The sequence below is a fragment of the Micromonospora echinofusca genome (assembly GCF_017614955.1).
Taxonomy (GTDB): Bacteria; Actinomycetota; Actinomycetes; order Mycobacteriales; family Micromonosporaceae; genus Micromonospora; species Micromonospora echinofusca_A.
In genome coordinates this window covers 1-49,087 of the sequence record NZ_WVUH01000007.1, presented here as the reverse complement: position 1 = coordinate 49,087, position 49,087 = coordinate 1, and the positions used below count along the sequence as shown (strand labels likewise).

The 49,087-nt window shown below is 73.6% G+C and carries 40 protein-coding genes; 17 read left to right on the top strand and 23 right to left on the bottom strand.

Annotation, left to right across the window (positions count from 1 at the left end; translation table 11 throughout):
- The 6 genes from GSF22_RS02360 to GSF22_RS02335 form a co-directional block, all read left to right on the top strand.
- On the top strand, window positions 1-1,404 hold a 1,404-nt coding region (locus tag GSF22_RS02360; protein WP_244365829.1), incomplete at its 5' end, for a condensation domain-containing protein.
- Complete coding sequence (locus tag GSF22_RS02355; protein WP_208811034.1) at window positions 1,401-4,583, top strand: non-ribosomal peptide synthetase; 3,183 nt, start codon at window positions 1,401-1,403, stop codon at window positions 4,581-4,583. The genes GSF22_RS02360 and GSF22_RS02355, both read left to right, overlap by 4 nt.
- A 31-nt stretch (window positions 4,584-4,614) precedes the next feature.
- Window positions 4,615-8,082, top strand: coding sequence for a non-ribosomal peptide synthetase (locus tag GSF22_RS02350; RefSeq protein ID WP_208811033.1), 3,468 nt, complete (start codon window positions 4,615-4,617; stop codon window positions 8,080-8,082).
- Window positions 8,079-12,638, top strand: coding sequence for a non-ribosomal peptide synthetase (locus GSF22_RS02345; RefSeq protein WP_208811032.1), 4,560 nt, complete (start codon window positions 8,079-8,081; stop codon window positions 12,636-12,638). Before GSF22_RS02350 ends, GSF22_RS02345 begins: the two co-directional genes overlap by 4 nt.
- A 29-nt stretch (window positions 12,639-12,667) precedes the next feature.
- Window positions 12,668-13,705, top strand: coding sequence for a zinc-dependent alcohol dehydrogenase family protein (locus tag GSF22_RS02340; protein WP_208811031.1), 1,038 nt, complete (start codon window positions 12,668-12,670; stop codon window positions 13,703-13,705).
- A gap of 127 nt (window positions 13,706-13,832) precedes the next feature.
- Window positions 13,833-14,450, top strand: a complete 618-nt coding sequence (locus tag GSF22_RS02335) for a hypothetical protein (protein WP_208811030.1) — start codon at window positions 13,833-13,835, stop codon at window positions 14,448-14,450.
- Between the two features lie 72 nt (window positions 14,451-14,522).
- On the opposite strand, the gene GSF22_RS02330 is transcribed toward GSF22_RS02335, so the two are convergent.
- Window positions 14,523-15,425, bottom strand: a complete 903-nt coding sequence (locus GSF22_RS02330; protein WP_208811029.1) for an NlpC/P60 family protein — start codon at window positions 15,423-15,425, stop codon at window positions 14,523-14,525.
- Window positions 15,426-15,762: 337 nt separating this feature from the next.
- Between GSF22_RS02330 and GSF22_RS35585 the strand changes: the two genes are divergently transcribed.
- On the top strand, window positions 15,763-17,526 hold the full coding sequence (locus GSF22_RS35585) for a tetratricopeptide repeat protein (protein ID WP_208811028.1): 1,764 nt from the start codon (window positions 15,763-15,765) through the stop codon (window positions 17,524-17,526).
- Here GSF22_RS35585 and GSF22_RS02320 read toward each other — a convergent pair.
- The 3 genes from GSF22_RS02320 to GSF22_RS02310 all read right to left on the bottom strand — a co-directional run bounded on the left by GSF22_RS02320 (window position 17,461) and on the right by GSF22_RS02310 (window position 20,275).
- Window positions 17,461-18,450, bottom strand: a complete 990-nt coding sequence (locus GSF22_RS02320) for a LacI family DNA-binding transcriptional regulator (RefSeq protein WP_208811038.1) — start codon at window positions 18,448-18,450, stop codon at window positions 17,461-17,463. The two genes, GSF22_RS35585 and GSF22_RS02320, sit on opposite strands and share 66 nt — an antisense overlap.
- 250 nt (window positions 18,451-18,700) lie before the next feature.
- A complete protein-coding gene (locus GSF22_RS02315) occupies window positions 18,701-19,417 on the bottom strand; it encodes a glycosyltransferase family 2 protein (protein WP_208811027.1) in 717 nt (238 codons plus the stop codon).
- Window positions 19,418-19,534: 117 nt separating this feature from the next.
- Complete coding sequence (locus GSF22_RS02310) at window positions 19,535-20,275, bottom strand: YdcF family protein (protein ID WP_208811026.1); 741 nt, start codon at window positions 20,273-20,275, stop codon at window positions 19,535-19,537.
- Between the two features lie 50 nt (window positions 20,276-20,325).
- Here GSF22_RS02310 and GSF22_RS02305 point away from each other — a divergent pair, with 50 nt between their 5' ends.
- Window positions 20,326-21,639, top strand: a complete 1,314-nt coding sequence (locus GSF22_RS02305; protein WP_208811025.1) for a TIGR04013 family B12-binding domain/radical SAM domain-containing protein — start codon at window positions 20,326-20,328, stop codon at window positions 21,637-21,639.
- 44 nt (window positions 21,640-21,683) lie between these two features.
- Window positions 21,684-22,157, top strand: a complete 474-nt coding sequence (locus GSF22_RS02300) for an HD domain-containing protein (protein ID WP_208811024.1) — start codon at window positions 21,684-21,686, stop codon at window positions 22,155-22,157.
- Between the two features lie 15 nt (window positions 22,158-22,172).
- Here GSF22_RS02300 and GSF22_RS02295 read toward each other — a convergent pair whose 3' ends face one another.
- From GSF22_RS02295 to GSF22_RS02280, 4 genes are read right to left on the bottom strand one after another with little or no spacing between them, the layout of a single operon-like run.
- Window positions 22,173-22,394 (bottom strand): hypothetical protein, encoded by a 222-nt coding sequence (locus GSF22_RS02295; protein WP_244365828.1) that lies wholly within the window; start codon window positions 22,392-22,394, stop codon window positions 22,173-22,175.
- Between the two features lie 30 nt (window positions 22,395-22,424).
- Entirely contained in the window at window positions 22,425-23,081 is a 657-nt protein-coding gene (locus GSF22_RS02290; protein ID WP_208811023.1) for a hypothetical protein, read from the bottom strand.
- Complete coding sequence (locus tag GSF22_RS02285) at window positions 23,068-23,559, bottom strand: hypothetical protein (RefSeq protein ID WP_208811022.1); 492 nt, start codon at window positions 23,557-23,559, stop codon at window positions 23,068-23,070. Before GSF22_RS02285 ends, GSF22_RS02290 begins: the two co-directional genes overlap by 14 nt.
- 33 nt (window positions 23,560-23,592) lie before the next feature.
- Complete coding sequence (locus GSF22_RS02280) at window positions 23,593-28,356, bottom strand: tetratricopeptide repeat protein (RefSeq protein WP_208811021.1); 4,764 nt, start codon at window positions 28,354-28,356, stop codon at window positions 23,593-23,595.
- A 113-nt stretch (window positions 28,357-28,469) separates the two neighbouring features.
- Here GSF22_RS02280 and GSF22_RS02275 point away from each other — a divergent pair, with 113 nt between their 5' ends.
- Window positions 28,470-29,090, top strand: coding sequence for an L-threonylcarbamoyladenylate synthase (locus GSF22_RS02275; RefSeq protein WP_208811020.1), 621 nt, complete (start codon window positions 28,470-28,472; stop codon window positions 29,088-29,090).
- 144 nt (window positions 29,091-29,234) lie between these two features.
- Window positions 29,235-30,134 carry a hypothetical protein gene (locus tag GSF22_RS02270; protein WP_208811019.1) on the top strand — a complete coding sequence of 300 codons (900 nt, stop codon included), beginning with the start codon at window positions 29,235-29,237 and terminating at the stop codon, window positions 30,132-30,134.
- 48 nt (window positions 30,135-30,182) lie between these two features.
- Here GSF22_RS02270 and GSF22_RS02265 read toward each other — a convergent pair whose 3' ends face one another.
- Window positions 30,183-30,566, bottom strand: coding sequence for a VOC family protein (locus tag GSF22_RS02265; protein ID WP_208811018.1), 384 nt, complete (start codon window positions 30,564-30,566; stop codon window positions 30,183-30,185).
- Window positions 30,567-30,824: 258 nt separating this feature from the next.
- On the opposite strand from GSF22_RS02265, the gene GSF22_RS02260 reads away from it, so the two are divergent.
- Entirely contained in the window at window positions 30,825-31,709 is an 885-nt protein-coding gene (locus GSF22_RS02260) for a helix-turn-helix domain-containing protein (RefSeq protein ID WP_208811017.1), read from the top strand.
- Window positions 31,702-31,893, top strand: a complete 192-nt coding sequence (locus tag GSF22_RS02255) for a DUF397 domain-containing protein (RefSeq protein WP_208811016.1) — start codon at window positions 31,702-31,704, stop codon at window positions 31,891-31,893. The genes GSF22_RS02260 and GSF22_RS02255 overlap by 8 nt, the downstream gene beginning before the upstream one ends.
- A 93-nt stretch (window positions 31,894-31,986) precedes the next feature.
- Here GSF22_RS02255 and GSF22_RS02250 read toward each other — a convergent pair whose 3' ends face one another.
- Window positions 31,987-32,568 carry a helix-turn-helix domain-containing protein gene (locus tag GSF22_RS02250; RefSeq protein ID WP_208811015.1) on the bottom strand — a complete coding sequence of 194 codons (582 nt, stop codon included), beginning with the start codon at window positions 32,566-32,568 and terminating at the stop codon, window positions 31,987-31,989.
- A 60-nt stretch (window positions 32,569-32,628) separates the two neighbouring features.
- On the opposite strand from GSF22_RS02250, the gene GSF22_RS02245 reads away from it, so the two are divergent.
- Complete coding sequence (locus GSF22_RS02245) at window positions 32,629-34,215, top strand: bifunctional NAD(P)/FAD-dependent oxidoreductase/class I SAM-dependent methyltransferase (RefSeq protein WP_208811014.1); 1,587 nt, start codon at window positions 32,629-32,631, stop codon at window positions 34,213-34,215.
- 8 nt (window positions 34,216-34,223) lie between these two features.
- On the opposite strand, the gene GSF22_RS02240 is transcribed toward GSF22_RS02245, so the two are convergent.
- The 4 genes from GSF22_RS02240 to GSF22_RS02225 all read right to left on the bottom strand — a co-directional run bounded on the left by GSF22_RS02240 (window position 34,224) and on the right by GSF22_RS02225 (window position 37,770).
- The gene (locus GSF22_RS02240) at window positions 34,224-35,456 is read right to left on the bottom strand and encodes an MFS transporter (protein ID WP_208811013.1); all 1,233 of its coding nucleotides are present in this window, start codon (window positions 35,454-35,456) and stop codon (window positions 34,224-34,226) included.
- Window positions 35,456-36,871, bottom strand: a complete 1,416-nt coding sequence (locus GSF22_RS02235; RefSeq protein WP_208811012.1) for an FAD-dependent oxidoreductase — start codon at window positions 36,869-36,871, stop codon at window positions 35,456-35,458. The genes GSF22_RS02240 and GSF22_RS02235 overlap by 1 nt, the downstream gene beginning before the upstream one ends.
- Window positions 36,872-36,946: 75 nt before the next feature.
- A complete protein-coding gene (locus GSF22_RS02230; RefSeq protein ID WP_208811011.1) occupies window positions 36,947-37,444 on the bottom strand; it encodes a GNAT family N-acetyltransferase in 498 nt (165 codons plus the stop codon).
- Window positions 37,444-37,770, bottom strand: coding sequence for an ArsR/SmtB family transcription factor (locus GSF22_RS02225; RefSeq protein WP_208811010.1), 327 nt, complete (start codon window positions 37,768-37,770; stop codon window positions 37,444-37,446). The genes GSF22_RS02230 and GSF22_RS02225 overlap by 1 nt, the downstream gene beginning before the upstream one ends.
- A gap of 153 nt (window positions 37,771-37,923) precedes the next feature.
- On the opposite strand from GSF22_RS02225, the gene GSF22_RS02220 reads away from it, so the two are divergent.
- Window positions 37,924-38,307, top strand: a complete 384-nt coding sequence (locus GSF22_RS02220; protein WP_208811009.1) for an ArsR/SmtB family transcription factor — start codon at window positions 37,924-37,926, stop codon at window positions 38,305-38,307.
- A gap of 53 nt (window positions 38,308-38,360) precedes the next feature.
- On the opposite strand, the gene GSF22_RS02215 is transcribed toward GSF22_RS02220, so the two are convergent.
- The 6 genes from GSF22_RS02215 to GSF22_RS02190 all read right to left on the bottom strand — a co-directional run bounded on the left by GSF22_RS02215 (window position 38,361) and on the right by GSF22_RS02190 (window position 42,009).
- Window positions 38,361-39,080, bottom strand: coding sequence for a cation transporter (locus GSF22_RS02215; protein ID WP_208811008.1), 720 nt, complete (start codon window positions 39,078-39,080; stop codon window positions 38,361-38,363).
- A complete protein-coding gene (locus GSF22_RS02210) occupies window positions 39,077-39,439 on the bottom strand; it encodes an ArsR/SmtB family transcription factor (protein WP_439957725.1) in 363 nt (120 codons plus the stop codon). Before GSF22_RS02210 ends, GSF22_RS02215 begins: the two co-directional genes overlap by 4 nt.
- Window positions 39,440-39,482: 43 nt before the next feature.
- A complete protein-coding gene (locus tag GSF22_RS02205; RefSeq protein ID WP_208811007.1) occupies window positions 39,483-40,454 on the bottom strand; it encodes an NAD(P)-dependent alcohol dehydrogenase in 972 nt (323 codons plus the stop codon).
- Window positions 40,451-40,687, bottom strand: coding sequence for a helix-turn-helix transcriptional regulator (locus tag GSF22_RS35935; protein WP_208811006.1), 237 nt, complete (start codon window positions 40,685-40,687; stop codon window positions 40,451-40,453). The genes GSF22_RS02205 and GSF22_RS35935 overlap by 4 nt, the downstream gene beginning before the upstream one ends.
- Window positions 40,681-41,124, bottom strand: a complete 444-nt coding sequence (locus GSF22_RS02195; protein ID WP_244365826.1) for a hypothetical protein — start codon at window positions 41,122-41,124, stop codon at window positions 40,681-40,683. The genes GSF22_RS35935 and GSF22_RS02195 overlap by 7 nt, the downstream gene beginning before the upstream one ends.
- Window positions 41,125-41,220: 96 nt before the next feature.
- Entirely contained in the window at window positions 41,221-42,009 is a 789-nt protein-coding gene (locus tag GSF22_RS02190; RefSeq protein ID WP_208811005.1) for an alpha/beta fold hydrolase, read from the bottom strand.
- Between the two features lie 321 nt (window positions 42,010-42,330).
- Here GSF22_RS02190 and GSF22_RS02185 point away from each other — a divergent pair, with 321 nt between their 5' ends.
- Both GSF22_RS02185 and GSF22_RS02180 read left to right on the top strand, forming a co-directional pair.
- Window positions 42,331-43,740, top strand: a complete 1,410-nt coding sequence (locus GSF22_RS02185; RefSeq protein WP_208811004.1) for a selenium-binding family protein — start codon at window positions 42,331-42,333, stop codon at window positions 43,738-43,740.
- Window positions 43,737-44,375: a hypothetical protein gene (locus GSF22_RS02180; RefSeq protein ID WP_208811003.1), complete on the top strand. Its 639-nt coding sequence runs from the start codon at window positions 43,737-43,739 to the stop codon at window positions 44,373-44,375. The genes GSF22_RS02185 and GSF22_RS02180 overlap by 4 nt, the downstream gene beginning before the upstream one ends.
- A gap of 47 nt (window positions 44,376-44,422) precedes the next feature.
- Here GSF22_RS02180 and GSF22_RS02175 read toward each other — a convergent pair whose 3' ends face one another.
- From GSF22_RS02175 to GSF22_RS02165, 3 genes are all read right to left on the bottom strand, one after another.
- Window positions 44,423-45,295, bottom strand: a complete 873-nt coding sequence (locus GSF22_RS02175) for a macro domain-containing protein (protein ID WP_208811002.1) — start codon at window positions 45,293-45,295, stop codon at window positions 44,423-44,425.
- A 171-nt stretch (window positions 45,296-45,466) separates the two neighbouring features.
- Window positions 45,467-48,343, bottom strand: a complete 2,877-nt coding sequence (locus GSF22_RS02170) for a peptidoglycan-binding domain-containing protein (protein ID WP_208811001.1) — start codon at window positions 48,341-48,343, stop codon at window positions 45,467-45,469.
- A gap of 75 nt (window positions 48,344-48,418) precedes the next feature.
- A partial coding sequence (locus tag GSF22_RS02165) for a hypothetical protein (RefSeq protein ID WP_208811000.1) occupies window positions 48,419-49,087 on the bottom strand: 669 nt, incomplete at its 5' end.

Here is a 49,087-nt window from a genome sequence, read left to right as displayed (position 1 = left end):
GGGGTGGACCTGCCCGCCCCGGAGAGCGGTACGCCGGTCCCGCTCACCGCCCAGCAGGAGAACTTCTTCGGCTGGATGTACGCCACCGAGGAACTCCGCGACGTCGGGCCGATCAGCGTCGCCATCCGCATCACCGACCAGTTCGACGTCGACCGGCTGGCCCGCAGCCTGCGCGTGCTGGTACGACGACACGAGTCGCTGCGGACAGTGTTCACGCACCGGCCCGGCGAGCACCACGCGTACGTGCTGCCCGACTGCCCGCCCCGGGTCACGGTGGTCCGGGCCGCCGGAGCGGACCTGGCCGCCCGGCTCGCCGAGGCGGCCGTGCGCGTCCGCGCCGACCGGGAACACGGTTTCGACCTGAACACCGGGCCCCTGGTCCGGGCCATCGTGGTCCGGGTCGACGAGGACGACCACGTGCTCGGTCTCGCCGTGCACCATCTCGTGTTCGACGGCTGGTCGATGGGGGTGCTGCTCCGCGAACTCGGCCTGGTCTACTCCGCGTCGCGGACCGGCCTGCCCGCCGGGCTGCCGCCGCTGCCGATCGCCTATCCGGACGCGGTGGCGTGGACCCGCGCCCAGTGGCCGCGCACCCGGGAGTTCTGGCGCCGGCACCTCGACGGGGCGCCGAACGGGATCGACCCGTTCCCCGGCCGGTTGCCCGCGCTTCGGCTGCGCAGCGCCTCGCTGGAGTTCCGGCTCGGGCCGGCGGACGCGGACCGGCTGCGCGGGTACGCCCGGGACCGGGGCGCCAGCATGTTCATGCTGGCGGCAGCGGCCTGGGTGGCGGTGTTGTCCCGGTGGAGCGGTGCGTCCGAGCTGGTGCTGATGTCCCCGGTGCCGGGCCGGACCCGGCCGGAGTTCGCGCCGCTGCTCGGCTGCCTGGTGCAGTCGCTGCTGCTGCGGCTGGACACGTACGCCGACCCGTCGTTCGACGAGCTGCTGGCCCGGGTACGGGACACCGCGCTGGCCGCGATCGACCAGCAGTACTACCCGTACGCCGAGTTCTATCCCCGGTTCCCGCACGCGGCCTGGTTGCGGTTCGAAAGCTGGGGCGGGAGCACGCACTTCCCCGGTCTGGTGTCCGAGCCGTTCGAGCTGCCGCGAGCACTGGACGCCGAGTGGGCCACCCCGGACGGCGAACCCGACCTGGGTCTACCGGAGCTGGCCATGCAGGAACAGCCGGACGGCTCGATCAGCGGCTGGCTGCTGTGGAACGCGTACGCGTTCGAGCGGTCCACGATGGACGAGATCACGGCGGTGCTGGTCCGGCTCCTGCGGGACCTGCCCGAGCGGGCCGGTCACCGGTTGGCGTACCTGACCGACCCGGACCGGCCCGGACCGACGGCGGTCACCGCTCCGGCCACCCCGGTCCCCCAGGTGAACGCGACGGAGGCGACGTGACGACAGTACACAGTCCGGAACTGACCCGGTTCCCGGCCAGCGCGGCCCAGCACGGCATGTGGTTCACCGAACAGCTCGGCACCGCCGGCACCGCGTACCACATGCCGCTACCGGTCCGGTTGACCGGTGACCTCGACGTGCCCGCCCTGGCCGACGCGGTCGCCGCCACGGTGGCCCGGCATCCGGTCCTCGGGAGCGCGTTCGTCGAGCAGGACGGCGAGCTGTGGTCGGTACCGGCCGAGGTCGAACCCCGACTCACGGTGTGCGACAACCCGGCCGGCCCGGTCGCCGACCTGGTCCGGTCGGAGACCCTACGCCCGTTCGACCTGCGACGCGGGCCGCTGGTCCGGTTCACCCTGATCCGCGAGGCGACCCGGTCGCGGCACCTGCTGCTGATCGTCGCCCACCACCTGGTCTTCGACGGCAGCTCCAAGGACATCCTGGTCCGCGACCTGGGTGAGCTGTACCGCGAGCGGGTCGGGGGGCGGCCGGCGGACCTGCCGCCGTTGGCGACGTCGTACGCCCGACACGCCACCACCGAGCCGGCCCGCCTCGCCGGGGAGCACGACCCGGCCGCCGCGTTCTGGGCCGGGCACTGGCGGGAACCGGCCGCGCCGGTCCTGCCCGGCCTGCGCCGGCAGCAACGCGACGCCCGACCGGGCGCCACCCTCGACCGGACCGTCGACGGCCGGCGGCACGCCGCCCTGACGGCGCTGGCCGACAGCCTCGGCGCCACCCGGTTCGAGGTACTGCTCGCCGGGGTGCACGCACTGCTGTACCGGTACGGCGCCGCCGAGCCGACGGTCGCGGTCGACCTCGGTACCCGGACCGCAGCCACCCACGACTGCGTCGGACTCTTCGTCAACGAGGTGCCGGTCGGCGTCCGACCGGCGGCCGACCAGTCGTTCCGGGAGCTGGTCGCCACCGTCCGGGCCGGCCTGCGCGAACGGTACCGGTTCCGGGCCACCCCGCTGGCCCGGGTCACCGCCGGCTTCCGGCCACGGGTCGCGCTCGGCCCGGTGTCGATCAGCTACCGTCGGCAGGACAGCCCACCCGGGTTCGCCGGACTCGACGCCGACATCGAGTGGACGGCCTTCAACCACACCGCGCGCAACGCCCTGCACCTCCAGATGCTGGACCGGCCGGACCGGCTCACGACGAGGTTCCAGTACAGCCCGGACACCCTGGACGAGGCGTCCGTCCGCCGGATCGCCGGGCACCTGGACACCCTGCTGGCCGCCGCCACCGCCGCACCGGACACCCCGCTCGCCGCGCTGGACATGCTGGACACGTCGGAACGTGCGCTCCTGACCGGCGGGTGGGGACCGGTCGACACCGGCCCGGCGCCGTCGAGCACGGGCGTCCGGCCGCCGGCCCTCCGGGCCGCGCGGACCCTGCCGGAGTTCTTCGTCGCCTGGGCGGCGGCCACCCCGGACGCCCCCGCCATCGGCTTCGGCGACGACCTGTGGACGTACCGTCGGCTGGACGAGGCGTCGGCCCGGCTCGCCCGGCGGCTGGGCCGGGCCGGCGTACGACCGGGCGACCGGGTCGCGGTGCGGGCCGGTCGGACCCCGGCACTGCTGGTCGGGCTGCTCGGCGTGCTCCGCGCCGGGGCGGCGTACCTGCCGCTCGACCCGGACCACCCGGTGGCCCGGACCGGGGCGATCCTGGCCGACGCCGGGCCGGTGCTCCTGCTCACCGACCGCACCGACCTGACCCCGGCCTGCCCCGTCCTGCCGCTGCCCGCCCCGGGCCACGGCACGCACAGCGGCGACGCCGGGGACGACCCGGACGACCGTCCGCTGCCGACGGTCGACCCGGACCTGCCGGCGTACCTGATCTACACCTCCGGCTCCACGGGGCGGCCCAAGGGGGTGCAGATCAGGCACCGGGCCCTGACCGGTCTGCTCACCGTGATGCGCGACCTGACCGGCACCGGACCGGGCGACGCCTGGCTCGCGCTCGCCTCGGCCGCGTTCGACATGTCCGTCCCGGAACTCTTCCTGCCACTGGTCACCGGCGGCCGGACGGAACTGGCCGGCGAGTCCGGGACCCGTGACGGCGCGGCGCTGTGCCGCCTGATCCGCCAGCACCGGGTCACCCACGTGCACGCGACCCCCTCGACCTGGCGGCTGCTGGTCGACGCCGGCTTCGCCGACCCGACCGTGGTCGGGTTCAGTGGGGCCGAGCCGCTGCCGCCGGCACTCGCCCGAGAGGTACGCGCCCGGGTGGGCCGGCTGTGGAACCTGTACGGGCCGACCGAGGCGACGGTCTGGGCCACCGCCGTGGAACTGCCCGACCCGGTGGAGGCGATCACCATCGGTCGGCCCCTGCCCGGCACCGGGCTGTACCTGCTCGACGACCGGCTCGCCCTGGTACCGATCGGCGTGCCCGGCGAGGTGTACCTGGGCGGAACCGGCCTCGCCGACGGATACCCGGGCCGGCCCGGCCTGACCGCCGCCCACTTCCTGCCCGATCCGTACGGGCCGCCGGGTTCCCGGCTCTACCGCACCGGCGACCTGGGCCGGTACCGGCCGGACGGGCAGGTGGAGTTCCTCGGCCGGGCCGACCACCAGGTCAAGATCCGTGGCTACCGGGTGGAACCCGGGGAGATCGAGGCCCGGCTGGCGGAGCACCCGGCGGTGGCCGCCTGCGCGGTGGTGCTGCGCGACGACGTCGTACCCGGACCGGACGGCACCGACGGCGGCGACCCGCGTCTGGTCGGGTACCTGGTCCGCCGGCCGGGCGCGGTGGTACCCGAGGCGGCGGCGCTGCGGCAGCACCTGGCCCGGAACCTGCCGTCGTACATGCTGCCGAACGTGTTCGTGGAGCTGTCCGAGCTGCCGCGTACGCCGAACGGCAAGCTGGACCGCGCCGCACTGCCCGAGCCGGCACCGCCCGAGCCGGTCGACGACCCGGTCGACCCGCCCGGGTACACCGGCCTCGCCGCGCAGATCCTCGGCATCTGGCGGCAGGTGCTGCGGGTGGACGACATCGGCCCGGAGGACGACCTGTTCGACCTCGGGGGGCACTCGTTGACGGTCACCCAGATCGCCGCCCGGATGCGTCGGGACCTGGGCGTCGACCTGCCACTGCACGTCTTCTTCGACAGCCCGACCGTCGCCGGGTTGGTCGCCGCCGCGCAGTCGGACGTGACCGTGGCGCGGCGGAATGGCTGAAGCCGTGACCGGACGAGGAGGAGGCGAACCGGTGTCACCCACCACCGACCGCGACGGGGGACGACCCCGGGCGACGTCGTCCGGCAGCGTCGGGGACGCCGTCGCCGACCTGTCCCCGCAGCGGCAGGCGCTGCTGCTGCGCAAACTCGCCGAACGTGGGCTGGCCGGGACGGCCGGTACCACCGCACCGGCCATCGCGCGGCAGCCCCGGACCGGGCCGGACCAGCGGTTCGTCTGCTCGTCCGGGCAGCGTCGGATGTGGCTGTCCAGCCAGTACGATCCCACCGACCCGTCGTTCCACGTGGCGGTGTCCCTGCGGTTCACCGGCCGGTTGCGGGTCGACGCCCTCCGGCACGCCCTGTCCGACCTGGTCCAGCGGCACGAGGTGCTGCGCACGGTGTACGTCGGCGAGGACGGCGAACCACGGCAGGTGGTCCGGGCCACGATGGTCGTACCGATGACCGAGGTCGACCTGCGTGACCTGCCGGCGGCGGACCGGGAGACCCGGGCCCGGGAGCTGGGCCGCGCCGCCTTCGCAACCCCGTTCGACCTGGCCACCGGCCCGGTCCTGCGGGCCGCGCTGTACCGGCTGGCCGACGACGGGCACGTACTGATGGTGACCGTGCACCACATCGCCATCGACGGCTGGTCGATCGGCAACGCGCTACGCGAACTGGCGGTGTGCTACTCCCGCCGACTCGACGGCACCGACCCGCCACCGCCGTTGCCCGAGCTGGCCGTGCAGTACGCCGACTACGCGCACTGGCAGCAGCAGGCCCTGGCCGGCGACGGCGAACTGGCGTCCGGGCTCGACTTCTGGCGCCGGCAGTTGGCCGCACCCCGTACGGACACCGAACTGCCGACGACCCGACGCCGGGCCGGCACGGTCGACGGCGGCGGGAACGGCGGCAAGGTGATCGTGATGCTCCCCCCGGACCTGCTCGACGGGCTGCGCCGGGCCGCCGGGACGACCCGGGGCACCACACCGTTCGTCCTGCTGCTCACCGCGTTCAAGGCCCTGCTGATGCGGTACACCGCGACGCCCGACGTGACCGTCGGCACGCTGGTCGCCGCCCGTACCCAGGTGGAGTTGGAGCCGCTGGTCGGCTACTTCGCCAACCCGCTCGCGCTGCGTACCCGGCTCGACCCGGGCTGGACCTTCACCGAGGCGGTGGCCCGGGTCCGCAGCACGGTGATCGACGGCTTCGCCCACCAGGGCGTGCCCTTCGACCTGGTGGTGCAGGAGCTGGCGCCCCGCCGGGACGCCGACCGGCACCCGTTCTTCCAGTCCGCGATGATCATGCACAACTTCGACAACGGCGGCGGCGGTTCGGGCTGGCCCGGACTGGACGTGCGGTGGTGGGACGGCGCGCTCGACGACATGCTGTTCGACCTGACCCTGGTCGGGGTACCGCAGCCCGACGGTGCGGTGGAGGTGACCTTCTCCTACCGGACCGAGGTGTTCGACCACGCCGACGTCGAACGGCTGGCCGGACACTTCCTCCAGTTGCTCACCGCGCTCCGCACCGACCCCGGGCGGTGCCTGGGTGACCTGCCGCTGCTGACCCCGGCGGAACGGCAGCGGATGCTGACCGACTGGCAGGGCCCGGTACGGGCCGGGACGACGACCTTTCCCGCCCTGTGGCGGCAGTCGGTACGGCGGCACCCGGACGCGGTCGCGGTGTCGGCCGCCGACGGGGACCTGTCGTACCGGGAACTGGACCTGCGGGCCGACCGGCTCGCGCAACGGCTACGCGCCACCGGTGTGCGACCGGAGGACCCGGTCGGCATCTGCCTGGACCGAAGCTCCGCGCTGCTGGTGGCGGTGCTCGGGGTGTGGCGGGCCGGGGCGGCGTACGTCCCGCTGGACCCGAGCTTCCCGGTCGAACGACTCCGGATGATGGTGGCGGACGCGGGGGTGGCCGTCCTGGTCACCGAGACGCCGGTGCACGACCGGCTGGCCGGGCTCTGCGCGGCGGTTCCCGAGGTGATCTACCTGGACCGGGAGCGGACGGACCCGACCACGCCGACGGTCCCGCCGACGGTCACCGGGCCGCACGCCGACCAGCTCGCCTACGTGATCTACACGTCCGGGTCGACCGGGCGACCGAAGGGCGTCGAGGTCAGTCACGGCGCGGTGGGCAACCTGCTCTGCTCCTTCGCCGGGTCACTCGGCCTGACCCCGGCCGACCGGCTGCTCGCGGTCACCACGCTGTCGTTCGACATCTCCGTGCTGGAGCTGCTGCTGCCACTGGTCACCGGGGCCCGGACGGTGATCGCCGACAACGTCGAGGTGACCGACGGGGTCGCGCTCCGTACCCGGGCCAGGGCGAGCGGGGCCACCGTCATGCAGGCCACCCCGGCGACCTGGCGGATGCTGCTGTCCGCCGGCGGGGTGCCGGACCCGGTCCGGCACCGGCTGTGCGGCGGCGAGGCGTTCTCGCGGGACCTGACCGCCGCGCTGGCCGGCGGGACACTGTGGAACGTCTACGGGCCGACCGAGACCACGGTCTGGTCCGCCGCCGGGGTGGTCGAACCGTCGGACGGACCGGTGAGCATCGGCCCCCCGATCGGGAACACCCACATCCACCTGCTCGACGACCGGGGTCAGCCGGTGCCGGTCGGGGTTACCGGCGAGGTGTTCATCGGTGGCGCCGGGGTGGCCCGGGGCTACCGGGGCCGGGCAGCGCTGACCGCCGACCGGTTCGTACCCGACCCGTTCACCGACACTCCGGGCGCCCGGATGTACGCCACCGGTGACCTGGCCCGCCGGCTGCCCGACGGACGGCTGGAGTTCCTCGGCCGGGGTGACCAGCAGGTGAAGGTGCGCGGCTTCCGGGTGGAGCTGGGCGAGATCGAGGCGGTGCTGCGTACCCACGACGACCTGGTTTGGGACGCCGCCGTGGCCGCCTGGACCGGCGGTGCCGCCGACTCCGACGGCGACACCCGGCTGGTGGCGTACCTGGTCGCCGGCCTGCCGGACACCGGCCCGGCCGAACTGTGGGCGCTGCTCGCCCCGCGTCTGGCACAGCGGCTGCCCGGCTACCTGATGCCCGCCACCGTGGTCCTGCTCGACGCGCTGCCGCTGACCCCGAACGGCAAGCTGGACCGGGCGGCGCTGCCCGCACCGGACTGGGGCGCCACCAGTTCGACCCCGTACGTCGCGCCCCGCAACCCGGTGGAGACAGCCGTGGCGCGGATCTGGGAGGAGGTGCTCGACGTCCGGCCGATCGGGGTGGACAGCGACTTCTTCGCCCTCGGCGGGCACTCGCTGCTGGCCGAGCGGGTGTTGGCGCGGTTGCGCGCCTACTTCCAGCTCGCCGCCCCGACCCGGGTGCTGTTCGAGGCGCCGACCGTCGCCGGGCTGTCCGCCGCGTTGGCGGAGCGGGAACCGGTACCCGGACAACTCGTCGCGATCGCCGAACTACGGGCGCAGATCGAGGCAATGTCCCCGGAGGCGGTGGCCCGGATGCTGGACGAGGAGGAGGCTGTCGGATGACCGACCAGGCCGACCAGTTGCTGGCCGTACTGCTGGCCCGGCGGGGCATCGGGCTGGCCGTGAGCCAGACGATCCGCCCCGGCGGGCGGGACGGCGACCTGCCGCTCTCTCCGGCCCAGCAGCGGATCTGGTTCCTCGACCGGCTCGGCGTGGGCGACTCGTCGTACCTGCTGTCCGGCGCGCACCGGTTGCGGGGCGAACTGCGGGTGGACGCGTTGGCCGGTGCCGTGCGTCGGCTGGTGCACCGGCACGAGCCGCTGCGTACCGCGTTCGTGGAGGCCGACGGCGTCCCGGCGCAACGGGTGCTGGGGGTCGACGATCCGCGCCTGGAGCTGCCGCTGCCGGTCGTGGACCTGAGCGGGACGCCCGCCGCCGACCAGGAACGCCGGCTGGCCCGACTGGTCCGCCACGAGGCGAGCCGGCCGTTCGACCTCGGCGTACCGCCGCTGGTCCGGGCCACCCTGGTCCGGCTGGCCACGGACGACCATGTGCTGCTGCTGTCGTACCACCACATCGTCTGCGACGACATCTCCACCGGCCTGCTCTTCGCCGAACTGACCGCCGGGTACGACGCGCTGCTGGCCGGCCCGGCGCCGCTACCGGCACCACCACCCGTCCAGTTCGCCGACTACGTACGCTGGCTCGGCGAGCGGGACCGAGGGCTGCTGGGCGAGCAGGAGGAGTACTGGCAGGCCCACCTGGCCGGCGCACCGGCGCTGCTCGACCTGCCGACCGACCGGCCGCGCCCCGGCACGCCGGGTGCCCCCGGGGACACCTGCGCGTTCACCCTCTCAGCCGAGCTGACCGCAGCGGTCGCGCGGCTGCGCGCCGAGACCGACTGCACGCTGTTCACGGTGCTGCTGGCCGCGTTCACGATCGTGCTGGCCGAGCAGAGCGGGCAGGACGACGTGGTGGTGGGCGTACCGGTGACCAACCGTTCGCTGCCGGAGTTGGAGGACATGGTCGGCATGTTCGTCAACACGCTGGCGCTCCGGACCGACCTGGGTGGCGACCCGACGCTGCGCGAGGCACTCGGCCGGGTGCGGCGTACCTGCCTCGGCGGGCTCGGGCATCGGGACGTGCCGCTGGAACGGGTCACCGAACTGGTCGCCCCGGAGCGGGACCCGGGCCACCATCCGCTGTTCCAGGTCATGTTCGTGCTCAACCCGGCCGGTGACGGTCAGCCGTCGATGTCCGGCCTCACCGTGCAGGCGGAGGGCGCTCCCACCGGCACCGCCCGGTTCGACCTGACCCTCGTGATGGTCGACGGCGGGGACCGGCTGACCGGGCGGCTCGACCACCACGCCGGGCTCTTCGACCCCTCGACCGTGCGACGCCTGGTGGACCGGCTGGTCCGCGCGTTGACGGCGCTGACCACGACCCCGTACCGGCGACTGTCGGAGCTCGAACTCGGCGACCCGGACGAACGGCGGCTGCTGGCCGCCGGCCTGCGTCCGGCCCCGCTGCCCGGCTCCGGCATGCCGTCGCCGTCGGACTCGTCCGGGTTTCCCGGGTACGCGCACGACCTGGTCGCGGCGCAGACGGCGCGGACCCCGGACGCGCCGGCGGTGACCGACGCGGACGGCACGGTCAGCTACCGGGAGCTGGGCCGCCGCGCGGACCGGCTGGCCTGGCGGTTGTACGCGCTCGGGGTACGGCCGGAGACCCCCGTCGCGCTGGCCCTGCCGGCCGGTCCGGACGGGATCGCCGGGATCCTCGGCATCCTGCGGGCGGGTGGGGCGTACCTGCCCCTCGACCCGGGCCACCCGCCGCAGCGGCTGGCCGCCCTGCTCGCCGACTCCGGCACTCGGGTGCTGGTGACCGCCGTCGCGCACCGGGACTTGTTCGCCGGCCTCGGCTTGTCCGTGGTGTGCGTCGACGAGCTGACCGGACCGCCCGCTCCGGACCGCCCGCCACCGGCGGTGGCCCGTCGACCGGACCAGCTCGCCTACGTCGTCTACACCTCCGGGTCGACCGGTCGGCCGAAGGGGGTGATGGTCTCGCACGCCACCCTGTCCCGGCTGACCGTGGCGTTCCGGGACGCGCACGGTTTCGGCCCCGGCCAGCGGATCCTGATGATCCCGCCGCTGACCTTCGACGCCTCCGTCGGTGACGTGTTCCCCGCGCTGGCCAGCGGTGCTGCGCTGACCGTCCACCCGGAACCGGCCGCGCTGACCGGGCCCGCGCTGGTGGAACTCTGCGGCGAGCAGCGGATCACCGCCGTGGACGCGCCGTCCGCGCTGTGGCAGCGTTGGGTGGACGACCTTGACGGACACCGGCTGCCGGACGACCTGCCGCTGTCGGTGATGATGGTCGGCGGGGAGCGGGTACCGGCGGACAAGCTCGCCGCCTGGCAGCGGCTCACCGGTGGACGCGTCGCCTTCTACAACCACTACGGTCCGACCGAGGCGACCGTGTGCGCCACCGTGCACCGGGTGGATCCGGTGGACCGGACACCGGGTGCCGGGCGGGTGCCGCCGGACGTGGCCGACGGTCCCGGGGACCTGCCGATCGGTCGACCGCTGCCGCACGTGCGGGCGTACGTGCTGGGCACGCGGCAGCGGCCACGTCCGCTCGGTACCGTCGGCGAGTTGTACCTGGGCGGCGACTGCCTGGCCCGGGGCTACCTCGGGCGGCCGGACCTGACCGCCCGGATGTTCGTACCCGACCCGTTCTCGGACGTCCCGGGTGCCCGGATGTACCGCACCGGGGACCTGGCCCGGGTACGGCTGGACGGCACACTGGAGTTCCTCGGCCGGGTGGACCGCCAGGTGAAGATCCGGGGTCACCGGATCGAGCCGGCCGAGATCGAAACCGTCTTGGGTCAGCACCCGCAACTGGCCGGGACCGTGGTGGTCGCGCGGGGGCAACGGCTGGTCGCGTTCGTGGTGCCCCGGTCGGCGACCGCCGTACCCGACCGCGACGAGTTGCACGCGTTCCTCCGCGACCGGCTGCCGGAGTACCTGGTGCCGGCGGTGTTCGTGACCCTGGACCGGCTGCCGCTGACCGCGCACGGCAAGGTCGACCAACGCCGGCTGCCGGCGGACGACGGCGGCGCGGACCAGCCGTTCCAGGCTCCCGGTACACCGACCGAGGCCCGGTTGGCGCAGGTCTGGGCCGAGGTGCTGGGCCGGGACCGGGTCGGCGCCCGGGACGGCTTCTTCGACCTCGGCGGACACTCGCTGCTCGCCGCGCCGCTGCTGGCCCGGGTGAACCGGGAGTTCGGGGTGCGGCTGCCGTTGCGGGCCCTGTTCGAGTCGCCCCGGCTGGACGCGTTCGCCACGCTGGTGGACCGGCACCGCGACGGGGGCGCCGGGCGGGGCGGACACACCGGCACCGGCGGACCCGGCGGGTCGCGCGGGGTACGCCGGGCCGACCTGCGGGCGGAGGCGACGCTGCCGGACGACGTCTGCGCCGACCTGACCGGACGTCCCGCCCCGGTGGCCGCCGACCGGGCGAGCGACGTACTGCTCACCGGCGCCACCGGATTCCTCGGTGCGTTCCTGCTGGACGAACTGCTCCGGCGGACCGGGGCGGACGTGCACTGCCTGGTCCGGGCCAGTTCGGTGGGCGCGGCCATGAACCGGATCGAACAGAACCTGCGGTGGTACGGGCGGTGGCGACCGGAGTACGCCGCCCGGATCGCACCGGTTCCCGGCGAACTCGCCGCGCCCCGGCTCGGCCTGCCCGCCCGCGACTTCGACGCGCTCGCCGAACAGGTGGACGTGATCTACCACAACGGCGGCGCGGTCCACTTCGCGCAGCCGTACGAGCAGCTCAGGCCGGCCAACGTGAACGGCACGGTCGAGGTGCTCCGCCTGGCCGGGCGGGCCCGTCCCAGCGCCCTGCACCACGTTTCCACCCTCGGGGTCTACCTGGGCGCGTACCGGTCGGGCACGATCCGCGAGTCCGACCCACCGGAGTGGCCGGACGGTCTGTGGGGTGGCTACAACGAGAGCAAGTGGGTGGCCGACACGCTGGTCCGGGCGGCGCGGGGCCGGGGACTGCCGGTGTCGGTGCACCGTCCGGCCCGGGTGACCGGGGACAGCCGCACCGGAGCGGGCAGTCCCGACGACTACTTCAGCCGGCTGCTCACGACGTTCGTCCAGGTGAACGCGGTGCCGATGCTCGATCACCCGGAGGACGCGGCACCGGTGGACTACGTCGCCGCCGCGATCGTCGCCCTGTCCCGGCGGGCGGAGCACCTGGGTCGTGACCACCACTACCACAATCCCCGGACCATCGGGTACGACGGGATCGCCGCCGTCCTGCGCGGGCACGGGTACCCGGTGCGGTCTATGCCGTACGAGCACTGGCACGCCGAGGTGACCCGGGTCGCGGCGGAGGATCCGGGCCGGCTCGCCCTCGGACCGTTCACGTCGACACTGCCCCCGACGGCCGGTCCACGCGAGCACCCGGTCTTCGACTGCGCCCGTACCGAGGCGGCGGTGGCGCCCGACGGCATCACCTGTCCGGCCGCCGACGCCGGACTACTCGGCCGCTACGTCGGCTTCCTCACCCGGTCCGGTGCCCTGCCGGCGCCGGGGATCCGCTGACCTGCGGGGCGTCGGGCATCATGGTGGCCATGCGTGCGGTGGTCTATGACACCTTCGGTGTGCTGCCCGAGGTGCGGGAGGTCCCGGATCCGGTGGCCCCGGCCGGTGGGGTGGTGGTCGCGGTGCGGGCGACCGGGCTGTGCCGCAGCGACTGGCACGGCTGGCGCGGGCACGACGCGGACATCCGGTTGCCCCACGTGCCCGGTCACGAGTTCGCCGGGGAGATCGCCGCCGTCGGCGCGGGGGTCACCGGCTGGCAGGTGGGCGACCGGGTGACGGCGCCGTTCGTCTGTGCCTGCGGTACCTGCCCCGCCTGTCTCGCCGGTGACCATCAGGTGTGTCACCGGCAGCAGCAGCCCGGCTTCACCCACTGGGGCTCCTTCGCCGATCTGGTGGTGGTGCACCACGCGGGGGTCAACCTGGTCCGGCTGCCCGACGAGGTGGACTTCGGCACCGCTGCGGCTCTCGGCTGCCGGTTCGCCACCGCGTTCCGGGCGGTGGTGGCCCAGGGCCGGGTACGCGCCGGGGAGTGGGTGGCGGTGTACGGATGCGGGGGCGTCGGGCTCTCCGCGGTCATGATCGCCGCAGCCGTCGGCGCCCGGGTCGTGGCGGTGGACGTACGACCACAGGCGCTGGCCATGGCCGCCCGGTGCGGTGCCGCCGTCACCCTCGACGCCTCGACCGGTACGCCGGACGTGGCCGCCGTGACCGGCGACGGCGCGCACCTGTCGATCGACGCGCTGGGCAGCCAGGCCACCCTCACCGCGTCGGTGCGGGGGCTACGCCGACGGGGTCGGCACGTCCAGGTCGGCCTGCTGCCGGCGACGGTGACCGTACCGATGGACCGGGTCGTGGCGCACGAGTTGGAGGTGATCGGCAGTCACGGCATGGCGGCCCACGCCTATCCCGAGATGCTGGCCCTGGTGCAGGCGGGTCGACTGCGCCCCGGTGACCTGGTCACCGAGGAACTGTCCCTGAGCGACGCTCCGGCGGCACTGGCCACGATGGACGGACCTGCCCCGGCGGGTATCAGAATCGTCGTCCCGGGAACGCCGCCGAACCGTTGAGCGGCAACGTGACCGGGGCGGTCCGGGCCTTCCCGACTGCCACTGGTCCACGGTATTGACTTCGTAATTCCCAGGACACATCGTGTGGGGACCATCCACGTGTTCGGCACCCACTCTGGGAGTCCAGATGCCCCCACTCCGTGCCCGTTCGCTGCGCGCCACCACCCGCCGGTGGACTACCCTCACCCTCAGCACCGCGCTCGCCGCCACCACCATGCTCACCGTGCAACCCGCCCCGGCGTCCGCCGACTCCTGTCCGTCCGGTATGGACTGGGACCTGCTCCACTGGAGTTCCTCCGGCAGCCGGACCTACCGGGCCTACATCTTCGAGGACATCTCGTCGGTCCCGACGTTCAACGTCAGCGACTCGCGTGTCGCGGTCAACAACCTCGACAGCCCGATCAGCGTCACGTTCACGTCGTCGAAGTCGCAGACCTTCACCCTGACGGCCAGCACGAGCATGAAGGGCACGCTGTTCGAGGTGCTGGAGGCCAGCGTCGACACCTCGATCACCATGTCACGGACGACCCAGATCGGCGTCTCGGTGACGGCGACGGTGCCCGCGCACTCGACGGTCCAGGGTGACTACGGCGTCCGGGCGTACGACGTGACGTTCCGGGCCATCACCGTCATCAAGTACGACTCGCCCTTCCTCTCCCGTCCGGCCTGCGACTACTCCGGCCCGGAAACGCACACCGTCAACGCTCCGACCACTGTCGAGGGATGGCGGGTCCGGCAGCTCTAGACAGCACGGCACGGTCACCTGTCCCGGCTGGCATCCGGATCGTCGTCCGGTGCCGGCGCCAGCCGGGACAGGTCAGATCCCGGGGACGCGGTGGGCGGTGTAGTCCGAGCTGTTCAGGTAGGTCGTGGCGCTGCTGATCACCACTCCCGTCCAGGTGCCGTCGGCGTTCTGCCACCTGGGGGTCGCCTCCAGCACCGAGGCGACGCCGTCACCGTCTCCGTCACCGAGGTAGACCGCGACGTGACCGTTCTTGGCGAGCAGGTCGCCGACCTGGATCTGCGACTTGGCCACCTGCGGGATGCCGGATTTCATCGCGCTGGAACTGGTCCACGGGAAGTACACCCCGGCGTACTGGAACATCGTGTAGATCAGGCCCGAGCAGTCGTAGCCCTTGACCCCGGCGGGTTGCTTGTAGACCCGGGACTGCCCGCACGTGGTGCCGTCGTGGTAGAGCGTCGTGGTGGGTACGGTGCCGAACCGGTACGTGCCCGCCGCGCAGCCCACGTAGATCGCGTCGAGTTGGGCGAGGCCGTGGCTGAGCGCCTGCCGGACCTTGACCGACGGCGACTCCCGCACCTTGCAGTGGTTCATGTAGTACGGGATGCCGTGGGCCGGGATGCCCACCACCTGGGCGCCGTCGAGGTACACCCGGTAGTCGTCGTTGGGGACGATGGCGACGTGGGCGGTGGCACCGACCTTCCACTCCCCGGGCGCGGCGGTGTAGCTCTGGTCGGACTGGACGCCGACTCCGGGCCGGTAGACCTGCACCCGGGCGGTGTGCCAGCCGGAGGTGCCGTTGAGCAGGTTGTTGGTCACCTGGTAGACCCCGCCGTAGGCGGTGACCTTGTCCCAGCAGGCCCCGACGTGTGGGCCGGTCCGGTAGAAGGTGTAGTCGGCGTGGGCAGCCGAGACCGCGACCGTGCCGCTCAGGAGCACCGTCGCCACGACCGCAGCGGCGCGACGCAGTATCGACATGGGGCCTGCCTTCCGTCGTCGGTTCCGTCGCCGCCGGCGGCACGACCGATTTTCGATCGAACACCGTCGATTACCGAGATCGTACCCGGGCGACGGGACCCGTCAACCGACCATCATTGATCACGAAGAGCCTTCATCTTTTCATCGATCGAGATTACGCTCTGGGCAGTCGGAAGTGGATCACGATGGAGGTGTCCCATGAGGAAGATGACCGTCCGCCGCACGAGCACGCTGCGCCTGCTGTCCGGTGCCCGTCGGCTCTGGATCGAGTGGTGCTGGTAACTGCCGGCCCGGCGGGCGCCTCCGGGCGCCCGCCCCTGCGGCAGCCCGGTCGGCCGTGACCACCGCAGGCGGCAGCTACGACTGCCACCGCGACCACGGGCCGTACGCCGGGATCGCGGACCTCCTCAGCACCATCGCCGTCGACCGGCCCCGCCTGGCGGCCCGGCACCGGGTGGAGCTGCACGCCATCGCCCCCCGACTCGACCGTACGGCCCGGCCGGCTGCCGAGGAGGAGCCGATCCGGTTCCACCCCGCCCGCCGTACCGCCTGGCTGGCCTACGGCGCGACGGAGTTCGTCCTGGCCTGGGCGGGCCGGCTCCGGCAGCCGGTCACGGTCCGCTTCGACCACGTCGGCAACGCCGACGAGACCACCCGGGAACTCCTGGACGCCCTGGCCCGCCGGACCGCGTCGACCCCGTTACGCCTCGACCTGCGCGACGACGGTCCACACCCGACGGCCACCGTCACCCCCACACCCGAGGCGGTCCGCCGGATGCTGGGCGACAGCCTGGCCCGTGGCTTCTACCACCACGCCGCCCGGACCGGCCGACGTGGACGCGCCCTGGTGACCCCGGACGACGACCTACGGCACTGGTGGGCGTTCACCACCGGCCTGGCCACCGCCCTGGCGGCACTGGACCGCGCCACCGAGGCCCTCGACCTCTACCACGAGGCACGGACCATCACCGACGACCCGAAGATCACCATGTCGGCCGCGTACGCCACCGCCATGCTCCACGCCCGGCACCTGCCGGCCGCCGAGCAGGACCCGGCGCAGGCCCGACACTGGCTGGAAGAGGCGATCCGCCTCGCCGCCGGACTGCCCGACCAGCGTCAGCGGACGCTGTCCACGGTCTTCTACGAGCAGGGTCTGGCCCTGCTGGACAGCCGGGCGGGTCAGCCCGACCGGGCGCTGCGCCTGATCGACGCCGGGCTGGCCCGGCTCGGCGCCGTACTCGCCCCCGGCGAACGCCGGCAGGACCTGGCCCGGCTGCGCCACAACCGGGCGCAGGTGCACCTGGCCCTGGGTGACCCGGCACGGGCCCTCGCCGACCTGGACACCGTGATCGCCGACGACCCCGACAACTGCGAGTACTACGTGGACCGCGCGGCGCTGTACCGGGCGGCGGGCCGGTCCCGGGCCGCGATCAGGGACTACGGCACGGCGATCCGCCTCGGGCCGCACCTGCCGGAGGCGTACTACAACCGGGCCGTCCTCGAACAGGACCGGGGCCGCCCGGCGCGGGCGAGGGACGACCTGGGCCGGGTACTCGTCATCGACCCCGGGCACCTGGACGCCCGGATCGCCCTGGTCAACCTGGAGGTGGAGCGCGGCGCACTCGACGCCGCCGAGGCGGGCGCACAGGCCGGCCTGGCACTGGCCCCGCAGGAGCCCGCGCTGCTGTGCACCCTCGGCCTGATCCGCTCCGAACGCGGGGACCTCGCCGCTGCCGACGACCTGCTCAGCCGGGCCCTCGCCGGGGACCCGGACCTGGTCGAGGCGTGGACGAACCGGGCCGCCGTCCGGTTCGAACGCGGCGACGTGGCGGCCGCCGTGGCCGACCTGGACCGGGCGGTCGCCCGGTCGGCAGCGCCGGTCCCCCGCTACAACCGGGGTACCGCGCTGATGCGGCTGGGCCGGTGGGCGGAGGCCGCCCGCGACTTCACCGACGCCCTCGCCCAACCCGACCTCGACCGGGCACTCCGCCGTGACCTGCGCCGGGAACTGGCCCGCTGCCGCCGCGCCTCGGCGTCAGCGGTCGGCCGGGCCGGCGACGCTGCTGCGGCAGATGAGCGTCGGAGCGATCGTCCGGCGTAGCGCGCCACCGCTGTCCGACTCGATCTGGCTCAACAGCATCTCCAGGCTCGCCCGGGCCACCGCGTCGAAGTCCGGCCGCACGGTGGTCAACGGCGGGATGAAGTACGCCGCCTCCGGCACGTCGTCGAAACCGACCACGCTGATGTCGTCCGGTACCCGACGGCCGTGCTCGTGCAGCGCACGCAGCACCCCCAGCGCGAGATGGTCGTTGGCGGTGAAGACCGCGGTGACCTCGGGCATCCGGGCCAGCATCTGCCCGCACCGGTACCCCGCCGCCGCCGACCAGTCCGCCGGCACCAGGGGCGGCACCTCGGCACCCGCCGCCTGCAACGCCTCCCGCCAGCCCTCGATCCGGCCGGCGCTGTCGAACCAGTCGGGCGGCCCGGAGACGTGCCAGACCGTGCGGTGACCGGCGTCGAGCAGGTGCCGGGTGGCCGCCCGGGCCCCGGCGACCTGGTCGACCGTCACCAGCGGCATCGGCCGGTGCGGGTCGCCGTCGACGGTGACCAGGGGAACGTCCTTCGGGAGGCGTTCCAACGCCTCCCCCGCCGACTCCACCGGGGCGATCACCACGACCCCGGCGACCCGGTGCGCCAGGTGCCGTTCCACGGCCGCCGAGATGGACCGGTGGTCCAGGTCACGGACACTGCCGACACTCACCGCGAAGCCGGCCACCGCGGCAGCCTGCTCCAGCGCGGCGAGCAACGACGCGGGGCCGTAGAGGGTGGTGTTCTGCGCGACCACGCCGATCACCTGGGACCGGCCGGTGACCAGGGCGCGGGCCGTACGGTTGGGGCGGTAGCCCAGCTCCGCGATGGCCGCCTGCACCCGCAGCCGGGTCTGCTCCCGTACGTTCGGATGGCCGTTGAGCACCCGCGACACCGTCTGGTGGGAGACCCCCGCGAGACGGGCCACGTCCGTCATCGCCGGATCGCGTACGGCCATCTCATTCTCCCCCGCCTGCCCATCGGTCGCCCCGGCCCGTCGACGCCGACCGGGGCGTTCCGGGGCGATGCCCCTCTCGCCGGAGCCGCCCGGCACCTGCTCGACCGGCGGCCAGCGCGAGATCACGCACAGTCTAGCCCGCGATCAACTAGCCGCGAAGCGGCCAGGCGGTCGCCGTGGCGGGCACACCGCCGTGGTCCGGACGGAGCAGCGCAGGTAGGGCCCGGCCTCAGGTACCCGGACGACGGGGCCCCACCCACCGGCCGACGGTCGCCCGCAGCAACGGCCACCACACCCGGGCCGAATCGGCGAGCACGCCGAAGTGGGACGACGCGTTGTCGCGGACGTACCGGGTCGGTACGACGACCTGGTCGATCGGCCGGCCCGTCCGGCACGCCTGGAGCAGGACGTTCATCTCGTAGTCGAAGCGGTCACCGGGAACGCCGGTGAGCCAGTCGAGCAGCGGGTACGCGAAGGCGCGCAGGCCGGTCTGGGTGTCCTGGACCCGGTGACCGGTGGCGGCCCGGAACAGCAGGCCGGTCAGCCGGTTGCCGATCCGGCTGCGCAGCGGGACGTCCCCCTCGAACCGGCGCACCCCGAGCACCACCGTCCTGGTGGGCCGGACCCGCTCGGCGAGACGCAGGACGTCCGGGGCACGGTGCTGACCATCGGCGTCCGCACAGACGACCGCCCGGCCGGGATAGGTCGAGCGGACGTACCGGAACGCCTCCTTCAGCGCGACACCCTTGCCCCGGTTCACGCCCAGTCGTCGTACCACGGCACCCAGCCTGACCGCCTCGTCGAGGACCGGGGCCGCAGCCGGGCCGCTGCCGTCGTCGACCACGACGACCTCGACGCCCGGCGCGACCTGCCGTAGCTCCCGGAGCAGCCCGAGAAGTTGCCGGGACGGCTCGTGTACCGGCACCACGACCACCGACGGTTGCATGTCCTGCCTCCCTGACACGGCTTCCCGGTCGCCAGACCGAGACATCGGCGATCGGGTCCGGTCTCTCTACCCCGCCGCTCTCTCCCTCACCCGCTCCGGTCGGGACCGCCACCGTCGTCAGGTGCTGTCGTGGTGTGACCGGCCGGGACGCGACCCCAGCCGGGCCACGAGCCGCTCACCGCCACGGACCAGCGCCAGCAGGCGCCGCTCCCGGCGCAGCAGCATGGCGGCGTCCCGGGCACCCAGGTGCGCCACCCGGGCCGCCGCGAGCAGCAGGCGCGGCGACCAGCGGGCGTCGGGGCCCGCCGGGCCGGCCACGGGGATGTCGAGCATCGCCGTGCCGGGCAGCCGCAGCGCCCTGGTCGCGAGGAACCGGACCCGGGGCAGGTGCCAGGCGTGCGAGACGAGTCCGAGGGGGTGGGCGGCGTCGAAGACGGAATCCGCCGGCAGCCCGTCCTCCCGGACGTAGAGCAGGTTCTCCAGCGTGCTCGTCGAACGGGCCTCCCGGTGCAGTTCGGCGTACCGGTCCAGGCCGGCGGCCCGCGCCTGCCGGCACATCAGGTCGCCTTCACCGGATCCCCTCGGCGGGACATCGGCCTCGGCGCAGCCGCCGGGCCAGCCGCCGGTGAAGACCACCCGGGGCGTCCGGCCCCGCGCCGCCGCCGCACCGAAGGCCGCAGCGTGGGTGTGGGCGTACCGCACGGCGGCTTCCACCCGTGCCGTACCAGCCGCCGTCAGGGCCCACCCGTCCGCGCGGCGTTCCAGCCCGCAGCCGAAGACCAGCAGGGTCAGTGCGGTCGGGGTACCGTCGGTGTCCGTCGTCGCCTCCTCCCGGCCACAGCAGTACTCGCGCGTCATGGTCGCACCGGGCCGGGGCGGGGCCGGCTGCGGCTGGCACAATCGCCGGCATGAGCGCTCCCGAACTGGTGCTGGTCCTGCGGTACCGGAAGGCGGTCACGTACGGCCTGCACGTCCTGCTCGGCGCGCTGGACACGCACCAGACCCGCACCCGGTACGAGGTGCGCTTCGGGGAGACCCCGGAGGCCACCGCCGCGCACATCCGCGAGGCGTCGGGGACGGCACGACGGGTCCTGGTGCTGTGGTCGTTCTACTCCCCCGACGCCGAGGCGTTGGCGCGGGAGTTGGCCGAGATCCGCGGCCTGGCCGACGCGCCGAACGTCACCCACGTCGCCGGTGGGGTGCACGCGACCGCCGAACCGGTGCAGACCCTCGACGCCGGCTGGGACGTCGCCGCGGTCGGGGAGGGCGAGACCACCCTGCTGAGCCTGGTCGACGCGGTCGGTGATCCGACCGGCATCCCCGGCCTGGCCTACCGCGACGCCGCCGGCACCGTCGTCCGGACGGGACGCCCGCAGCGGCGACCGCTGGACGACTTCCGGGGTTTCTCGTTGCGGTGGGACCGGTTCAACGCCCTGGAGATCACCCGGGGCTGTGTGTTCTCCTGCCGGTTCTGCCAGACCCCGTTCATGTTCTCCGCGAAGTTCCGGCACCGCAGCGTGGACAACGTGCGCTGGCACGTCGACGCGATGCGGCGGCGCGGGCTGCGCGACGTCCGGTTCATCACCCCGACCGCCCTGTCGTACGGCAGCCAGAACGACGAGCCGAACCTGGCCGCCGTCGAGGAACTCCTGGCCTCGTGCCGGGAGGGCATCGGCCCGGAGGGCCGGGTCTTCTTCGGTTCCTTCCCCAGCGAGATCCGCCCCGAACACGTCTCCCGGGAGGCACTGCGGCTGGTCCGGAGGTACTGCGCCAACAACAACATCATCGTGGGCGCCCAGTCCGGCTCGGACCGGGTCCTCGACGCCGCCAAACGGGGTCACGGCGTCGACGAGGTGAAACGCGCGGTCCGCCTGGGCGTCGAGGAGGGCTTCCGGATCAACGTCGACATGATCTTCGGGATGCCGGGTGAGAACCGGTCCGACGTCGAGGCGTCGCTCCGGCTGGCCCGCGAACTCGCCGACCTCGGCGCCCGCATCCACGCCCACACGTTCATGCCGCTGCCCGGCACGCCGTGGCGGGACGCGCCGCCCGGTGACGTGGCACCGGAGACGATCAGCGAGGTCGACCGGCTGTCCCAGCGCGGCGCGCTGTACGGGCACTGGCAGAAGCAGCGCGACCACGCGGCCCGGCTCGCCGCCGCAGCCGAGGCGTACCCCCGACCCGGCCGCAGCCGCACCATCCTGCCCCTCACCGAGAGCTGAGCGCCCCGGTGGATCCAGGCCCCGACGCGAACGGAGACCACCCGATGGCCCCACCCACCGTCGCCGACGCCGACGCGCTCGCCGCCCGCGCCCACCACGGCCAGGTCGACAAGGCGGGCCGACCGTACATCGACCATCCCCGGGCCGTCGCGGCGACGCTCGCCGGGTTCGGTGACCACGCGGTCATGGCCGGGCTCCTGCACGACGTCGTCGAGGACACCGGCGTGACGCTGCACGACCTGCGGGCCGCCGGTTACCCCGAGGAGGTCGTGCGAGCGGTCGACGCGGTGACCCGCCGACCGGACGAGCCGTACCTGGACATGATCCGGCGGGCCGCCGCCGACCCGCTGGGCCGGCTCGTCAAACTCGCCGACAACGGCCACAACAGCGACCCGGCCCGGCTGGCACTGTTACCGGCCGCGCAGGCCGGGCGACTGCGGGAACGGTACGCCGAGGCGCGTGCCGTGTTGACCGCCGCCGCTGACAGCACCCGTCCACCGACCGCCGGACCCGGCTGACCGGGTCGCCCGGGTTCACCGCACGCCCGGGTGTCCCGGGCCGGGTTCGCGGAGCGCAAGGACCGCCGCCTCGACCCTGAGGCCGAGCCCGGTGAGGACGAGCAGACCGGCGAGGACGTAGCCACCCGTCGACGGATTGTCCGGGCTCACCATCAGCAGCGAGATCAACAGACCCGCGCCGAGGGTGACGTTGCCCATCGCCCGGGTCGAGCCGCTGCGGGTGTACCGGATGTTCATGTCGGCGACCGTACCCGCTCCGACGGTCCGCTACCGTCCGGTCGACGGGCCCGGCGGGTCCGCCGCTCCGGTGTCCTGCCCGGACACCTCCACGACGTGGTTGGCCAGGGCGGCCCGGACCGTCGGCCACCGGTCCGGGGTGGACGCCAGGAACAGTACCCGGGCCGGGATGTCCGGCCGGTGCAGGAGCTGGCTGCCCAGCAGCGCGGTCAGGTGGCTCAGCGGCCACCGGTGTGCGCTGTCGACGACCAGCAGCACCCCGGGAGCCGACGGTGCCACGACCACCGGCTCGACGTCCGGCGTGACGGTGGCCTCCGGTACGGCGAGCAGGACCTGCCAGCCGGCCGCCAGGGCGTACCGGGCCAACCCGTGCACCGCCGGGTCGACACGTGGGCCGGACAGCCACCGGGCGGCGAACCGGGCCGTCCCGGCCCACCACGCGTGCAGAATGGCAACCCGGGCCGGGTCGCCGTCCACCCCGGACCGCGACGGTGCCCAGGCCCGCAGCGGGTAGGTCACCGGGTCGTCGCCGATGAGGTGGACGTCCCCGCCGGACACCGCGTACGCGCTGCCCGCGACCGCGCCGACCTGTTGCGTGACCGGGCCGACGGCAGCGTCCCGGCCGGCCGGGGGCGGCCTGTCCGGACCATACGGCACGTCCACCGGACCGGCGTCAGGGCTGGTCAACCGGGCTCTCCGGGGCGGTCGGCCGGTCCGCGCCGGCAGCCGGCGGGACGGGTGGTGGTGGACCCGACGGGTGGTGGACGACCCGACCGTTGACCACCCCGATCGCCGGGGAGCCCGCCCCGGTCGACACGACCGTCTGGGTGATCCCCGGCGCGGGAACGGGCCCGGGGGCGGTGGCCGCCGAGGGCGGAGTGGTGGTCGCCGGGTCCGGAATGGCGGCCACGGCGGTGGCACCCCGGCGGGCCTGCCGGACCTGCACGACGGCGACGACCAGCGCACCGACCCCGGTCAGCAGCCCCAGGACGCCGACGAACATGCTGACCACGTCGGCGGTGTCGGCCCGGGTACCCGGCTCCTGTCGCAGGTAGTCGGTCACCACGCCGGCCAGCCACGGCGTCACCAGGCCGAAGGTGAACACCCCGGCCAGCGCCGGCACCAGCCAGCGGCGTCCCGGACGGGTCGGGTGGGGTTCGGTCACGGGGCCTCCCCTACGTGGCACGGCAGCCGGTACTCATTGTGGCCCGTCCCCCGTCGGGGCGGGGTCGTCCGCGTGGCCGAGCCGGGTGGTCAGTTCGTCGCGAGTGGTCGAGGCGATGTCCAGGAAGGCGGTGTAGCCGGCCGGGTCGGCCGTGGCCAGTTCCCGGTAGAGGTCGACGCACTCCTCGGCGACGTCGACCGCGCGGTCCAGGTCCAGCCCACCGTCCAGGTGCGCCCGGGTCGTCCCCCACAGCAGCAGGGCGAGTTGCGGCCGGTACGCCACCGGGTCGGTTTCGGCCAGCGATCGGTACCGTTCGACGATCTCCGCGCCGAGCGTCAGCGCCTCGTTCCACCGGCGCGCCCCGGTCAGCGAGGTGAACCGGATCCGCAACGTGGCGACCAGGGGTACCTCGTGCCGCTGCGGGTCCTGTCGGTGCAGCGCGCGGCGCCGCCGCACGGCCTCGGCGCTGGCGGTCAACGCGTCCTCCGGCCGGTGCAGTGCCTGCCAGACGACGGTGAGGGCCTCCAGCATGTTGGCCAGCAGCACCGGCGGTCCGGGGGTGCCCGGCGGCAGGACCGGCGGCGCGGTGGTCAGCGCCTCCCGGGCCAGCTCGACCGCCTCCCGGGCCGCCGGCAACGCCTCCTCCGGCCGGCCCACCTGGGCGAGCAGACCCGCGTGCGCACCGAGGATCCGGGCCAGGACCGGCCGGTACAGCCGCGGCTGGGTCGCCACCAGCCGGCGGTACACGTCGACCAGCTCCGCGACGGCTGACTCCGCGTCGGCGGGACGCCGGTCACCGGTCGCCAGTAGCCAGGTGAGCTCCAACGCCCGGGCCAGGGCCATCAGCCGCGCCGGGGACGGGTCCCGGTCGAGCAGGTCGCGGCTGAGGGCGACGGCCTCCGCGTTGAACACCGAACGCTCGGCCCAGTCCCCCGAACCGGTGGTCAGGATGCTGCGGTTGTGCAGGACGGCCGCGAACTCGCCGCGTACCGCGAGGTTGTCCGTCGGCACCGACCGGAACAGGGTGACGGCCTCGTCGAGGTGTACCCGCGCCGCGTCGGTGTCCCCGGCGGCGGACCGTACCGCGGCCAGACCGGCCAACGCCTGGGCGACCGACGGTCGCCACGCGGCGGGGTCGGCGACGGCGAGCCGCCGGAACGCCTCCACCGCCTCGACCGCCGCGCTGCCCGCCGCCGGTTCCCCGGCCGCGTGTCGCGCGATCGCCAGGTTGTACAGCTCGCGGGCAAGCTGGGCCAGACGGGTGTCGGGTTCGTGACCGACCTGGTCACGGTAGATCGCCACCGCCTCCGCAGCAGCGGCGGCGGCCTCCGCGAAGTGGCCGAGCCGGTACCGGATCCGGCCGAGGGTGGCCGAGACGAACGCCAGGTGCGCGCGGTGCGTCCCGGGGTCACCGTCGGCCAACGGCCGGTACCGCTCGACGCCCTCGCGGGCCAGTTCCAGCGCCTCCTCGGCCGCGTCGGCCTCGAACAACCGGGTGGCGGCGATGGCGACCGCGCGGGCCAGCCCGGCCGGGCTGGTGTCCGGCAGGATCCGGCGCAACGCCAACGCGTACCGGGCCGCCTCGACGGACTCGGCCCGCAGGCCGGCACCGGCGGTACCCCGCTGGACCGCGTCGTAGACGTCGGCCAACTCGTCGAGGATGGCCCGGGCGCGGGCGTCCCCGGGAGCGAGTCCGAGCCGGTACGCCTCGTCGGCGGCGTCCCGGGCCGCCGACCACTGCCCCATCGCCGACCGGGCGGCACCCAGCAGCATGCCGGCCGCGACGAGGTCGGGCCGGAAGGCGGGTTGCTCGGTGGACAGCGGTCGCAGCAGCTCCCGGGCCTCGGTGGCGGCGGCTGCCGCCGACTCGGGCCGGTCCAGCCGGTTGGCCGACTGTGCAGCGGCCAACAACGACCGGGCGAGCCCGAGCGCGTGGGCGGGGTTGTCGGCCGGGCCGAGTGCGCGGTAGTGCCCGGCCGCCTCCTGCGCTGCGGCGTACGCCTCCTCGTGCCGGTCCAGGTCGAGCCGGACCCGGGCGTACACGCCGAGGGTGTTCGCCAGGCGCGGCCGGTGCCGGGCGGGATCGGCGGCGACGAGCCGGCGGTACAGGGCGACCGCCTCGTCGCTGACCGCGACCGCCTCCGACGCCCGGTCCAGTTCGGCCAGTGCGGCGGCGAGGTTGGCCAGCAGGGAACCGAAGTCGGCGGTGTGCGGAGCCGGGTTGTCCGCGACGAGCCTGCGGTACAGCCGCACCGCTTCGGTACCGACGGTCACGGCAGGCTCGGCCCGGTCCTGGCCGAGCAGGACGGCGGTCCGGTTCGCCAGCGTCCGGGCCAGTTCGGCCCGGTACCGGCCGGGGTGTGCCGCGTCGAGCCGCCGGTACCGGTCGGTCGCCTCGTCCGTCGCGGTCGACGCCGCATCGAACTGCCCCAGTTCCAGCCGGATCGCCCCGACGTTGTGCACCGCCAGGGCGAGGTCGGCGTCGTATCCGGCCGGGTTCTGCGCCGCCAGCCGCCGGTACAGCCCGACGGCTTCCTCGGCGGCACTCAGTGCCTCCGGCCAGCGTCCCATCTGCAGCAGCACCGCCGCGTGGTTGACCGTGGCCATCGCCTGCTGCGGCACGAAACCGGCCGGGTCCGCCCGGGCCAGGCGTCGGTAGAGCCGCACGGCCCGTCGGGCGGACGCCGCCGCCTTGGCCATCCGACCGGCCTCCCGCTGGATGATGGCGAGGTTCCCGGTGGTCCGGGCGAGGTCGGCGAGCCGGTCGGTCGACGTGGCGCCGCCGGAGGACCGGTGGATCCGGTTCGCCTCCCGGATGGCGGTCAGCGCCTCGTCGGAGCGGCCCACCGCCCGCAGGGTGAGGGCCTGCGCGCCGAGGACCGCCGCCAGGTCCAGCCGGTAGGTGTCCGGGTCCTGCCCGGCCAGGTCCCGGACGATGGTCACCGCCTCCTCGGCGGTCGCCAGCGCGGCGTCGTGCCGGGCCTGCCGGGCCAACGCGCCGGTGAGGTTGTTCAGCGCGTACGCCAGATCGATCCGGAGTTGCGGACGACCGGCCGCCACGAGTTCCCGGTAGCGGCGGACCGCCTCGGCGGTGGCCGCGTGCGCGTCGTCCCACCGGCCGGCGTTGCCCAGCCGGTAGCCGAGGTTGAGCTGGAGTTCCGCCTGCTCGGCCGGGTCGGCGACGACCGTCATCCGGTGCGCGGCGAGCCGCTCGGCGACGATCGCGGCGGCCACGTCGAACTCCGCGTGCTGCTCCTCGGGCAGCAGCGCCTCGATGCCCGTCAGCACGTCCACCGGCACGTCGGTGAGCGCGACGACCCCGGTCAGCGCCGGACCACCGGCCCGCACCGCGAGCCGGGGATCGTCGCGCAGCAACGGGTACAGGTACCGTCCGCCCACGTGCGGCCACCGTCCGGCAGCCTCCGCCAACATGATCAACGCGCGGTCGGGGTGGCCGACGGTCGACACGGCGTCGTCGGGGCGCAGCACGGAGGTGGCGTGTCCCGTCGCCCAGGGCTGGGCCGGGTAGGCCGCGTCGTGCCCCGGCAGGGTCAGGGCGAGGAAGTCCTCCGCGAGCCGGTCGGGGTAGATCGGTTCCAGAACGGTGTCCGGCGCGGCCGGCGGGTAGCAGGCCGCGTGGTCGGCCAGGGTCCGCTTCGGCTTCACCCCGGGCAGGATCCGCCGCACCAGTTCCCGGCCGGTACGGCGGCGTACCGCGCCGGTGAGCGCGGCGACGAACACCACCTGGTTCATCACCTCGGGCGGGGTACGGTGACCGCGCCGCTGCGGGTCGAGGTCGTGGGTGCCGTCGCCGTACCGGTTGGCCCAGTGCAGGTGCTCCCGGTCGAGCAGGTAACCGGTCAGTCCCGCCGGATCGTCCGGCACCCGCGCACCGGTGGCGTACCCGTCGACGGCGACCAGCGCCGCCATGTGCAGGGCCAGCGTCAGGCCCAGGTCGGCGCCGTCGAGCCCGGCGGGCGGCCCGATCCGGTCGGCGTCGGTGAGGCCGTACCGCCGGGCGAAGCTGTCCCGGGCGGCGGTGAACATCGCGGCCCGCACCGTGCCGTCGTCCGGTAACGGGGTCAGGAACTGTGCACTGGTCGTGGCGTCACGCTGCTCGGCCAGGGCCCGGACCGCCGGCCAGGGGTCGACGGTCCGGGCCACCAGCAGCACCCGGACCGGCAGGTCGGCCCGGTCCAGCAGGCGGTTGCCGAACAGCCAGGCGAGATGGGTGGTCGGCCACCGGTCGGCGTAGTCGACCAGCACGAGCAGCCCGGCGGCGCCACCGGTCCGCAGATCCTGGTGCCCCGGCGGCGACTCGACCACACCCGGGGTGTGACTGGCCGTCACCACCAGCCAGCCCAGCGCCGCCATGTCGGCGGCGACCTGCCCGGCCAGCCGGGTCTTGCCCTGACCGCCGGGACCGTGCAGCCAGCGCACGGCACGCCCCGGACCGTCGAGGCACCAGGTCCGCAGGTCGTCCCGTTCACCGTCCCGGCCGGTGAACGGGACGATCACGAACCGGGCGTTCAGCATCCGGCTGGGTGCCGCGCGCAGCCAGGCGGCGTCGTCGACCGGGGTGGGCGCGGTGTGCCGCCGCAGCACGTACACCGGGGTGGCGTCGCCGAACAGATGCGCGTCGGCACCGCTGACCTGGTAGGCGAACCCGGCCGGCGCCTGAACGGCCGACGCGGGTGCCGGCGGGTCGGGAGCGGCCCGGTCCGGCCGGCCGGCGGCCGGGTCGTCGCCCGCTGGATGGTCCGCGCCCTGTCGGCGCCACCGGGGAAACCACGCCATGCTGCCGGAGTACCACGCAAGGTCAAGGCGAGGGCCGGAGCCGGCGGCCGCCCTGGCGCCTGCTTCGCCGCCCGGCTCGGCGTCCCGGACCTGCCACGCCTACGCTCAGGAACGTGGCGAAGTACTTCGACGTGCACCCGGACAACCCGCAGCCCCGGACGATCGGTCAGGTGGTCGACCTGATCCGGTCCGGCGGGCTGGTCGCCTATCCGACCGACTCGTGCTTCGCCCTCGGCTGCGCGCTGGGCAACAAGGACGGCCTGGACCGGATCCGGGACATCCGGCACCTGGGCAGCAACCACCATTTCACCCTGGTCTGCCGGGACTTCGCCCAGCTCGGCCAGTTCGTGCAGATCAACAACGCACTGTTCCGGGCGATCAAGGCGGCCACCCCGGGCAGCTACACGTTCATCCTGCCGGCCACCCGGGAGGTACCCCGCCGCCTGCTGCACCCGAAGAAGAAGACGGTCGGGGTGCGCATCCCCGACCACGCCGTCGCCCAGGCGATCCTGACCGAACTCGGCGAGCCACTGCTGTCCAGCACCCTGCTGCTGCCCGACGAGACCGAACCGCTCACCCAGGGTTGGGAGATCAAGGAACGACTCGACCACGTCATCGACGCGGTGATCGACTCCGGCGAGTGCGGCACCGAACCCACCACCGTCATCGACTTCTCCCAGGACGAACCGGAGATCGTCCGCCGGGGTGCCGGGGACCCGTCGCGCTTCGAGTGACCCGTCACGGCCGCCGACCCGGACCACGGCAGGCGCGGAGCCGGGCGCAGGCGGTGGCCTGGGCGCGGGCCGCCGGGATTGGACGACCGGTCCGGGCCGCCCGCGCCTCATTCGTCGCAACTGAGCAGGACTAATCTGTGGCGGGTGAGCCCGGACAAGATCAACTACGCCCCCTTGCGGGCCACCCCCACCGCCGCCGAATCAGCCACGGTGCGGGAGGCCGCACGCCGCGGCGACTTCGGCCAGGAGACCGCCCGGCACGTCGCCGGAGCCAAAGCCCGGAGCACCGGAGTCGGCTGCCTCGTGGGCGGCTTCCTGGTCGTCGTCATGCTCGTCACCATCGTCGGGCTCCTCGCGCAGGGCGACTCCGAAGATCTGGTCGTGGGCGGGATCTTCCTTGCCGGCGCGGCATTACTGGGAGTGCTGGTCAAGACACTCGGCGACGTCGGTGAGCGCCGCAGCGCCCAACGGCTGGTCCGCCTGGTGGCGTTCGCCCGGGCCAACGACCTGGCGGTCGAGCCGGAGGCGCCGGCGCGGCAGTTGCCGGGCTCGATCTTCCTGCCGAATCCCCACGCCCGCACGATGCACCGGGTGCAGTGGCCGGCCGGTGGGCTGTCCTTCGAACTGGCCACGCACACCCGGCAAGGGCGTGGCCAGGGCACACTACTGGTGCGTTGCCTCGCCGTCCACCTCGACGTGGAGCCTCCCCGGCTCACCTTCCACCCTGCCCGCCGGGGTGGGGTGCAGCCCGCCGCCATCCCCGGCACCGACGTCTTCCCGGGCGAGAAGTTCGCGCTGTTCGCAGCTGCCCGCGAGCATGCCGGTGCCCGCGCGTTCCTGACCGACGAGCTGGTCAGGCTGCTCGACGACCGCGATCAACCGATGAGCGCCGAAGTCGTCGACGGCTGGTTCCTCGCCTACTTCCGGCACCAGGACGAGCTTGACGAGCGGGGATGGCGACACGCCTTCGCCGTGGCGGAGGCGGTCGTGCGTGCCCGCGACGCATTCCGGTCCTGGGAGGAGTCACCCCGATCCGGCGACTGAGCCGCCACATCCACGCGCCACCATCTCCGCCGACGACGGTTCAGCCGGTCACGCGACGCAGAACTCGTTGCCCTCCGGATCGCGCATCACGACGTGGCCCAGTTCCGGGCCGTAGCGTTCCTCGCGGACCACCGTCGCCCCGAGCGCCACCAGGTCGGCCACCTTCGCCCGGATCAGCCTCGCCCGCCCGGCCATCTCCCAGGGCGGCTCGCCGGCCACCCGGATGTCGATGTGCATCCGGTTCTTGGCCGTCTTTCCCTCCTGCACCCGGAGGAAGCCGATGGCGGGTCCGACCCCCTCCGGGTCGACGATCGAGGCACCATCCGGATCGTCGTAACCCGGCTCGGCCACATAGCCCAGCGCCTGGGCCCAGAACGCGGCAAGCCGCTGCGGATCCCCCGCGTCACAACCCAGCGTCCAATGCATCGCCATGTCCGCACGCTACCGCCCGGCCGACGTACGCTCCGGGACGGCCCGCAGTTGCCGGAATGGCCGACACGACAGCAGTCACGCATTTTCGGGAAACTGCAGAAAACTGCGCGCCACAGATCTGCCATCGCACACCACTCTTGTAGTGTCGAATGCCTCCTACCGGATTCCGGCCGGATTCCGCAATTCTTTCCGCGCAACATTTGCGTGTTGCACAGGAGGCGTCAGGATGTTTCAAAATTGGACGGAGGCGTGATCCGGATGGCAGACGACGCGGGTTCGACAGTCCCCCGACGGCAACTCGGCCGGATGCTGCGGCAGCTCCGCGCCGAGGCCCGGATGACCCTCGACGGGGTCGCCGAGGAGCTGGAGTGCAGCCGGCAGAAGCTCTGGCGGATCGAGACCGGCATCGGCCCGGTACGCGCCGTCGACGTCAAAGGGCTCTGCGACCTGTACGGGGTACGCCCCGAGCTGCGGGAAGCGTTGATCGCCCTGGCCGGCGAGACCAGGGCCAGGGGTTGGTGGCACGCGTACGGCGACACCATCCCCGAGTGGTTCCAGCTCTACGTCGGCCTGGAGAACGCCGCCGCGCACCTGCGGTTCTTCAAGAACACGCTGGTGCCGGGCATCTTCCAGAGCAGGGACTACGCGCACGGCGTCTACCAGGTCGACCAGCCGGACATGAGCGAGGAGGACCGGCAACGGGCGGTGGAGATCCGGCTCCGTCGCCAGTCGCTGCTGAGCCGACGACTCCCCAGGGCACCAGAGACTCAGGTGATCCTCTGCGAATCCGTACTCCTGCGACCGGTCGGCGATCAGGCCACCATGACCGGGCAGCTCCGTCGCCTCCTGGCCGACTCCGAGCTGCCGAACGTGTCGATCCGGGTGCTGCCCCTCGCCGCCGGCCCTCATCACGGGACCGTGGCGGGCGAGTTCGTCATGCTGGAATTTCCCACCGGGAACCGCACCACGTCGGAACCGCCGATCGTCTACAGCGAGTCCGTCACGGGCGCGTTGTACCTGGATCGGCCAGCCGAGTTCGCCACCTACGAAAACGTCTGGGCGAGCCTGACCGCACTCGCCCTCGATGAGGGACAATCAAGGCAACTGATCAATAAGATCATCGGGGAGGTTCATCATGGTTGACCTGACCGGCGCACAGTGGCGCAAGAGCACCCGCAGCGCGGGCAATGGTGGCGAGTGCGTCGAGGTGGCCGACAACCTGGCCGACGTGGTCGCCGTACGCGACAGCAAGGACCCGGCGGGGCCGGTCCTCACCTTCACCCCCACCGCCTGGGCCACCTTCGTCCACTCCACCAGACGCGGCTGACGGCGTACCCGACCGCAGAGGTGTCCCGGCAGTCCGCCGGGGCACCTCTGTCGCGTCGATCCTGCCGTGAGCCGGCGGCCCGCCGTGGCGGGATCACTGCCGGGGGCGGGCCCGGACGTGGATCCGTTCACCCTGCGGTCCGAACAGGTTGAGCAGTTCCGCCGGTCCGGGGCCGGGGTTGGTGACACAGTGCGGCGTGCGGGTGTCGAACTCGGCGACCTCGCCCGGGTGCAGGACGAAGTCGTGCTCACCGAGTTGCAGGCGGACCCGGCCGGAGAGCACGTACAGCCACTCGTACCCCTCGTGGGTCTGCGGCTCCCGGTCACAACCGGGCGGATCCGGTGGCAGGATCTGCTTGAACGCCTGCACCCCGCCGGGCCGACGGGTCAGCGGCAGGAACGTGGACCGGCCCCGGACGATCGGCCGGGGATGCACCCGGGGGTCGCCGGTGGGTGGGGCGTCGACCAACTCGTCCAGCGGTACCTGGTAGGCGCGGGCCAGCGGCAGCAGCAGTTCCAGGGTGGGCCGGCGGCCACCGGACTCCAGCCGGGACAGGGTGCTCACCGAGATGCCGGTGGTCTCGGCGAGCTGCGCCAGGGTGGTGCCGCGCTGGGTACGCAGTGCCCGCAGCCGGGGCCCGACCGCGGCCAGCGCCGCCTCCTCGCTGTTTGCCATGTCAGCAACATTAGTTGTCGAATCCGCGATCGTCTCGCACGGTGGGCGCAGCAACCGAGCATGAAGGAGCAGACGGTGCAGACGTACGACGTGGTGGTGGTCGGTGGCGGTGCGGCCGGGCTGGCGGGCGCCCTGAGCCTGGTCCGGGCCCGCCGGTCGGTCCTGGTGGTCGACGCGGGCGAGCCCCGCAACGCCCCGGCCGGTCACATGCACAACTACCTGGGCCGGGAGGGCACCCCGCCGGCCGACCTGCTGACCGACGGGCGGGCCGAGGTGACCCGGTACGGCGGGGAGTTCCGCGACGGGCGGGTGGCGGCCGTGACCCGAAAAACCGACGGGTTCCTGGTCACCCTCGATCGCGGCGAGCCGGTGCGGGCCCGGCGGCTGCTGGTCACCACCGGTCTGGTCGACGAACTGCCCGACCTGCCGGGGCTCGCCGACCGGTGGGGCCGGGACGTGCTGCACTGCCCGTACTGCCACGGCTGGGAGTCCCGGGACCGGCGCGTCGGCGTACTCGCCACCGGCCCGCTCGCGCTGCACCAGGTGCACCTGTGGCGGCAGTGGAGCCCGCACGTGCAGCTCCTGCTGCACGACACCGCCGCCCCGGACGTCACCGAGGCGGAACGGCTCGCCGCCCGGGGGATCACCGTCGTGGACGGCCGGGTCACCGGGCTGGAGGTGGCCGGAGACACGCTGCGCGGGGTACGACTGGCCTCGGGCGAGGTCGTCGAGCTGGACGCGCTGGTCGTCACGTCCCGGGTCACCGCCCGCGCCGGTTTCCTGGCCGGACTGGGTCTGACCCCGGTCGACGTGGAGTTCGGTGGACATGTCGTCGGCAGCCAGATCCCGGCCGACGCCAACGGCGCCACCGCCGTACCCGGGGTGTGGGCGGCCGGCAACGTGGCCGACGTACGGGCCCAGGTGATCGTGGCCGCCGCAGCGGGTACGACCGCCGGGGCGGCGATCAACGCCGACCTGGTCGAGGAGGACACCCGGCACGCCGTCGACGCCTACCGGCAGCAGGTCGAGGCCATGTTCGAACAGCCCGGCTGGGAGGAACGCTACCGGGCCAAGCCGACGATCTGGAGCGGCAACCCCAACCCGCAGCTCGTCACCGAGGCGCACGATTTGACCCCCGGACGTGCCCTGGACGTGGGCTGCGGCGAGGGCGCCGACGCGGTCTGGCTCGCCCGGCGGGGGTGGCGGGTCGACGCGGTCGACATCTCCACCGTCGCCCTGGAACGGGCCGCAAAGCACGCCACCGACGCCGGGCTCGCCGACCGGATCACCTTCAGCCACGCCGATCTGCGGAAGGAACCACCCGCTCCCGGCCGGTACGACCTGGTGTCCGCGCAGTTCATGCACCTGCCCGGAGCGGCACGCCAGGAGCTGTTCGCCCGGCTGGCCGAGGCGGTCGCGCCGGGCGGGACGCTGCTGATCGTCGGCCACCACCCCGGCGACCTGCGGACCAGCGCGCACCGGATGCACTTCCCGGACATGATGTACACCGCCGAGGAGGTCGCCGCCCCGCTCGACCCCGCCGACTGGGAGGTGACCGCGGAGACCCGGGCCCGCACCGTGACCGACCCCGAGTGCCGGCAGGTCACCATCCACGACGCGGTGCTGGTGGCCCGCCGCCGGCCCTGACCGGCCGGTCAGCCGCCGGCGGCCCGGGACGGACCGGCCAGGATGCCGAGCGCGGCGACGACGGAGCAGGCCGCCACCGCCACCGGCAGCAGGAGGTGGTCACCGGCGACGGACAGCAGGGCCGCAGCCGCCAGCGGTGCGGTCGCGCGGGACACCGTGACCGGCAGGGCGAGGACACCGGCGATGCTGCCGTAGGCGGCGGTGCCGTACCGGTCGACGAGCAGGGCCGGGACCGCGAGGCTGGACACCCCGAAGCCCAACCCGAACGCGACGACGGCGACCACGGCACCGGCCCGGCTCGTGGCGACCACGGGCAGGGCCGCCGCGGCGACGGCCTGGATTCCGAAGATCACGGCGACCACCGTGGTGAGCGGGGCGAACCGCCGGGCCACGGTCAGCACGACCCGACCGGTGACGGAGAGGACACCGAGCAGGCCGGTCACGGTGGCCGCGAAGATCGCCGGATGACCCCGACCGGTCAGGTAGCCGACCAGGTGGACGACCATCATGCTGGTGGCGGCGGCGTGGGCGACGAAGGCGGCCACGAGGAGCCAGAACCCCGGGTCGCCGGTCGCGGCACGGGCTGACACCGACCGCCGTTTCCCGTGGTGCGACAGTCCACGGGACGGTCGACGTACGGCGGCGGCGTGCAGCGGCACGGTGACCGCCCCGTGGGTCACGGCGAGCACCACCAGCGCGGTACGCCAGTCGAGACGGGCGACGAGGAGACCGGTCAACGGGAGGAAGATCGTGCTGGCGAAGCCGGCGACGACGGTCACCGCCAACAGGGCGTTGTCCCGGCGGGGCGCGTCGAACCAGGAGACGATCACGGCGAAGGCGGGCTCGTAGAGGACCATCGCCCCGGTGGCACCGACGCCGATCATCACCGCGTAGAGCTGCCAGACCGTCTGCACCTGGGACCAGGCCAGGACCAGCACCGTGGCGACCAGCGAACCGACGGTCATCAGGGCGCGCCCGCCGTGCCGGTCGAGCCACCGCCCGACGGGGACGCTCATCCCGGCCCCGGCGAGGACGGAGGCGGTCAGGGCGCCGGTGACGGTGGCGGTGGACGTACCGAGGTCGGTGGCCATCGGCGCCAGCAGGACCGCGTAGGCGTAGTAGAGGGTGCCGTACCCGACGGTCTGGGTGACCGCCAGCGCGGCGACCATCCGGCGGCCGTGGGTGGCGCGGTGCCCGCCGGCACGGGGGCCGGCGGGCACCGTCGCGGTGTCGGACGACATCAGCCGGCGCAGCAGCCGCCGGCCTGGCCGTTGCCGGCCACGTCGAGGGTGACCAGGCCCAGCGGGGTGGCCAGCAGCCCACCGGAGATGCCGGTGGCGAGCCCCCGACCGGCCGGCGCGGCGGCGGGCGCGGGCCCGCAGCAGTTGTCGCCGGTGACGGACTCGTCCGGGTTGCTGTTGCACACGCCGGTCTCCGGCAGGTCGAGCTGCACGTCACGGGCCGCCGTCCAGTCCCCGGCCAGGGCGGCGGCCACCGACCGCACCTGCTCGTACCCGGTAGCCATCAGGAACGTCGGCGCCCGGCCGTAGCTCTTCATCCCCACCGCGTGGTACCCCGGTTCGGGGTGGGACAGCTCGTCCACACCGTGCGGTGGCACGGTGCCGCAGGAGTGCTCGTTCGGGTCGATCAGGGGCGCCAGGGCACGGGTGGCACCCAGCACCGGGTCGAGGTCCAGGCGCAGTTCGGCGGCGATCGAGTGGTCGGGGCGGAAGCCGGTCGCCGCGACGATCCGGTCCACGGTCACCGACTCCGCACCGCCGTCGGCCCGCCGCACCTCGACCCGGACCCGGTCGCCGGCCGGGGTGAGGGCGTGCACGGAGAATCCGGTGAGCAGCCGGATCCGGCCGGCGTCGACGTGCGCACGCAGCCGGGAGCCGAGGGCGCCCCGGGCCGGTAGGGCGTCGGCGTCCCCACCGCCGTAGGTGCGCGCCGGGCTGGCCGTGCGGATCGCCCAGGTGACCTCGGTACCCGGTTCCTCGGCGGCCAGGTCGGCCAGGGAGAGCAGGGTGTTGGCGGCGGAGTGGCCGGCGCCGACGACCAGGGTGTGCCGGCCGGCGAAGCGGTCCCGGTCCGCGCCGAGCACGTCCGGCAGGGCCTGTTCCAGGTACCGGCCGGCGGCGGCCTCGCCCCGGGCGGGCAGCCCGGAGGCGCCGAGCACGTTCGGGGTACCCCAGGTGCCGGAGGCGTCGACGACCGCCCGGGCGAGCATCTCCTCGCCCTCGGCGAGGCGGACCAGGAACGGCGCCTGCTCACGGCCGGCGGTCCGCAGCCGGTCCAGACCGAGGCGGCTGATCGCCACGACCCGGGCACCGTACCGCAGGGCGGGGCGGAGCTGCGGCAGCTCGGCCAGGGGCCGGAGGTAGTCGGCGACGAGTTCGGCGCCGGTGGGCAGGATGTCGGGGTCCGGGGCCACCCAGCCGGTCGCCTCCAGCAGCCGACGGGCGGCGGTGTCGATGTTGTACCGCCACGGGGAGAACAGCCGTACGTGTCCCCACTGCCGGACCGCCGCGCCGGGCCCGTCGCCCGCTTCCAGCACGACGGTGGGCAGGCCGCGCTCGTACAGGTGGGCGGCGGCGGCCAGGCCCACCGGGCCGGCGCCGATCACCATGACCGGCAGGTCGTCCCGGACAGTCATCGGATACTCCTCTGGGTTGATGGATGTCGAATCAAAGGGGTGTGGTCGGCTCCGGCGACGCGGAGCCGGACGGGGTCAGTCGACGACGGGACTGCGCCGCTCCAGCAGCACCACGTCGCGCCAGTGGCCGTGGTGCCGGGCGACCCGCTCGCGGACCCCGATGACCCGGAACCCGACCTGCTGGTGCAGGGCCAGGCTGGCGGTGTTCTCCGGGAAGATCCCGGACTGGATGGTCCAGATGCCGTCCGCCTCGGTGGCCGCGATCAGGGTGTCCAGCAGCAACCGGGCCACGCCGCGCCGCCGGGCGGCCGGGTCGACGTAGACCGAGTGCTCGACCACCCCGGCGTACGCCGCGCGGGCCGAGGTGGGCGAGACGGCGATCCAGCCGCGCACGGCGTCGTCGGCGTCGACGGCGACGTAGCGGTACCCGGGCAGCCGGCCGGCGTCGAACGTCGGCCAGTCCGGGGCGGTGGTCTCGAAGCTGGCGTTGCCGCTGTCGAGGCCGGCCTGGTAGATGGCCAGGACCGGTCCGGCGTCGGCGGCGCGCATGGGGCGGACGGCGATCCCGGTCATCAGCAGGCTCCGGTCGGGCTGGGAGCGGGACGGCCCATGACCACGTCGGCGGCGGACGGGAAGCAGCCGACACAGGTCTGGTTGATCCGGTAGTGGCGGGCGGTACCGACCGGCTCGACGAGCACGAACCGGACCTCGGTGAGGATCTTCAGGTGCTGGGAGACGGTGGACTGGGCCAGCCCGACGGCCGAGACGATCTCGCCGACGCTCGTCGGTCGCCCGTGCCGGGCCAGGTACGCCACGATCTGCACCCGGCTCGGGTCGGCCAGGGCCCGGAACCACGACGCGTACCGCTGCGCCGTTTCCCGGTCGAGTAGCTCGTCCATCCCGACAACCCCCTTTATCGCCTATCGCCGATTGACGATGAAATCCTATCCACGCCGGTCGGCAACAGCCGTCGGCACCCCCGGAGGGGTCTGTCTTGACGACCGTCGAAACAAACAGTTGCACGCTGATTAGATGACTGTCAACCTAGAGGCATGTCGAAGCAGACGGACCTGCTCCACCTCACCGACCTGGCCGCCGGAACCGCCTGCTGCCCACCCCTGACGCAGCGCCGCGTACCCGCCGAGACCGCCGCGCTGCTCGCCCCGGCGTTCAAGGCCCTCGGCGACCCGGTGCGGCTGCAACTGATGTCGATGATCGCCTCGGCCGAGGGCGGCGAGGTGTGCGTCTGCGACCTCACGCCGGCCTTCTCGCTCAGCGGCCCGACGATCTCGCACCACCTGAAGACGTTGCGCGAAGCCGGTCTGGTCGACGCCGACCGGCGGGGCACCTGGGTCTACTACCGGGCCCGGCCGACCATCCTGCGCCAGCTCGCCGCCCTGCTCACCGTCGCTCCTCCCCCGGCCCCCCGGGGCTGAACGCGGCGCCCCGCCACGGACCTGGGCGGCCCGCCGGAGTCACGCCGCTGCGGTCAGCCGGTCGTCGCCGTACCGGCACAACACCGGTCGACGCAGTCCGGCCCGCACCCGCAGCCGCCTCCGGCACCGTCGGGAACGGTCACCGCCGGTACGGCGCAGTCGTCGCACTGCTCGCCCCGCCACGCCTGGGCCCCCTCCCGCACCGCCACGGCGGCGACGACCAACGCCGCGACCGGGTCCGCCCAGGACCAGCCGAGAGTGGCGTTGACCAGCAGACCGACGAGCACGATCGCCGACAGGTAGGTGCACAGCATGGTCTGCACCGAGTCGGCCAGTACGGTCGCCGACCCCAACTCACGTCCGGTGCGCCGCTTGGCCCACACGAGCAGCGGCATGACCACCACGGAGACCGCCGCGATGCCGATGCCCACCGGCGACGGCTGCGCCTCGGCGACACCGAGCAGGGCACGCACCGCCCCCACGCCCACCCAGGCGGCCAGCGCGAAGAACGACACCGCGATCAGCCGCAGCGCCAGGCGCTCCCGCGCCTCGGGCAGCCGGGACCGGAACTGCCAGATCACCACCAGGGCACTGGACACCTCGATGAAGGAGTCCAGCCCGAAGCCGAGCAGTGCGATGGAGGACGCCGCCGCGCCGGCCGCCACCGCGACGATCCCTTCCACCAGGTTGTACGCGGTTGTCGCGTACGCCAGGTGCAGGCTGCGCCGGTGCAGCCGGCGGCGACGGTCGGCCGTGAGCGGCGCGGCGGTCATGCCGGCACCCCGGGGACGACCGGGGCCGGACGGAGGGCGACGGTCGTGCCGGTCGCCGCCAGCAGCCCCTCGGCGGCGGCGAGCAGATCCATCAGTTCGGGCCGGGTCAGCGCGTAGAACGACTGGCGGCCCTGCACCCGGTAGTCGACCAACCCGCAGTCACGCAGGCAGGCGAGGTGTTTGGACACCGTCGACTGGGCCAGGCCCAGCTCGGCGGTCAGGTCGACCACCCGGGCCTCCCCGGCGGCCAGCCGCGCCACGATCCGGAGCCGGGTGTCGTCGCCCAGGGAGCGGAACAGCGCCACAGCCGGTGCGACCCCGGCGGCCACCGCCACCGACAGACAGTGCGGTTCACTCATCGCCACTGCGCGATGATATCGCCCTGCCGGGATGTCCGGCCGGTCAGATCGTGACGACGATCTTGCCGAGGGCGTGACCGGTCTTGACGTGCCGGATCGCGTCGGCCACCGCCGCCAGGGGGTAGCTGTCCCCCATCACCGGTGCGATCTCGCCCGCCTCGACGAGCTGTGCCAGCACCGCCAGGTCGGTGGCGTTCTCCCCCACCACCAGGGGCACCAACCGGCCGTCGACGAACGGCGACAGCAGCAGCGCCCGCAGTTGGCGGTCGAAGCCCTGAAGCCAGCGACCGTCGCTGGCCTCTCCGCCGACGAGGACCACGGTGCCCTTCGGCCGCAGTGCCTGACGCAACCGCCCCAGCGGGCGGTTACCGGCGGTGTCGATGATGACGTCGTACCGCCGCCCCCGGTCGGTGATCTCAGCCCGGGTGTAGTCGATGACCTCGTACGCACCGAGCGAGCGGACCAGCTCGGCCTTGGCCGCGCTGCACACCCCGGTCACCTGGGCACCGGCGAGCCGGGCCAACTGGACGGCGAACGAGCCGACGCCGCCGCCCGCACCGATCACCAGCACCTGCTGCTCCGCCCGCACCCGCCCGGCGCCGCGTACCGCCTTGAGCGCGGTCTGCCCGGAGACCGGCACGGCGGCAGCCTGCGCGAAGGTCAGGTTGCCGGGCTTACGGACGATCTTGCCGACCGGGGCCACCGCGTACTCGGCGAAGCTGCCCCGCCCGGCGCCGAAGACCTCGTCACCGGGGGCGAACGCGGTGACGTCCCGCCCGACCGCCACGACCACGCCGGCCAGGTCCAGCCCCGGCACCCGGTTCCGGGGCCGGCGCAACCCGGAGCCGAGACGCACCGCGTACGGCAGACCCGCCGTCAGGTGCCAGACGCCCGGATCCACGGCGGCGGCCCGCACCTGGACGAGCACCTCCCCGTCCCCCGGGGTGGGTACGTCGATGTCGGCCAGTTCCAGCACCTCGGGCGGGCCGTACCTGTCCTGCACGATCGCTTTCACTGTGGCCCCTCCTCGGGGTGGGTCGGGTACTGGAAGACGTCGGTGAGCGGTACGCCGAAGACCTCGGCGATCTGGAAGGCCAGCTCCAGCGACGGCGAGTAGCGACCCTGCTCGATGGCAATGACCGTCTGCCGGGTCACCCCGATCCGGCGGGCCAGCTCGGCCTGGGTCATCTCGTCGTGGGCGAACCGCAGGGCGCGGATGGTGTTGGTGATCCGGGTCGGCTTCACCATGACTGGAAGCCCCGCCGGTAGGCGACGATCTTGGCGGTCGATCCGACCACGGCGGAGAGCACGAAGCACAGGTAGAGCACGTTGGCGATCCAGAAGTGGTCCCACTCGACCAGTGCCATGGCGAGCGCCGCGACGGCGCCGACGATGACGAACGACTGGCCGATGTACTCGCCGAGCTGGTGGATCTCCCGGTCCCGCTGGTCGGACTCGTTGGCGCCCTCGGGGGAGACCACCGAGACGGCGATGTGCAGCACGATCGAGACCACGATGGCGGCGACGATCGTGCCCAGCAGTGCGCCCCGGTACGGCGCGTCGACCAGCGGGGTGCCGGCGGCCCGGTCGAGCACCAGGACGACGTACGTCAGGTAGGAGCCGATCGCGACCAGGACCATGTTCCAGGCGCGTTTCTCCTCGAAGGCCATGCCCCACCTCGCCATGTAAAGAATTCTTGACATCATCAAGGTAAAGCAGAGCCAACATGGTGTCAAGAATTCTTTACTCCACGAACGGGCGGCAGCCGTCGGGCACCGCCGTCAGCGCGCGTCCGCCTCGTCCCACAACTGCCGCAGCAGCCGGTTGACCTCGTCCGGACGCTGCTGGTGCGGCGCGTGATCCGCCCCCGGCACCCGGTGCAGACGGGCGCCGATCCGTCGCGCCACCACACCGGCGGTGACGATCAGCGCCTCGCCGACACCGGACCGGTAGTCCGGCCGCGCGGTTTCCCAGGTGCCCGCGAGCACCAGCTTCGGACAGCCGTACCGCCGGAGCGCGTCGACCGGCAGGTCCGCCTCCCAGCACGGGCGCTCCCGCAGCGCGGTCCCCGCAGCCCGTACCGCGAACTCCCGGGGCTCGGGGATCGCCTGGCCGTCCGGGCCGTACACCGCAGCGAGGTACTCCTCCGCCGACATCGACCGCGAGGCCGCCACGTACCGCCGGTTGTTCTCCAGCGCTGCGGCCACGACCGGGTGGTCGGCCGCGACCGCCAACGCCGACGGCTCGATCAGCGCCAGCGAGCGCACCCGGTCCGGGCACCGGAGCGCGGCGAGGAGTGCGACCACCCCGCCGTACGAGTGACCCACGAGGTGGGTGGGCCGGTCCATCAGCGCGAGGATGTCCTCGGCGTCCACCTCGTAGTCGCTCTGTCCGGTGTCCGGACTGGCGCCGAAGCCACGCCGGTCGACCACCAGGATCCGTCGCCGACCGGCGAGTGGCCGCTGCGCCGCGAACGCGGCGAGCCCCCAGGTCATGGTGCCGTGGATCAGGATGACCTGGTCGTCCCGCCCGTGGGGCGCACCCCAGGTGGTGACATGCAGGGGAAGCATGGGCCCGAAGGTAACCGATGGGGGGACCGCCCGGGCCGGAGCACCGCGCGGCCCCGTCCGCATCCTGGACGCCACTTGCCATCCCGGCCCGCGCCGTGCCAGGCTGCCCACCTGGCAATTCCTATCGGATTAGTAGGTATGAGATCGACTGTCCACTCAGGATCAGCGGCATCCGCGACCTACCCCGGCGGACCGCCGGATGAGTAGGCTGATCCCGACGTGGATGTTGATCGATTGAACGGGTGATCCGAACTCCAGCCCCCGCACCACCGCCTGCTGACCGACTCGGCGTTCCCACCACCGACAACGACCGGAGAAGCGATGAGCCGCTGGACCCCCGATCCGACCTTCTACCCCTCACCGCGCGACGCCGTGAACGCCCCGGCCGAGAAACTGGCGTACGTCGCCGCCTTCGACCGCACCGCCACCCGCCCCGATGCGATCGCCGTCCTGGACACCGACCCGGACTCCCCCGACTACGGCACCGTGGTCGGCTGGACCGACCTGCCGTACACCGGCGACGAACTGCACCACTTCGGGTGGAACGCGTGCAGCAGCGCGCTGTGCCCCACCGCCCCGCACCCGCACGTCGAGCGGCGCTACCTGATCGTGCCGGGCCTGCGCTCCTCCCGGATCCACGTCATCGACACCCAACCGGACCCGCGCCAGCCCACCATCGTCAAGGTGATCGGCCCGGAGGAGTTGGCCAAGCGGGCCGGCTACTCCCGGCCGCACACCGTGCACTGCGGCCCCGACGGCCTCTACGTCTCCGCCCTCGGCGGCGCCGACGGCCAGGAGGGGCCCGGCGGCATCGCCATCCTCGACCACACCACCTTCGAGGTACGCGGCGCCTGGGAGGCCGACCGGGGCCCGCAGTACCTCGCCTACGACTTCTGGTGGCACATCAACCACGACGTCCTGGTGACCAGCGAGTGGGGAACCCCGTCGATGATCGAGGACGGCATCGTCGGGGAACTGCTGCTCGGCCGCAAGTACGGGCACGCCCTGCACTTCTGGGACCTGGCCAGACGCCGGCACGTCCAACGGGTCGACCTGGGCGACCAGTACCAGATGCCGCTGGAGCTGCGCCCGGCGCACGACCCGACCAAGACGTACGGTTTCGTCGGCGTGGTCATCAGCGTCGAGGACCTGTCCGCCTCGATCTGGCTGTGGCACCGCGACGGCGACACCTGGGCGGTCACCAAGGTGATCGACATCCCCGCCGAGCCGGCCGACCCGGCCGACCTGCCGGACCTGCTCAAGCCCTTCGGCGCCGTACCGCCCCTGGTCACCGACATCGACCTCTCCGTCGACGACCGGTTCCTCTACGTCTCCTGCTGGGGTACCGGTGAACTGCGCCAGTACGACGTGAGCGACCCGTTCCACCCGGTGCTCACCGGCTCGGTGCACCTCGGCGGGATCGTCCGGCGTACCGCCCACCCGGCCGCCCCGGACGAGCCGCTGGCCGGCGGACCGCAGATGGTGGAGGTCAGCCGGGACGGCCGACGGGTCTACGTCAGCAACTCCCTCTACGGTGCCTGGGACGACCAGTTCTACCCCGACGGGGTCGGCGCCTGGCTGGCCAAACTCGACGTGGACGTCGACGGTACCGGCGGGCTCACCCCGGACCAGCGGTTCTTCCCGCGCGGCGAGGAGTTCCGGGGACTGCGGGTACACCAGGTCCGGTTGCAGGGCGGTGACGCCTCCTCCGACTCGTACTGCTTCCCGTGACCGGTACGACCTGGGTGGCGCTGCTCAGCCTCGGCGCGTTCCACGGCCTGAACCCGGCGATGGGCTGGCTCTTCGCCGTCGCCCGTGGCCTCCAGGAACGCGACCGGGGGGCGCTGCTGCGCGCCCTGCCACCGATCGCGCTCGGCCACCTCGCCTCGGTCGGCATCGTGGCCGCCCTGGTCACCGCGACCCGGTCGGTCACCGCCAGCACCGCGCTGGCCGTCGTCGGCGGGGTACTGCTCGTCGGATTCGGACTGTGGCGGCTGCTCTCCGAACGCCACTTCCGCTGGGCCGGCATGCGCCTGTCGGCGACCCAGCTCGCCGGCTGGTCGTTCCTGATGTCCTCCGCCCACGGCGCCGGGCTGATGCTGCTGCCGGTGCTGGTCGCCGCCCCCACCGGGGCCTCCGGCGGGCACGCCGGCCACCTCGACGCGGCACCGGTCGGCGCGCTGCTCGGACTGACCGCAGCCGGCGTGCACACCCTGGCCATGTTCGGCACCGCACTCGTCATCGCGGTACTGGTGTACGAGGTGGTCGGGGTCGGTGTGCTGCGGACCGCCTGGTTCAACGTCGACCGGCTCTGGGCCGGGGTGCTGGTCGCCGCCGGGGTGTTCACGCTGATCCGGGCCGCCTGACCCGGTCTGTGGGGCCGGGGCGGTGACCGCCCCGGCCCCACGGACCGTCAGAGGGTACGGATGAAGGCCGCCACCTCCAGCAGGTTGATCCGGTCGACGTCGTCGGGGTGGATGAGCACCCGGAACTCCCGACAGAGCTGCGCCTCCCGGGACCGGGCGACGAACGACAGCAGGATCATCTTCAGCAGGCTCTCCCGGTCGAGCGCGTCGATGCGGGCCAGTCCCGAACCGAGCAGCGGAATGGCCAGCTCGCCCCGCTGGCCGTGCCGGTAGACCGCGTCCCAGAGCCCGTTGAGGCTCAACCACAGGTTGTCCACGCTGGACCGGGCGACGTAGTCGGTGCCCATCCGGCTGTAGGCGACCGCGAAGATCCGCCGGCCGGAACGGTGCAGCACCGCGACCGTACCCAACGGGTACCGCAGCAGGTTGCCCTTGGGTTTGGTCCGGCGGGTCTCCCGGCCGACCGGGTCGACCCCGGCGAGCGCGGCCCGCAGGTCACGGTCCAGCCGTTTCGCGTCACCGCCGTAGAGCCGCTGCACCAGCTGCCCCTGCACACTGTCGCTGCTGATCAGCTCCCGGTCGTCGGTGGCGGTGTCGAAGGTGTCGGAGAACCCGACGACCAGGTCCACCTCCTGGTCGAACAGGTCACCGACCTCGACGGTGACGTTCATCGCCGGGTGGGTGAACTCGTACTGCAACCGGCGCCGGGGGTAGGCCCGCACCATGCCCCACACCAGGCAGGCCGACACCGTCGCGGCGATCACCACGGTGGTGTCGGGCATCACGTCGGGTACCAGCTGCGCGCCGAGCTGCACCACCGCGGAGATCAGGCCGAAGGCGGCCAGCACGTTCGCCGCCAGCAGTCGCAGACCCCGGGCGGTACCGAACAGGGCGCGCAACCCGTAGGTGAGCTTCAGCATCGATCATCAGACACGGACGTCGGCCCCCGGCTAGTCGCCATCATCGGGGTCCATGGTGCCCTGACGACGCACCCCGACCGGGAGCCGGCGGACCCCGCCGGGCCGGCGGCGCACGGGGTGCCACCGCCGGCCCGACCGACCCGGATCCGCAGGTGGGCCCGGTGGGCGGGATCAGTACGTGACGGTCACGCCCATCTCGCGCCAGGTCTGCCGGCCGACCACACCGTCCACTGTGATCTTGCGCATCTCCTGGTACCAGCGCACCCCGGCGACGGTGCGGTCGTCGAACGTACCGGTGGCCGGGCCGCAGTGCCGCTCCCCGACGAACCGCTGGACGAACGCCACGTCGTCACCGGCCATTCCGGCACGCAGGGTACGGGAGCCGGCCGTGTTGCCGGTCGGCTGCGGCGCCGCACGCAGGGCCGCGACGGTACGCGGCCCGACGACCCCGTCGACGGTGAGCTTGCGGTCCCGTTGGAAGCCGCGTACCCACGCCTCGGTGCGTGGGCCGAACACACCGTCGACGGTGAGCCGGCCGCCGAGCCGGTTGGCGACGGTCTGCAACTCCCGGACGTCGCTGCCCTCGCTGCCGACTCGCAGCACCCGGTCACCCAACTTCGGAGCCGGTGCGGTGGCGACACCCCAGCCACGGGTGCTGTCCTCCAGGGCGGGAGTGTGGCTGACACTGACGTGCAGGTGCTTCTCGTGCGGGTTGCTGCCGGTGTAGCGGGCCGGGGCGAACCCGCGCGAGCGGCTCCAGATCGTCCGGTCGAAGATGACGTACCGCGTCGACGGGTGGGCGATGGCACGGCGTACCACCAGCAGCGGGTCGATGCCGTCGACGTCGACGTCGAGGGCGTTGACCGAGCGGTCGTCCGGGTCCGGGTTGTGGTCCGACGGTCGGGCCTGGTGGGCGGCGTCGCCGATCCAGCCGTCCGAGGTGCGGTCCCGGTGCGGCCAGCGTCGGTCGATCTCGTCGCGCAGCACCCGCAGTACCGGCGCCAGGTGGTGGGCGGCCAGGCCGGCCGTGAGATCCGTGGCGGGTTCCTCCTCGTCGGCGGGCAGGTCGTAGTCGACCGGTTCGCCGATGTGCTGCTCCGCCTCGGCGTCGTCCGGATCCGACGGATCCGACCCGCCGTCGGTGTCCGGCAGCGAATGGGACGGCTCCTCCGGCGTCCTCGGCGCGACGGCGGCCAGAGCAGCCGCGTCGGCCGTCGACACGGCGGGTTCGGCGTCCGACCCGCCGGTCCGGTCCCGGCCGGCCGCAGCGGTCGCGGGTACCTCGGTCACCAACGGCGCGACGTCGGCCCGCACGGCGGTGACCTGCCAGCAGAAGGCGTGCCCGGCCGGTGACCCGTCCACCGTGCGGACCCGGAACGCCCCGTCCCGGACCCGGGACGCGGCGAGCGCGCAGACCGGCTCGTCGTCGTCGAACAGCGGGGTGAGCTGCACCGTCCGCCCCTCCGCCAGGGTGAGCGCCTCGAAGTACCCGGGCAGGGTCACCGTGGCCGTACCGTCGACCAACTGCCCCTCGCCCCGGTAGTAGACGCCGTTCTCCGGGCCCTCCAACGCGGCGTGCACCAGCAGCCGCCGGTCGGGGCCGTCCGGATCGTCCAGCGGGTGCGCAATGGCGAGCTGTTGCTCGGTGCCCGAGATCCGGGCGGTGGGCGCCGCCAGTACCTGCTGGTACGGGCCGCCCGGTGGGCCGACATAGATCGCCCCGGAGACGAACAGGTCGTAGGTACCGATGCCGCCGCCACTCCAGGACGGCAGCGAGGTGGGGCTCACCTTCACCCCGAGGTTGCCGTTGACCTGCATGTTGCCACCGACGTGACCACGCTTCTCGACCCAGAGGGAACCCGCCTCCGGGTCGGTGTTGCCGTTGTACCCGACGTAGACGCCCTTGGTGTTGAGCAGGTACAGCCGTTCTGTCCCGTCGACGTGCAACCGGCCGGCACCGGCCACCGTGCCCCCGGCGGCCAGGGTGAGCCGGCCCTGCACGGTCAGGTCACCACTGGCACCGGTCTCCTTCACCACGGTCAGCCCGCTGGCGGCGCGGACCGTCACCCCGGCGTCGCTGACCACGCCCAACCCACCCCGGCCGCGTACCCGGGCCGCCCGCAGCTCGGCCAGCTCCAGATCCGCGTAGGTCGGACCGGCCGGCGGGTAGGTCAGCGCCGGGGTGTCGGCGGAGCGGTCCACCAGCTCGAAGCCCCGACCCGGCCGGAAGGAGAGCTGGCCGTGCTGGACACCGTGCCCCCAGAAGCCGAGCGCGGCGACCACCTGACCGGCGGTGACCGGGACACCTTCGAGGCTGCCCAGGTGCAGCATGCCCTGCCCGACCCGCAACCGGTCCGCACCGCCCTGGTGGAAGGCGATCACGTCGTCCGGGTCGTTGTTCACCCCGATCCGCAGCATCGTGTTCTCGCCGGTGGTCGGGAAGTACCGGATGAACGCCTCGTCGCCGATGCCGCCGGCCGGGTCGGCGGGGAACTGGATACCGGACTGCCGGGTGTTGCCGACGGCGGGCACGATCGCCCCGACCGGCAGCCGCAGCCCGGCGACCAGGCGGGTGTCGGTGTGCACGGTCACCACGCCCTGGCTGCGGACCACCCGACCGAGCGGGACCGACCGGCCGGGGTCGGCCGGCGCGGTGGTGGCGACCTCGACCCGGCCCTCCTCGGTCCAGCGGGTCTCGGCGGCCACCCCGCCCTCGTCGCGCCGGTCGGTCAGGGTCTCCACCTGGCGCAGGGTGACATGGAACGTACCGTCGCCGGGCAGGGTGACCCGGCGGGCCGCCGGTACGACGACGAGCGTCCCGTCGGCGTCCACGGCCGCGCCTTCGCCGACCGTGATGTCACTGCCGGTGGGGGTGACCTCCAGACCGCCGACCACCCCGACCGGGTGCCGCAGCCGGGTGAACAGGTGCTGGCGGGACAGCAGGTAGTCCACCGCCTGGGTCAGGTCGGCGGCCCGCAGGTACTGGTGGTCGTAGTAGCGGGGCCGGGCCATCGGCAGCGGCTGGTTGTTCTTCCAGGTGATCGTCATCGGGTTCCTCGTGGTCCGGCGGCCGGGCCGCTCGACTGTCGGTGGGTACGGATGGATGCGGTGCGCGCCGGCCGGTCAGCGCGGCTCCACCGCGTCGTAGCGCAGGCCGCTGGCCAGGTCACCGCCGACGGGGCGGCGGGTACGGCCCAGCCACAGGTGCACCGAGCCGTCGGTCCAGCGGGCCACCTGCCAGTGCCGCAGCACCCGCATCCCGGCGCGGCTGACCTCCTCCTCGGGTACGGCCAACTCGACCGGGCCGGTGCCGTCCGGCCGGGGCCGCCAGTCGAGCAGCCGGCTGTACCCGGTCACCGCGACCGGTGGGCCGTCCCGGTTCGGTTGCTGGAGAGGGACCCGGCGCAGCCGGACCGCGCCGGGCCGCTCGGGCACCGCCGTCGGGATCAACGGCACCCAGTTCTCCGGCACGGTGGTGGCGAAGGCGTAGGACAGGTCGGGCACGGTCACCGGCAGCCCGGTCGCCGGGTCGACCGGCGGTGGGTCGGGTACCGGCGGCCGGGCCGGTACCGCCGCCCGGTCCACCTGCGCGGTGCGGTCGATACCCCGGCCGGTGACCCCGGTGACCGTCTCCTCGACGGCCCAGGCCAGGTTCGCCATCTCGTCCCGACCGAACCGCACCTGCTCCACCGGCTCGGAGTCGACGGTGGCCGCCGCGGTGGCCGGCAGGACCAGCACCTCGGCCGGTTCGCCGGCCGGAGTGGACGGCCGGAACAACGCCCAGCCCCGCCC

Bases quoted from the DNA above. Each gene is read 5' to 3' on its own strand.
- GSF22_RS02230 (WP_208811011.1), bottom strand. From the start codon at position 37,444: ATGACCGGGATCGCCGTCCGCCCCATGCGCGCCGCCGACGCCGGACCG.
- GSF22_RS02300 (WP_208811024.1), top strand. From the start codon at position 21,684: ATGGCCCCACCCACCGTCGCCGACGCCGACGCGCTCGCCGCCCGCGCC.
- GSF22_RS02215 (WP_208811008.1), bottom strand. From the start codon at position 39,080: ATGACCGCCGCGCCGCTCACGGCCGACCGTCGCCGCCGGCTGCACCGG.
- GSF22_RS02265 (WP_208811018.1), bottom strand. From the start codon at position 30,566: ATGGCGATGCATTGGACGCTGGGTTGTGACGCGGGGGATCCGCAGCGG.
- GSF22_RS02190 (WP_208811005.1), bottom strand. From the start codon at position 42,009: ATGCTTCCCCTGCATGTCACCACCTGGGGTGCGCCCCACGGGCGGGAC.
- GSF22_RS02335 (WP_208811030.1), top strand. From the start codon at position 13,833: ATGCCCCCACTCCGTGCCCGTTCGCTGCGCGCCACCACCCGCCGGTGG.
- GSF22_RS02255 (WP_208811016.1), top strand. From the start codon at position 31,702: ATGGTTGACCTGACCGGCGCACAGTGGCGCAAGAGCACCCGCAGCGCG.
- GSF22_RS02330 (WP_208811029.1), bottom strand. From the start codon at position 15,425: ATGTCGATACTGCGTCGCGCCGCTGCGGTCGTGGCGACGGTGCTCCTG.
- GSF22_RS02240 (WP_208811013.1), bottom strand. From the start codon at position 35,456: ATGTCGTCCGACACCGCGACGGTGCCCGCCGGCCCCCGTGCCGGCGGG.
- GSF22_RS02280 (WP_208811021.1), bottom strand. From the start codon at position 28,356: ATGGCGTGGTTTCCCCGGTGGCGCCGACAGGGCGCGGACCATCCAGCG.
- GSF22_RS35935 (WP_208811006.1), bottom strand. From the start codon at position 40,687: ATGGTGAAGCCGACCCGGATCACCAACACCATCCGCGCCCTGCGGTTC.
- GSF22_RS02185 (WP_208811004.1), top strand. From the start codon at position 42,331: ATGAGCCGCTGGACCCCCGATCCGACCTTCTACCCCTCACCGCGCGAC.
- GSF22_RS02345 (WP_208811032.1), top strand. From the start codon at position 8,079: ATGACCGACCAGGCCGACCAGTTGCTGGCCGTACTGCTGGCCCGGCGG.
- GSF22_RS02305 (WP_208811025.1), top strand. From the start codon at position 20,326: ATGAGCGCTCCCGAACTGGTGCTGGTCCTGCGGTACCGGAAGGCGGTC.
- GSF22_RS02260 (WP_208811017.1), top strand. From the start codon at position 30,825: ATGGCAGACGACGCGGGTTCGACAGTCCCCCGACGGCAACTCGGCCGG.
- GSF22_RS02245 (WP_208811014.1), top strand. From the start codon at position 32,629: ATGAAGGAGCAGACGGTGCAGACGTACGACGTGGTGGTGGTCGGTGGC.
- GSF22_RS02295 (WP_244365828.1), bottom strand. From the start codon at position 22,394: ATGAACATCCGGTACACCCGCAGCGGCTCGACCCGGGCGATGGGCAAC.
- GSF22_RS02175 (WP_208811002.1), bottom strand. From the start codon at position 45,295: ATGCTGAAGCTCACCTACGGGTTGCGCGCCCTGTTCGGTACCGCCCGG.
- GSF22_RS02315 (WP_208811027.1), bottom strand. From the start codon at position 19,417: ATGCAACCGTCGGTGGTCGTGGTGCCGGTACACGAGCCGTCCCGGCAA.
- GSF22_RS02310 (WP_208811026.1), bottom strand. From the start codon at position 20,275: ATGACGCGCGAGTACTGCTGTGGCCGGGAGGAGGCGACGACGGACACC.
- GSF22_RS02220 (WP_208811009.1), top strand. From the start codon at position 37,924: ATGTCGAAGCAGACGGACCTGCTCCACCTCACCGACCTGGCCGCCGGA.
- GSF22_RS02210 (WP_439957725.1), bottom strand. From the start codon at position 39,439: ATGAGTGAACCGCACTGTCTGTCGGTGGCGGTGGCCGCCGGGGTCGCA.
- GSF22_RS02320 (WP_208811038.1), bottom strand. From the start codon at position 18,450: ATGACGGACGTGGCCCGTCTCGCGGGGGTCTCCCACCAGACGGTGTCG.
- GSF22_RS02225 (WP_208811010.1), bottom strand. From the start codon at position 37,770: ATGGACGAGCTACTCGACCGGGAAACGGCGCAGCGGTACGCGTCGTGG.
- GSF22_RS02250 (WP_208811015.1), bottom strand. From the start codon at position 32,568: ATGGCAAACAGCGAGGAGGCGGCGCTGGCCGCGGTCGGGCCCCGGCTG.
- GSF22_RS02235 (WP_208811012.1), bottom strand. From the start codon at position 36,871: ATGACTGTCCGGGACGACCTGCCGGTCATGGTGATCGGCGCCGGCCCG.
- GSF22_RS02170 (WP_208811001.1), bottom strand. From the start codon at position 48,343: ATGACGATCACCTGGAAGAACAACCAGCCGCTGCCGATGGCCCGGCCC.
- GSF22_RS02340 (WP_208811031.1), top strand. From the start codon at position 12,668: ATGCGTGCGGTGGTCTATGACACCTTCGGTGTGCTGCCCGAGGTGCGG.
- GSF22_RS02195 (WP_244365826.1), bottom strand. From the start codon at position 41,124: ATGGCGAGGTGGGGCATGGCCTTCGAGGAGAAACGCGCCTGGAACATG.